Source organism: Streptomyces sp. NPDC033216, assembly GCF_055577115.1.
Genome location: NZ_JBVIQK010000009.1, coordinates 128,042 through 184,165, shown reverse-complemented (window position 1 = coordinate 184,165; position 56,124 = coordinate 128,042). Strand labels below are relative to the sequence as shown.

General features: G+C 72.1%; 49 protein-coding genes and 3 pseudogenes (2 of these 52 only partly in view). 29 read left to right on the top strand and 23 right to left on the bottom strand.

From position 1 onward, the window contains the following. Together ACZ5Y0_RS19075 and ACZ5Y0_RS19070 are read left to right on the top strand one after the other, a co-directional pair. Positions 1 to 768 carry the 3' end of a glycoside hydrolase family 13 protein gene (locus tag ACZ5Y0_RS19075; protein ID WP_469129832.1) on the top strand. 849 nt of this gene lie to the left of the window's left edge, so 768 of the gene's 1,617 nt are visible here — the last part of the coding sequence; its start codon lies off the left edge, out of view; it ends in the stop codon at positions 766 to 768. A 222-nt stretch (positions 769 to 990) separates the two neighbouring features. Then, on the top strand, positions 991 to 1,338 hold the full coding sequence (locus ACZ5Y0_RS19070) for a DUF1330 domain-containing protein (RefSeq protein WP_469129831.1): 348 nt from the start codon (positions 991 to 993) through the stop codon (positions 1,336 to 1,338). 36 nt (positions 1,339 to 1,374) lie between these two features. Here the strand turns inward: ACZ5Y0_RS19070 and ACZ5Y0_RS19065 are convergent, their stop codons facing one another. The 5 genes from ACZ5Y0_RS19065 to ACZ5Y0_RS19045 form a co-directional block, all read right to left on the bottom strand. After that, positions 1,375 to 1,797 (bottom strand): ATP-binding protein, encoded by a 423-nt coding sequence (locus ACZ5Y0_RS19065; RefSeq protein ID WP_469129830.1) that lies wholly within the window; start codon positions 1,795 to 1,797, stop codon positions 1,375 to 1,377. A 377-nt stretch (positions 1,798 to 2,174) separates the two neighbouring features. Next, a complete protein-coding gene (locus ACZ5Y0_RS19060) occupies positions 2,175 to 2,960 on the bottom strand; it encodes a hypothetical protein (RefSeq protein ID WP_469129829.1) in 786 nt (261 codons plus the stop codon). A 187-nt stretch (positions 2,961 to 3,147) separates the two neighbouring features. Next, entirely contained in the window at positions 3,148 to 4,113 is a 966-nt protein-coding gene (locus ACZ5Y0_RS19055; protein ID WP_469129828.1) for a YihY/virulence factor BrkB family protein, read from the bottom strand. Positions 4,114 to 4,468: 355 nt separating this feature from the next. Then, positions 4,469 to 5,986, bottom strand: coding sequence for a glycerol kinase GlpK (gene glpK / locus ACZ5Y0_RS19050; RefSeq protein ID WP_469129827.1), 1,518 nt, complete (start codon positions 5,984 to 5,986; stop codon positions 4,469 to 4,471). A 24-nt stretch (positions 5,987 to 6,010) separates the two neighbouring features. Beyond that, positions 6,011 to 6,862: an MIP/aquaporin family protein gene (locus ACZ5Y0_RS19045; protein WP_469129826.1), complete on the bottom strand. Its 852-nt coding sequence runs from the start codon at positions 6,860 to 6,862 to the stop codon at positions 6,011 to 6,013. Between the two features lie 283 nt (positions 6,863 to 7,145). On the opposite strand from ACZ5Y0_RS19045, the gene ACZ5Y0_RS19040 reads away from it, so the two are divergent. After that, positions 7,146 to 9,131: a SpoIIE family protein phosphatase gene (locus tag ACZ5Y0_RS19040; RefSeq protein WP_469129933.1), complete on the top strand. Its 1,986-nt coding sequence runs from the start codon at positions 7,146 to 7,148 to the stop codon at positions 9,129 to 9,131. A 195-nt stretch (positions 9,132 to 9,326) separates the two neighbouring features. On the opposite strand, the gene ACZ5Y0_RS19035 is transcribed toward ACZ5Y0_RS19040, so the two are convergent. The 3 genes from ACZ5Y0_RS19035 to ACZ5Y0_RS19025 form a co-directional block, all read right to left on the bottom strand. Next, positions 9,327 to 9,860, bottom strand: coding sequence for a GNAT family N-acetyltransferase (locus ACZ5Y0_RS19035; protein ID WP_469129825.1), 534 nt, complete (start codon positions 9,858 to 9,860; stop codon positions 9,327 to 9,329). Positions 9,861 to 10,190: 330 nt separating this feature from the next. Beyond that, positions 10,191 to 11,777 (bottom strand): glycerol-3-phosphate dehydrogenase/oxidase, encoded by a 1,587-nt coding sequence (locus ACZ5Y0_RS19030; RefSeq protein WP_469129824.1) that lies wholly within the window; start codon positions 11,775 to 11,777, stop codon positions 10,191 to 10,193. Continuing rightward, positions 11,774 to 12,373, bottom strand: a complete 600-nt coding sequence (locus ACZ5Y0_RS19025; RefSeq protein ID WP_469129823.1) for a TetR/AcrR family transcriptional regulator — start codon at positions 12,371 to 12,373, stop codon at positions 11,774 to 11,776. The genes ACZ5Y0_RS19030 and ACZ5Y0_RS19025 overlap by 4 nt, the downstream gene beginning before the upstream one ends. Before the next feature lie 74 nt (positions 12,374 to 12,447). Between ACZ5Y0_RS19025 and ACZ5Y0_RS19020 the strand changes: the two genes are divergently transcribed. The 3 genes from ACZ5Y0_RS19020 to ACZ5Y0_RS19010 all read left to right on the top strand — a co-directional run bounded on the left by ACZ5Y0_RS19020 (position 12,448) and on the right by ACZ5Y0_RS19010 (position 15,965). After that, positions 12,448 to 14,073 carry an FAD-binding oxidoreductase gene (locus ACZ5Y0_RS19020; RefSeq protein ID WP_469129822.1) on the top strand — a complete coding sequence of 542 codons (1,626 nt, stop codon included), beginning with the start codon at positions 12,448 to 12,450 and terminating at the stop codon, positions 14,071 to 14,073. Between the two features lie 226 nt (positions 14,074 to 14,299). After that, the gene (locus ACZ5Y0_RS19015; RefSeq protein WP_469129821.1) at positions 14,300 to 15,181 is read left to right on the top strand and encodes a YegS/Rv2252/BmrU family lipid kinase; all 882 of its coding nucleotides are present in this window, start codon (positions 14,300 to 14,302) and stop codon (positions 15,179 to 15,181) included. Positions 15,182 to 15,524: 343 nt separating this feature from the next. Beyond that, complete coding sequence (locus tag ACZ5Y0_RS19010) at positions 15,525 to 15,965, top strand: OsmC family protein (RefSeq protein WP_469129820.1); 441 nt, start codon at positions 15,525 to 15,527, stop codon at positions 15,963 to 15,965. A gap of 145 nt (positions 15,966 to 16,110) precedes the next feature. Here the strand turns inward: ACZ5Y0_RS19010 and ACZ5Y0_RS19005 are convergent, their stop codons facing one another. Beyond that, positions 16,111 to 17,184, bottom strand: a complete 1,074-nt coding sequence (locus ACZ5Y0_RS19005; RefSeq protein WP_469129819.1) for an ABC-2 transporter permease — start codon at positions 17,182 to 17,184, stop codon at positions 16,111 to 16,113. Between the two features lie 550 nt (positions 17,185 to 17,734). Here ACZ5Y0_RS19005 and ctaD point away from each other — a divergent pair. Both ctaD and ACZ5Y0_RS18995 read left to right on the top strand, forming a co-directional pair. Next, a complete protein-coding gene (ctaD, locus tag ACZ5Y0_RS19000; RefSeq protein ID WP_469129818.1) occupies positions 17,735 to 19,447 on the top strand; it encodes an aa3-type cytochrome oxidase subunit I in 1,713 nt (570 codons plus the stop codon). Further along, on the top strand, positions 19,444 to 19,815 hold the full coding sequence (locus ACZ5Y0_RS18995) for a hypothetical protein (protein WP_469129817.1): 372 nt from the start codon (positions 19,444 to 19,446) through the stop codon (positions 19,813 to 19,815). The genes ctaD and ACZ5Y0_RS18995 overlap by 4 nt, the downstream gene beginning before the upstream one ends. Positions 19,816 to 20,156: 341 nt before the next feature. Here ACZ5Y0_RS18995 and ACZ5Y0_RS18990 read toward each other — a convergent pair whose 3' ends face one another. The 4 genes from ACZ5Y0_RS18990 to ACZ5Y0_RS18975 all read right to left on the bottom strand — a co-directional run bounded on the left by ACZ5Y0_RS18990 (position 20,157) and on the right by ACZ5Y0_RS18975 (position 23,058). Next, a complete protein-coding gene (locus ACZ5Y0_RS18990) occupies positions 20,157 to 21,119 on the bottom strand; it encodes a Rieske (2Fe-2S) protein (RefSeq protein ID WP_469129816.1) in 963 nt (320 codons plus the stop codon). Positions 21,120 to 21,199: 80 nt separating this feature from the next. Then, entirely contained in the window at positions 21,200 to 22,045 is an 846-nt protein-coding gene (locus ACZ5Y0_RS18985; RefSeq protein ID WP_469129815.1) for a cytochrome c oxidase assembly protein, read from the bottom strand. After that, positions 22,042 to 22,524, bottom strand: a complete 483-nt coding sequence (locus ACZ5Y0_RS18980; RefSeq protein WP_469129814.1) for a DUF2243 domain-containing protein — start codon at positions 22,522 to 22,524, stop codon at positions 22,042 to 22,044. Before ACZ5Y0_RS18980 ends, ACZ5Y0_RS18985 begins: the two co-directional genes overlap by 4 nt. 96 nt (positions 22,525 to 22,620) lie before the next feature. Continuing rightward, the gene (locus tag ACZ5Y0_RS18975) at positions 22,621 to 23,058 is read right to left on the bottom strand and encodes an SPW repeat protein (protein ID WP_469129932.1); all 438 of its coding nucleotides are present in this window, start codon (positions 23,056 to 23,058) and stop codon (positions 22,621 to 22,623) included. A gap of 706 nt (positions 23,059 to 23,764) precedes the next feature. On the opposite strand from ACZ5Y0_RS18975, the gene ACZ5Y0_RS18970 reads away from it, so the two are divergent. Next, positions 23,765 to 24,103, top strand: a complete 339-nt coding sequence (locus ACZ5Y0_RS18970) for a MerR family transcriptional regulator (RefSeq protein WP_469129813.1) — start codon at positions 23,765 to 23,767, stop codon at positions 24,101 to 24,103. Between the two features lie 53 nt (positions 24,104 to 24,156). On the opposite strand, the gene ACZ5Y0_RS18965 is transcribed toward ACZ5Y0_RS18970, so the two are convergent. Further along, a complete protein-coding gene (locus tag ACZ5Y0_RS18965; RefSeq protein WP_469129812.1) occupies positions 24,157 to 25,575 on the bottom strand; it encodes a DEAD/DEAH box helicase in 1,419 nt (472 codons plus the stop codon). A gap of 720 nt (positions 25,576 to 26,295) precedes the next feature. On the opposite strand from ACZ5Y0_RS18965, the pseudogene ACZ5Y0_RS18960 reads away from it, so the two are divergent. The 4 genes and pseudogenes from ACZ5Y0_RS18960 to ACZ5Y0_RS18945 form a co-directional block, all read left to right on the top strand. Then, positions 26,296 to 26,403: pseudogene (locus tag ACZ5Y0_RS18960) on the top strand (alpha/beta fold hydrolase); the annotation flags it as partial. Continuing rightward, positions 26,403 to 27,680 (top strand): SpoIIE family protein phosphatase, encoded by a 1,278-nt coding sequence (locus ACZ5Y0_RS18955; protein WP_469129931.1) that lies wholly within the window; start codon positions 26,403 to 26,405, stop codon positions 27,678 to 27,680. The pseudogene ACZ5Y0_RS18960 and the gene ACZ5Y0_RS18955, both read left to right, overlap by 1 nt. A gap of 311 nt (positions 27,681 to 27,991) precedes the next feature. Beyond that, a complete protein-coding gene (locus ACZ5Y0_RS18950; protein ID WP_469129930.1) occupies positions 27,992 to 28,579 on the top strand; it encodes a rhomboid family intramembrane serine protease in 588 nt (195 codons plus the stop codon). A gap of 108 nt (positions 28,580 to 28,687) precedes the next feature. Further along, positions 28,688 to 28,981, top strand: a complete 294-nt coding sequence (locus ACZ5Y0_RS18945) for a hypothetical protein (protein WP_469129811.1) — start codon at positions 28,688 to 28,690, stop codon at positions 28,979 to 28,981. 202 nt (positions 28,982 to 29,183) lie between these two features. Here ACZ5Y0_RS18945 and ACZ5Y0_RS18940 read toward each other — a convergent pair whose 3' ends face one another. Further along, positions 29,184 to 29,651, bottom strand: a complete 468-nt coding sequence (locus tag ACZ5Y0_RS18940; RefSeq protein ID WP_469129810.1) for a winged helix-turn-helix transcriptional regulator — start codon at positions 29,649 to 29,651, stop codon at positions 29,184 to 29,186. Positions 29,652 to 29,743: 92 nt separating this feature from the next. Between ACZ5Y0_RS18940 and ACZ5Y0_RS18935 the strand changes: the two genes are divergently transcribed. Beyond that, complete coding sequence (locus ACZ5Y0_RS18935) at positions 29,744 to 30,241, top strand: PaaI family thioesterase (RefSeq protein ID WP_469129809.1); 498 nt, start codon at positions 29,744 to 29,746, stop codon at positions 30,239 to 30,241. A 67-nt stretch (positions 30,242 to 30,308) separates the two neighbouring features. Here ACZ5Y0_RS18935 and ACZ5Y0_RS18930 read toward each other — a convergent pair whose 3' ends face one another. Both ACZ5Y0_RS18930 and ACZ5Y0_RS18925 read right to left on the bottom strand, forming a co-directional pair. Beyond that, a complete protein-coding gene (locus ACZ5Y0_RS18930; protein ID WP_469129808.1) occupies positions 30,309 to 30,899 on the bottom strand; it encodes a hemerythrin domain-containing protein in 591 nt (196 codons plus the stop codon). A gap of 11 nt (positions 30,900 to 30,910) precedes the next feature. Beyond that, positions 30,911 to 32,110 carry a hypothetical protein gene (locus ACZ5Y0_RS18925; RefSeq protein WP_469129807.1) on the bottom strand — a complete coding sequence of 400 codons (1,200 nt, stop codon included), beginning with the start codon at positions 32,108 to 32,110 and terminating at the stop codon, positions 30,911 to 30,913. A gap of 657 nt (positions 32,111 to 32,767) precedes the next feature. Between ACZ5Y0_RS18925 and ACZ5Y0_RS18920 the strand changes: the two genes are divergently transcribed. Beyond that, positions 32,768 to 33,313, top strand: coding sequence for a DUF1360 domain-containing protein (locus ACZ5Y0_RS18920; protein ID WP_469129806.1), 546 nt, complete (start codon positions 32,768 to 32,770; stop codon positions 33,311 to 33,313). Positions 33,314 to 33,405: 92 nt separating this feature from the next. Here the strand turns inward: ACZ5Y0_RS18920 and ACZ5Y0_RS18915 are convergent, their stop codons facing one another. After that, the gene (locus ACZ5Y0_RS18915) at positions 33,406 to 34,293 is read right to left on the bottom strand and encodes a LysR family transcriptional regulator (RefSeq protein WP_469129805.1); all 888 of its coding nucleotides are present in this window, start codon (positions 34,291 to 34,293) and stop codon (positions 33,406 to 33,408) included. Positions 34,294 to 34,378: 85 nt separating this feature from the next. Between ACZ5Y0_RS18915 and ACZ5Y0_RS18910 the strand changes: the two genes are divergently transcribed. Beyond that, complete coding sequence (locus tag ACZ5Y0_RS18910; RefSeq protein WP_469129804.1) at positions 34,379 to 35,269, top strand: PhzF family phenazine biosynthesis isomerase; 891 nt, start codon at positions 34,379 to 34,381, stop codon at positions 35,267 to 35,269. 561 nt (positions 35,270 to 35,830) lie between these two features. Next, positions 35,831 to 36,442 (top strand): annotated as a pseudogene (locus tag ACZ5Y0_RS18905) (PucR-like N-terminal domain-containing protein); the annotation flags it as partial. 6 nt (positions 36,443 to 36,448) lie between these two features. On the opposite strand, the gene ACZ5Y0_RS18900 reads toward ACZ5Y0_RS18905, so the two are convergent. The 3 genes from ACZ5Y0_RS18900 to ACZ5Y0_RS18890 form a co-directional block, all read right to left on the bottom strand. Continuing rightward, positions 36,449 to 37,252: a phosphatidate cytidylyltransferase gene (locus ACZ5Y0_RS18900; RefSeq protein WP_469129803.1), complete on the bottom strand. Its 804-nt coding sequence runs from the start codon at positions 37,250 to 37,252 to the stop codon at positions 36,449 to 36,451. Beyond that, a complete protein-coding gene (locus tag ACZ5Y0_RS18895) occupies positions 37,249 to 39,030 on the bottom strand; it encodes an aminotransferase class I/II-fold pyridoxal phosphate-dependent enzyme (protein WP_469129802.1) in 1,782 nt (593 codons plus the stop codon). The genes ACZ5Y0_RS18900 and ACZ5Y0_RS18895 overlap by 4 nt, the downstream gene beginning before the upstream one ends. Before the next feature lie 440 nt (positions 39,031 to 39,470). Beyond that, on the bottom strand, positions 39,471 to 40,196 hold the full coding sequence (locus ACZ5Y0_RS18890) for a GAF and ANTAR domain-containing protein (protein ID WP_469129801.1): 726 nt from the start codon (positions 40,194 to 40,196) through the stop codon (positions 39,471 to 39,473). A 408-nt stretch (positions 40,197 to 40,604) separates the two neighbouring features. Here ACZ5Y0_RS18890 and ACZ5Y0_RS18885 point away from each other — a divergent pair, with 408 nt between their 5' ends. From ACZ5Y0_RS18885 to ACZ5Y0_RS18850, 8 genes are all read left to right on the top strand, one after another. Beyond that, positions 40,605 to 41,801 carry a carboxylate-amine ligase gene (locus ACZ5Y0_RS18885; protein ID WP_469129800.1) on the top strand — a complete coding sequence of 399 codons (1,197 nt, stop codon included), beginning with the start codon at positions 40,605 to 40,607 and terminating at the stop codon, positions 41,799 to 41,801. Between the two features lie 253 nt (positions 41,802 to 42,054). After that, positions 42,055 to 43,839: an N-acetylglutaminylglutamine amidotransferase gene (locus tag ACZ5Y0_RS18880; protein ID WP_469129799.1), complete on the top strand. Its 1,785-nt coding sequence runs from the start codon at positions 42,055 to 42,057 to the stop codon at positions 43,837 to 43,839. Continuing rightward, positions 43,812 to 46,283, top strand: coding sequence for a S9 family peptidase (locus ACZ5Y0_RS18875; protein WP_469129798.1), 2,472 nt, complete (start codon positions 43,812 to 43,814; stop codon positions 46,281 to 46,283). Before ACZ5Y0_RS18880 ends, ACZ5Y0_RS18875 begins: the two co-directional genes overlap by 28 nt. A 598-nt stretch (positions 46,284 to 46,881) precedes the next feature. Further along, entirely contained in the window at positions 46,882 to 47,979 is a 1,098-nt protein-coding gene (locus tag ACZ5Y0_RS18870) for a carboxylate-amine ligase (RefSeq protein ID WP_469129797.1), read from the top strand. A 310-nt stretch (positions 47,980 to 48,289) separates the two neighbouring features. Continuing rightward, positions 48,290 to 50,161 carry a hypothetical protein gene (locus ACZ5Y0_RS18865; RefSeq protein ID WP_469129796.1) on the top strand — a complete coding sequence of 624 codons (1,872 nt, stop codon included), beginning with the start codon at positions 48,290 to 48,292 and terminating at the stop codon, positions 50,159 to 50,161. A gap of 71 nt (positions 50,162 to 50,232) precedes the next feature. Then, on the top strand, positions 50,233 to 50,643 hold the full coding sequence (locus ACZ5Y0_RS18860; protein ID WP_469129795.1) for a hypothetical protein: 411 nt from the start codon (positions 50,233 to 50,235) through the stop codon (positions 50,641 to 50,643). A 55-nt stretch (positions 50,644 to 50,698) separates the two neighbouring features. After that, positions 50,699 to 51,484, top strand: coding sequence for a hypothetical protein (locus tag ACZ5Y0_RS18855; RefSeq protein ID WP_469129794.1), 786 nt, complete (start codon positions 50,699 to 50,701; stop codon positions 51,482 to 51,484). Between the two features lie 44 nt (positions 51,485 to 51,528). After that, positions 51,529 to 51,840, top strand: coding sequence for an NIPSNAP family protein (locus tag ACZ5Y0_RS18850; protein WP_469129793.1), 312 nt, complete (start codon positions 51,529 to 51,531; stop codon positions 51,838 to 51,840). A gap of 55 nt (positions 51,841 to 51,895) precedes the next feature. Here the strand turns inward: ACZ5Y0_RS18850 and ACZ5Y0_RS18845 are convergent. Together ACZ5Y0_RS18845 and ACZ5Y0_RS18840 are read right to left on the bottom strand one after the other, a co-directional pair. Then, positions 51,896 to 52,378: pseudogene (locus tag ACZ5Y0_RS18845) on the bottom strand (GNAT family N-acetyltransferase); the annotation flags it as partial. 58 nt (positions 52,379 to 52,436) lie between these two features. Beyond that, a complete protein-coding gene (locus tag ACZ5Y0_RS18840) occupies positions 52,437 to 53,243 on the bottom strand; it encodes an alpha/beta fold hydrolase (protein WP_469129792.1) in 807 nt (268 codons plus the stop codon). Positions 53,244 to 53,483: 240 nt separating this feature from the next. Here ACZ5Y0_RS18840 and ACZ5Y0_RS18835 point away from each other — a divergent pair, with 240 nt between their 5' ends. The 4 genes from ACZ5Y0_RS18835 to msrA form a co-directional block, all read left to right on the top strand. Next, positions 53,484 to 53,939, top strand: a complete 456-nt coding sequence (locus ACZ5Y0_RS18835) for a hypothetical protein (RefSeq protein ID WP_469129791.1) — start codon at positions 53,484 to 53,486, stop codon at positions 53,937 to 53,939. Between the two features lie 158 nt (positions 53,940 to 54,097). Then, a complete protein-coding gene (locus ACZ5Y0_RS18830) occupies positions 54,098 to 54,529 on the top strand; it encodes an NfeD family protein (RefSeq protein ID WP_469129790.1) in 432 nt (143 codons plus the stop codon). Positions 54,530 to 54,532: 3 nt separating this feature from the next. After that, positions 54,533 to 55,579 carry an SPFH domain-containing protein gene (locus ACZ5Y0_RS18825; protein WP_469129789.1) on the top strand — a complete coding sequence of 349 codons (1,047 nt, stop codon included), beginning with the start codon at positions 54,533 to 54,535 and terminating at the stop codon, positions 55,577 to 55,579. Positions 55,580 to 55,768: 189 nt separating this feature from the next. Further along, positions 55,769 to 56,124, top strand: the 5' portion of a protein-coding gene (msrA, locus tag ACZ5Y0_RS18820) for a peptide-methionine (S)-S-oxide reductase MsrA (protein WP_469129788.1). The gene runs 160 nt beyond the window's last position; only the first 356 of its 516 coding nucleotides appear in the window; the start codon lies at positions 55,769 to 55,771; its stop codon lies beyond the right edge, outside the window.

Sequence of the window (56,124 nt, the reverse complement as noted above, 5' to 3'; positions counted from 1 at the left end):
GCGTTCAACTTCGCCTTCCTCGCCTGCCCCTGGGACGCCGCGCGACTGCGCACGGCCATCGACGACACCCTCGCGGAGCACGCTCCCGTCGGCGCGCCCCCCACGTGGGTACTGTGCAACCACGACGTGACGCGCACGGTCACGCGCTACGGCCGTCGGGACACCGGTTTCGACTTCGCCACCAAGGCCTTCGGCACCCCCACCGATCTGGGGCTGGGCACCCGCCGGGCCCGTGCCGCCGCTCTCCTCACCCTCGCCCTGCCCGGCTCCGTCTACCTCTACCAGGGCGAGGAACTGGGCCTGCCCGAGGCGGAGATACCCCTCGACCGCATCCAGGACCCCATGCACTTCCGCTCCGGCGGCACCGACCCCGGCCGCGACGGCTGCCGCGTCCCCCTGCCGTGGGCCACCGACGCCCCCTACGCCGGCTTCGGCTCGCGCACCGAACCCTGGCTGCCGCAGCCCGCCGGCTGGTCCGGCTACGCCGTCGACCGCCAGGCCGCCGACCCCGCCTCGATGCTGGTTCTCTACCGCACCGCCCTGCGGCTGCGCCGCACCGAACCCGGCCTCGGCGACGGCCCGTTGGAGTGGCTGCCCGCCGCCGACGGCGTCCTCGCGTTCCGCCGCGCACCCGGCCTGGTCTGTGTGGTCAACCTCGCCGGCATCCCGGCCGGCCTGCCGGACCACGAGACCGTCCTCCTCGCCAGCGGTCCTCTGGACACCGACGGGATGCTGCCCACCGACACGGCGGCCTGGCTGCGCGTCTGAGCCGACGGCACCACCCCGCCGACCGGGCCCACTCCGGTCCCGAGGGCGCCTGCCGCTCGTCCGGCCCCTCCCGCGCGCCCGGAACCGGACGGCGCCGGACGGTCGAGGTCGACGGAGAACGGGTGCCGGGCCCCGTCGCGCTTACCTCTCGGGTAATCGACCGGTGTCCTGCGGTGGCGCAGGATAGTGACTGTCGAGAGCCCGACCGGACGGAAGGACACCATGTCTGCCTACGCCATCGCCCACTTGCAGGAAGCGGCACCGCACGCGGAGGTCGCCGAGTACATCGAGCGCATCACCGCGACCTTCGAGCCGTACGGCGGCCGCTTCCTGGTGCACGGCGCGCAGCACGAGGTGGTGGAGGGCGCCTGGCCCGGACACGTCGTGGTGATCGGATTCCCGTCGATCGCCGAGGCGCGGGCCTGGTGGGCCTGTGCCGCCTACCGGGAGATCGCGCCCCTGCGCGCACGGCACATCGAGGGTGACATCATCCTGGTCCCGGGCGTCCCCGAGGGCTACGACGCGACCGTCACGGGAAAGGCGATGCGCGAGGCGCTGCTCACCCGGTAGCGGAGCCGCTTCGAGGAGCGCCGGAACCCCGTCCGCTCAGCCGCGCCGGTCGTCCGCCGCGGGCGGGCGGAAACAGGCCGTGACCGTTTTGCCGTGCGGGCACTGGTGCGCCTCCCAGCTGTCGGCCAGGGCGTCGACCAGCAGCATGCCCCGCCCACCGACACGCTCGGTGCTGGGCTCCCGGGGAGAGGGCAGCTCGTCGGAGTGGTCGTGGACCGCGATGTGCAGGCACCGGCTGTCCCACACCATGACGAGCTGGGCGTTGCTGTGTGCGTGCCGGTGCGCATTGGTGACCAGTTCGGAGACCGTCAGCAGGACGGCGTCGGTGGTCTCCGGGGCCTCGCTGGTCCAGCCCAGGGAGTCGAGGTGTTCCCGCGCCCAGTCCCGGGCGCCCTTCACCGAACTGTCCAACGGCAGGGTGCGCGCCCACCCGACCGCCCGCAGCGCCGACCCGTCCATCTTGACCCCTTCCGTGGAACTGCCGTGACGGATTGGCGTGTACCCCCGGACAGCGAGGTGAGGCATGCCCCGCCGCGAGCGGCAGGCAGCGCCCCCGTTCCCGCCGGCCGCCCCCGGCCTCGGTGCGCCCGGCGCGACGACGGGTCCGGGCGCGGAGGAAACGGAGCGGTGACCCTTCCGCGCCTGGCGGCGACGCGTGAGGTGAATCCGCCCGGAACTGAGCGAGCAGGCGTCGCCTCGAGAATCACCGGCCGGCGGAGCGCCCGGTTTCGCGGATCCGACACCGTCGCCGTCCCTTACCGACAGCCGTTCCCCGGCACGGCGTCGCTCGCCGTCCCAGGGGGGGCGGTGTCACGACGCCGGGCGTGCGCTCGCCGTCAGCCCACGCGGTCGCCCGCCGTGACCGGGTGGGCCTCCAGGGCCGGATCGGCGAGCAGTTCGGCGATCAGCTCGGGGGGCCCGCCGACGTACGTGCTCACCAGGTCCACGTCGCCGCCCAGGCACCAGGCACGGTCGTCGGGCCACCACAGGTCGGGCAGTTCGGCGAACTCGTCCCACTCGACCGGGCTGACCGCTTCGGTGAGCATGCCGGAGAGGAGTACCTCGTCCCGGCCGGGAGTCTCGAACGAGGGGTAGCGGCCGAAGTCCCAGCGGCCGTAGCCGTTCCACAGCCCGAACCAGCAGTTCTGGGGGGTCCGGGTGTGCCGGGCCAGGACGGGGACGAGGGCCAGGGCGAGGGCGGGCGGGGTCGGCCCTTCCGCGGGATGCTCGTCCCAGACGCCGGGCAGGCCGTACTCGCAGGCGTTGACGTAGTCGGGGTCCATGCCGATCACCTCGTGCCAGGCGGTGTCGGGCTGCACGACGCGCCCCAGGGCGGTGGCCACCGTCGCCCATCGCACCGGCCGCTCGTCGAGCGACGCCGGATGGAGCACCCGTGCGTAGGCGGCGAAGCCGGGCGCGCAGACGCCCGACACGGTCCCGAACTCGCCGTACCCGGCGGCCCGTTCGGTGAGCCACCCGGCGGGGCCGAGGTCGGCGGACCGTACGCGGAGGCGTCCGTACCGATCGGGAGCGGGGTCCCGCCGCACCAAGGGGTGGTCGTCGTCCCCGAGAGGTCCCGGATGGCGCTTCGCGAAGGAGTCCGGGAGGAACTTGTCGTCCATCCGCCCATCATGCCCCCGTCGGACGGCACGTCGCACGACCGAAGTGATCGAGGGGAACACCTCCGTCGCCGTCACGCCCGTCGCCGTCGACGCCCACAGCACGTGTCTCACTCCGCTCGCACGGGCCGTTCTCGAGACGGCGGCGACCGGCCGGCCGGTACGGAGGGCGACGTTCCACGGCGAGGGCTCAGGAACCGGACCCCGGGTCGGGCCGGACGGGCTCCTCGATCCCGGCCCGTGCCGCCTCCAACTGGGCGGCGAAGGCGATGCCGAGGAACAGGGCGATCGCGGTGACGTTGGCCCACAGGAGCAGTGCGACGAAGGCGGTGAGCGGTCCGTACACCGCGCCGAACGAGGCACTCCTGCCCACGTAGAGCGACAGCAGCCAGGTGACGGCGACCCACAGGACCAGGTGCACCGCGCTGCCGAAGGCGAGCCAGGTGTAGCCGGGCTGCCTGCGGCGCGGAGACCAGCGGAAGATGACGGCGGACGCGATCCAGGCGAGCGCCAGACCCACCGGGATCCGCACCGCGTTCCACCAGCGGTCCCCGCCGGAGCCGGAACCGACGGTCTCCGCGACGGCGTCGCCCAGTGCTCCACCGGCCACGAGCGCCACGAACCCGAGCACCAGCGGCATCCCGGCGGCGACGGACAGCAGCAGGGCACGCCCGTACTTGCGCGGGAGGGGACGGTCCCGCTCGATGCCGTAGATGCGGTTCGCGCCCCGCTCGATCTGGGCCATCGCCGAGGCGAGGTTCAGCATCGCGAACGCCAGGCCCAGCCACAGCGCGAGGGTGCTCCACACGTCGCCGTCCGCGCTGCGCCGGGTCCCCGCGAACGCGTCCTCGAGTACGTCGGCGCCGGCGCCGGGCACGATCTCGCCGAGTGTCAGCTCGATGACCCGGCCCACGGAGTCGGTGTGCACGGACGTCGCGAGGCCCACCAGGGCCAGCGTGAAGGGCACCAGACCGAGCACGACCTGGAAGGCGAGCGCCCGCGCGTTGGTGAAGCCGTCGGCGTACCGGAACCGGGTGAACGCGTCGACGAGGAGGGGGATGCCGCCGTAGCGTCGCAACGCGGCCAGCGCCTCGTCGCCGGACAGCTCCTCCCCGATCATGTCCCTGGTCTGCGGCACGTGGACGGCGGTTCCCATCGCGGACAGGCTCCCTTTTGTGCGGCCGGAGCTGTCCTCCGGGTCTCTGCCTGTCCGACTGCCCCGGACACCGCACGGTACCCCGTGCCCGCCCACCACGAACCGCCGGCTACGGCTTCTCCCGCCGTGGCGGGCGCTCACCTCCCGCCCGGTGAGGGCGTCGGCGCCGTCCCGCTGTGCGCCGACCGGCGTGGGCTCGCCGCAGGTACGCCGTCGACGGGTTCTGCCGGACCCGTGGGCGCGGCCGGTCCGTGGGAGAGAACAGCGCGGCGACTCCACCCACCGACCACACGACGGAGCCGGGGCCGACAGGTGCTCGTCGGCCCCGGCCGGGGAGAGCTCTGAGGAAGGACGCCTAATCGACCTGGGCCCAGTCGAGTGTGCGTTCCACCGCCTTCTTCCAGCCCGCGTAGCCCTCCGCCCGTTGCTCGTCGGACCACTGGGGCTGCCAGCGCTTGGACTCCTGCCAGTGGGTGCGCAGTTCGTCGGTGTCGCGCCAGAAGCCGATCGCCAGTCCGGCCGCGTAGGCGGCGCCGAGCGCGGTGGTCTCGGCGACGACCGGGCGACTGACCGGAACGCCGAGCACGTCGGCCTGGATCTGCATGCACAGGTCGTTGGCCGTCACACCGCCGTCGACCTTGAGGACGTCGAGGTGGACACCGGAGTCCTGCTCCATCGCCTCGACCACGTCACGGCTCTGGTAGCAGATCGACTCCAGGGTCGCCCGCGCCAGATGGCCGTTGTCGTTGTAGCGGGCCAGGCCGACGATCGCGCCGCGGGCGTCGGAGCGCCAGTACGGCGCGAACAGGCCGGAGAACGCCGGGACGAAGTACATGCCGCCGTTGTCCTCGACGGTACGGGCCAGCGTCTCGCTCTCGTCGGCACTGCCGATGATCTTCATCTGGTCGCGGAGCCACTGCACCGCGGACCCGGTGACCGCGATGGAGCCCTCCAGGGCGTACACCGCCGGCTCGTCTCCGAACCGGTACGCCACCGTGGTGAGCAGCCCGTGCTGCGAACGCACCAGCTCGGTACCGGTGTTCAGGACCAGGAAGTTGCCGGTGCCGTAGGTGTTCTTCGCTTCGCCGGGGGCGTAGCAGACCTGTCCCACCGTGGCCGCCTGCTGGTCGCCGAGAACCCCTGTGATGGGGATGGCTGCGCGCAGCGGCCGGGAGGTACGCGTGACGCCGTATGCCTCGCGGTGGGAGGAGGCGTTGATGGTGGGCAGCATGGCCCGGGGGATCCCGAAGAAGCCCAGCAGTTCGTCGTCCCAGTCCAGGGTCTCCAGGTCCATCAGCATGGTCCGGCTGGCGTTGGTCACGTCGGTGGCGTGGATTCCGCCGTCGGGGCCGCCCGTCAGGTTCCACAGGACCCAGCTGTCGGTGTTGCCGAAGACCGCGTGGCCCTCTTCCGCCGCCTCGCGGACGCCGTCGACGTTCTCCAGGATCCACTGGATCTTGCCGCCGGAGAAGTACGTCGCCGGGGGCAGGCCCGCCTTGCGGCGGATGACGTCGCCCTTGCCGGAGCGGTCCAGGGCCGCGGCGATGGAGTCGGTGCGGGTGTCCTGCCAGACGATGGCGTTGTAGTAGGGGCGTCCGTTGCGCGGATCCCACACCACCGTGGTCTCCCGCTGGTTGGTGATGCCGATCGCGGCCAGGTCCTCGGGGGACAGGTTCCCGTGCCGGAGGGCGTTCTGCATCACCGAGTTGGTGCGTTCCCAGATCTCCACGGGGTCGTGCTCGACCCATCCGGACCGCGGAAGGATCTGGGCGTGCTCCAACTGGTGCTTCGCCACCTCGTTCCCCGCGTGGTCGAAGATCATGAATCGGGTGCTGGTGGTGCCTTGGTCCACCGCGCCCACGAAGTCAGCCATGGGATGCCGCCTTTGCTGCGGGTGTCACCGCTCGGGGTCGGGTGAGGGGACGCGGCCCGGGGGTTCCGGCTCCGCCGTCGGCAGGAACCGGCCGATGAACGCCTTGTAGAGGCCGGCGCCGAGCAGACCGCCGATCAGGGGACCGAGGATCGGCACCCAGAAGTACAGATTCCCGTACTGATCTCGCCACGCTCCGCCGTAACCGGTGAAGAAGCTGGCCAGCCGGGGGCCGAAGTCACGCGCCGGGTTGATCGCGTAGCCCGCGTTGGTTCCCCACGCCATGCCGATGCCCACGACGATCAGGCCCACGATGAAGGGGGCCAGGTTCGCGCCGGGCGGGTTGTTGAGCAGGTCCGTGACGGCCAGGATCAGCATCAGCAGGAGCGCGGTGCCGATGATCTGGTCGCGGAATGCGCCCCACTCGTGGAGCGGCAGGTTCGGGTTGCCGTTGGCGGGCAGCGTGGAGAAGACACCCTGCGTCTTGATGGTGTGGCCGGGGTCGGCCTTCGCCAGTGCCTCGGTGTAGTTCCATCGGACGATGAGGGCCGCCACGAAGGCACCCGCCGTCTGCGCCAGCGCGTAGGGCGCGACCTTGCGCCACGGGAACCCCTTGAACGCCGCCAGGGCTACGGTCACCGCGGGATTGAGGTGGGCGCCGCTCAGGCGGGCCGCGACGTACACGCCCAGGGTGACGCCGATGCCCCAGGCCCAGGCGATGCTGTCGTGGTTTCCGAGGCCGCCCGGCGGTGTCGTCAGGGCCCCGCCGGCCACCACTTGGGCGACGACGCCGCATCCGAAGAGGATGAGGACCATCGTGCCCGCGAACTCGGCCGACAGTTCGCCGACCAGTCCCGACCTTTTCAATCGCTCAGCCATGGAAGCTCGCTTCCCGCCGGTCGAAGGACCGGCTCTCGACTACCGAGCCCTCCCGACGTCAGCATAAGTCGATAAGACGGATATCGCTCGAATAGAGTCCTATAGCGGATATTGACCCCTATTGGTCGGTTCGGAGGCGGATGTCCCGCCTGGTGGACTCCGCTCTTCCGGATAGGGTGTTTTCATGTGAAATGTTGCCTGGTGGTTAGGTCGTGCGGTGGACGCTCACCAGACGGCGGGACCGGTGCCGGAACAGCCCTCCGCGGCTGTCGGGTACGCGGGTGTGCTGCGCGAACTGCTGCCGATCGCACTCTGGCGGGAGGACGCGGAGGGACGCGTCGTGGAGTGGTCCCTGGCCGCCCAGGACCTGCTCGGCTACCGGCCCGAGGACGTCCTCGACCGGCCCGCCTCCGCCCTGCTGGTCCCCGAGGGCAACAGTGAACTCGCCGACCAGCTGACCCGCCGGGTCCACGCGGGGGAAACCGTGGTCGGGACCCTGTGGGTGCGCCACCGCGACGGACACCAGGTGACGATGGAGATGTGGATCGTCCCCGCCGTCGACGCCCGCGGGCGGGCCGGAGCGCTGCTGATCGCCGTGGAGACCTCCCAGGTCCTGCGCATGCGGGACTCACTGGCGGCCCTGGAGAGCCTCTTCAGCCAGTCGCCCATCGGCCTGGCCACCCTCGGCACCGACCTGCGCTTCCTGCGGGTCAACGACGCGCTCGCCCGGATGAACGGACTCTCCGCCGCCGAGCACGTGGGGAAACGCCTGACCGAGGTCGTGCCCGGCGTCAACGCCGCGGCACTGGAGTCGACCATGAGGAAGGTCCTGGACCGGGGTGTCGCCGTCGTCGACGTCCGCCGCACCGGGCGCACCCCGTCGGACCCTCACCAGGAGCGGACCTGGTCCTGCTCCTACGCCCCTCTCGTCGACGGCGCCGGACGGACCCTCGGCGTGATCGCCTCCCTCATCGACATCACCGAGAGCCAGCGCGCCGAGGCCGATGCCGAACGGGCCAGACGCCGCTTCGCGCTGCTGGCGGAGGCGGGCACCCGCATCGGGACCACCCTGGACCTGCGGCAGACGGCCGAGGAGATCGTGCAGATGCTGGTGCCGCAGCTCGCCGACTCCGCCGATGTGCAGGTGCTCGAAGAGGTCATGCAGCCCGACGAGTCGGCCGCCACCACCCAGGGCGTGGTCCGGCGCATGGCCGCCCACTTCCCCGACCCCTCCGCCCCCACGGCGAAGCTGCTGCCGGGCATGACGTCCCAGATCCCGCGCGGCTCCCTGTACGAGCGGGTCATCACCGAGGGGCGTCCCACGAACCTCTACCGTTCCGACGTCCCGGCGCTGGTCACCGAGCCCCGCTCCGACAAGTTGCGCGCGTACCTCATGGGCCTCGGCTCCGCCAGACTGATTCCCCTGGTCGCCCGCGGCAAGGTCCTCGGCGCGGTCATCGTGACCCGGTTGCGCAGCCGCGAGCCCTTCGACGAGCAGGACTGCGTCCTCATCGACGAACTGGCCGCGCGCGCCGCCCTGAACATCGACAACGCCCTCATGTACACCCGTCAGCGTGCGGCGGCCCTCACCTTGCAGCGCAGCCTGACGAACAGCGCGCTGCCCGCCGTCCCGGGCCTCGAACTCACCGGACGGTACCTGCCGGCCAGCGAACACGACGTCGGCGGCGACTGGTTCGACGTCATCACGCTGCCCGAGGGCAGAACCGGACTGGTGATCGGGGACGTCATGGGGCACGGAATCCACGCAGCGGCCGTCATGGGCCAACTCCGCACCGCGGTGCGCGCTCTCGCCCGGCACGACATCCATCCGGCCCGCATGCTCCGCTCCCTGGACGCCGTCGTGGCGGACATGGGCGAGGACGAGATGGCGACCTGTGTCTACGCCGTCCACGATCCCGCGTCCGGCGGATGCCTCATCGCGCGGGCCGGCCACCCCCCGCCGGCCGTGATGGCGGCCGACGGCTCGATCGCCTTCCTCGACGGCCCGCCGGGCACCCCGCTGGGGACGGGAGGGCACGAGTTCCGCACCGAAGAGGTCCCGCTGCCGCCGGGCGGTCTGCTCGTCCTGTACACCGACGGTCTCGTCGAAGCCCGCGGCCGGGACCTCGACCAGGGCCTCGAACGGCTCGCCCATGCCCTGCGGACGCCCGGACGCTCACTCGCGACCCTGTGCGACGACGTCCTCGGCCAGATGCTGCCGCATCCCGCGCAGGACGACGTCGCCATCCTCATGGCCCGTCCGCAATGACCGGTCGGGCCCGCCGGGCCGGGGTGCGCGCCGGTGTGGTGTGGGGCGGGCGGCGGGGCCGACGGGTGGCACCCCGGCGGGGCGTGTCCGTGCGTCCCGCGGCCTCGGCCGGCCGGGACCCCTGCGGCGTCTCGCCGGCCGTCCGTCCGCCCACCGAAGACCATCCGGAAGCGACCGGGGCCGATGTCCGCCGGTTCAGCCCTGGTACTCGGTGAGGTCGATGGCGTGGAGGCCCAGCGGGAAGTCGTACACCGGGTGGGTGGTCACCCGCTCCGGCACCATGCCGAGCTTGCGGATGACGTTCTCGGAGGCCTCGTCCCCCACCCGGCAGATGCTGATGACCCGGTCGAGGCCACGGTCCTGGAGCGCGAACTCCAGCGTGGCCTGCGCGGCCTCGGAGGCGTACCCCTGGCCCCAGAACGGTGAACCGAGCCGCCAGCTGATCGCGACGTCGGCCGCGGCCTCCGGCAGGAACTCGGGCACGGACAGACCGGTGAAGCCCGCCAGCTCGCCCGAGGCCAGCAACTCGACGGCGAAGAGGCCGAAGCCCTCCTCGTCCCATTCCTCCTCCCACCGCTCGATGGCCTCCGCGGTCTGCTCCAGGTCGAGCACCGAGCCGTCGTCGACCCAGCGCATCACCTGAGGGTCCGCGTTGATCTCGGCCATGGGTACCAGGTCGTCGTCGTGCCAGCGACGCAGGATGAGGCGGGGGGTGCGGATCTCGGTCATGGGGCCATCCTGCCGAAGGCATGGCCCCTACCGGTAATCAGCGATCCACGAGCCGTTTCGGCCGGTCGTCCCGCCCGACCGAGCCGGACGATCCGCGCCTCGGCGCCTGCGGTCGGCCCCGTCGGCGCGTAGGAGGTGGGCCACGGGGCGCGTTCGTCGAGAGCGCGTACGGGTCGCTCCGACGCCCCGCAGCCGCGGCCGTGCGTCCACCCGGGCTCGGTAGGCTTCCGCATCGACGTGCGCCCCGTCGATGCCGGTGCGCGGTCTGCCACCCGAAGCGTCCCGCGCGCGCAGGCCCTGACGCGCACTCCGCTCCGCGTCGGCGAGGGCTCAGGACAGCTCCGAGGGCGACCGGTCCCGGGTCTCGCCCAGCACGCGGCGTACGGCGTCGTAGGCGCGGTCGCGGTCTTGCGGTACCAGCCCGATGCGGGTTCGGCGGTCGAGGAGGTCGGCCTCGTCGAGGGCGCCTTCGTGCCGTACGGCCCACACCAGTTCGGCGCCGGTGACGGGGTGGCCCGCGAGGACCGGGTCGGCGAGGTGCGGCTCGGCGGCGGCGAGGGCCTGGACGGCCGGTGCCTCCGTGCCGTAGCGCCGGACGAGGCGGCGGGGTGCGGCGATGGTCCGCAGGGTCCGTGGGGGCGCCGCGCCGACGAGGGGGAGGCGGGCCGTGCGGCAGGGGGCGGCGGTGAGGCGGCCCGAGTCCACCGCGGCGTCGACGGCGTCCTGGGCCATCCGCCGGTAGGTGGTGAGTTTGCCGCCGACCACCGTGACGACGCCGTCGTCCTGGCTGATGACCGCGTGCCGTCGGGAGATGTCCGAGGTGCGGCCCGTGCCCGCCGAGTCCAGGAGCGGGCGCAGTCCCGCGAAGGCGCCGACGACGTCGGAGCGGTGGACCGGGGTGTCGAGCACACAGCCGAGGACGTCGAGGAGGAAGCCGATGTCCGACTCGGGGGCGGCCGGGACGTCGGGCAGGTCGCCGTCGACGGGTTCGTCCGTGAGTCCGACGTAGACGCGGCCGTCGCCTTGTGGGAGGACGAGGACGAAGCGGTTCGTCTCACCCGGGATCGGGATGTGCAGTCCGGCCGGGAGCGCGCCGAGGCGCTCGGAGCGCAGGACGAGGTGGGTGCCGCGTGACGGCCGGATGCGGATGCCGTCGACCAGGCGGCCGGCCCACACCCCGGAGGCGTTGACGACCGTACGGGCCCGGATCTCGCCCTGCTGGCCGGTCAGTTCGTCGCGGACCACGGCTCCGGAACCGGTGAGCCGCAGTGCCCGGACCCGGGTGAGGACGCGGGCGCCGTGGGCGGCGGCGGTCCGGGCGAGGGCGGTGACCAGGCGGGCGTCGTCGGTCACCTTGCCGTCCCAGGACAGCAGGCCGCCGCGCAGCCCGTCGGGGCGTACCGCCGGGGCGAGATGGCGGGCCTCCGTCGCCGAGAGGCGGCGGGGCGCGGGCAGGGTGGACCGCGCGGTGCGGGCGGCCAGCCGCAGGGCGTCCCCGGCGCGGAAGCCGGCCCACGCAAGGGCGGCCTGGCCGCGCGGGACCAGCGGCGTGAGCGGCAGCACGAAGGGTTCGGCGTGGACCAGGTGCGGGGCGGTGCGTTCCATGAGCAGCCCGCGCTCCACCGCGCTCTCGTGGGCGACGTCGAACTGCGCGGAGGCGAGATAGCGCAGGCCGCCGTGGATGAGCTTCGAACTCCAGCGGGAGGTGCCGAAGGCCAGGTCGTGGGCGTCGACGGCGGCGACGGTCAGTCCCCGTGCGGCCGCGTCGAGGGCGGCACCGGCGCCGGTGGCGCCCAGACCGACGACCAGGACGTCCACCGTCGGGCCGTCCACGGTCGCGGCGAGATCCCGCGCGCGGCGGGCGGCCGACAGCGAGGAGGAACCCGGGGGAGGGGCGGGACTGCTGGTGCGGCTCATGGCGTGAGGGTCCTCTCCAGAAGGGTCCGCAACTCGTCGAGGAAGGCCGCGGAGTCGAGGTCCGGGTCGTCCTCGTCGGTCATGGTCCGCAGCGACAGGGTGAACGACTGGACGACGAGCAGCAGGGAGCGTGCCTGCCGTTCCGGATGGCCGGGGCGCACCGAGCCGTCGGCGTGGCCCTCCCGAAGTCCGTCGGTGAGCAGCTTCAGCAGCGCTTCCTGACTCGCCCCGCGCCGGTCGAGGACGTAGGGGAGGAGGAGTTCGGGGTCCACGTCGACGATCTTGCGGAACAGCGGGTGCTCGCGGAAGGCGCCCACCCCTGCCACCAGGCCGTCGACGAGGAGCGTCCGGGCGGAGGTGTCCGGACGGCGCTCGGGCATGGCGCCGGTGGCCACGCCGACCCACTCGCGGGTCATCAGGTCGCCGACCAGGGAACGGACGTCCGGCCAGCGCCGGTAGAGGGTCATGCGGGAGACCCCCGCCCGGCGGGCCACGTCGGTGAGCGTCGTACGGCGGACTCCGACGGCCAGGACGCAGTCGCGCACCGCGTCGAGCACCGCGTCTCCGTCCGACTGGTTGTGACGAATAGGCGTCATGTGTAACAGTGTAACGCCCCATGGAGGCCGTAACGAGACGGCGTCCCGCACCGCCGACCGGGAGGACGACACCGATGGACATGCTGTGGAGCGGCTGGGGCGATCCAGCCGCGGCGACGGTGCTGCCCGACACGGTGGTCGGGCTGCTGCGCGACCTGCTCGGCGTCAAGCCGCGTACGGCCGTCCCGGTGACGCTCGATCGGATCGCGGTGCCCGCCGCACCGCTCGACGCCGGGACGCACGCCGCCCTGCTGGCCGCCGTGGGCGGACACGCCGAGCACGTCCGTACCGACGCCGAGGCCCGCATCCGGCACACCCGGGGCAAGTCCACCCCCGACCTGCTGCGCATCCGCGACGGCGAGGTCGACGACATCCCGGCGGCCGTGGTGCTGCCCGCCGGACACGACGAGGTGCTCGCCGTGCTGCGGGCCTGCGCCGCCCACGGGCTGTCGGCCGTCCCCTTCGGCGGCGGCACCTCGGTCGTCGGCGGCCTCGCCCCCGCCGGGCGCGGCGCCTTCGTCGCCCTCGACCTGCGCCGCATGGACGGCCTCCTGGCCGTCGACCCCGTCTCGCGGACCGCCACCCTCCAGGCCGGCCTGCGCGCCCCGCACGCCGAGGCGCTGCTCGCCGAACACGGTTTCACCCTCGGCCACTTCCCCCAGTCCTACGAGTGGGCCACCATCGGCGGATTCGCCGCCACCCGCTCCAGCGGCCAGGCCTCCGCCGGCTACGGCCGCTTCGACGACATGGTCCTCGGCCTCACCCTCGCCACCCCCGAGGGCACCGTAGACACCGGCCGCGCCCCGCGCTCGGCGGCCGGGCCCGACCTGCGCCAGCTCCTGCTCGGCTCGGAGGGCGCGTTCGGCGTGATCACCTCGGTCACCGTGCGCGTCCGTCCGGTTCCCCGTACCCGTGTCTACGACGGCTGGCGCTTCCCGACCTTCCGGCAGGGCACCGACGCGCTGCGGCGGCTCGCCCAGGACGGGCCCCGCCCGACGGTGCTGCGCCTGTCCGACGAGACCGAGACCCTCGTCGGCCTGGCCCAGCCCGACGCCATCGGCTCCGCGTCGGACGCCGCCGGCTGCCTGGCCGTGGTGGGCTTCGAGGGCACCGAGGAGGACACCGCCCACCGCCGCGACACCGCGACCGCGGTGCTGCGCGAGGCAGGCGGAGAGCCGCTGGGGGAGGAGCCGGGCCGCCGCTGGGCGCACGGCCGTTACTCCGCCCCCTATCTCAGGGACGCGCTGCTCGACGCGGGCGCCTTCGCCGAGACCCTGGAGACCGCCACCTTCTGGTCCCGACTGCCGGAGCTGTACGCCGCCGTCCGCGACGCCCTCACCGGGACGCTCACCGAAGCGGGCACTCCGCCCCTGGTCATGTGCCACGTCTCGCACGTCTACGAGAACGGCGCCTCGCTCTACTTCACCGTCGTCAGCGCCCAGGGAGACGACCCCCTCGCCCACTGGACCCGCGCCAAGCACGCCGCCAACGACGCGATCCTCGCCGCCGGCGGCACCATCACCCACCACCACGGCGTGGGCACCGACCACCGCGACTGGTACGTACGAGAGGCCGGCGACCTGGCCGTCGACGCCCTGCGAGCCGTCAAGCGACGTCTCGACCCGGTCGGCGTGCTCAACCCGGGCGTTCTGCTTCCCGCGGACCGAACGGACCCGAGCCCCAGCCGTCCCGCCCGCTGAAGCACTGCCGTGCCGCGGCTGTCCGGCCCGGAGTGGCATTGCCGTGCCGCACTGGTCCCGCCTGGTGCGACACTCGCGCCGCAGCGGTTCCGCCTGCCGAAGCACTCCCATGCCGCAGCGTTCCCGGCCCGCTGAACCGACCCGGTGCTCCTGCTGAACCGACCAGGTGCTCTCCTGTTCCCCGCCCCTGATCCGCCCGCTCGCCGACCGCCCGGAGGCCCAACCGATGCGACAGTTCACGGCCGTCGTCAACCCCACCGCAGGCGCAGCCACGGGTGCGGCAGCCCTCCTCGGGGTGGCCAGGCTGCTTCGCGAGGCGGGCGCCGACCTGGAGACCGCCTACAGCCAGAGCCTGCGACACGCCCAGGAACTCGCCCGGACCGCCGGGGAACGGGGGCGGATCGTGCTCGCGGTCGGCGGCGACGGCATCACCGGCGCCATCGGCGGAGCCCTCAGCGGCACCGACGCGGTCCTCGGCCTGGTACCGGCGGGCCGCGGCAACGACTTCGCCAGGGCGCTGGAACTGCCCACCGAAGCGGACGCACTGGCCCGGGTCCTGCTGGAGGCCGAGCCGCGCCCCGTCGACACCATCGAGGTGCGCTCCGCGGTCCACGACCGCACCGTCGTCCTCGGCAGCGTCTACGCGGGAGTGGACGCGCTCGCCAACCGCCACGCCAACCACGCCGGACTCCTGCGGGGCGCCGCCGCCTACTACGCCGGAGGTCTCCGCGCGGTGGCCGACTGGCGTCCCGCCCGGTACCGCGTCACGGTCGACGGCGCCGAGCACGCACACCACGGCTACACCGTCGTCGCGGCCAACTCCGGCTTCTACGGCTCGGGCCGCATCATCGCCCCCGACGCCCGGATCGACGACGGCCTGCTGGACGTCGTGCTGATCCGGCACGCCCCACGGCACCTGTTCTTCGCCCTGATGAACGAACTCAAGACCGGCACCCACGTCCGTCGTCCCGAGGTGAGCGTCCTGCGCGGCACCCAGGTCCGCATCGAAGCCGACCGCGGCGTCCCCTACGGCGCCGACGGCGAGGTCGATGCCGAACTGCCCGTCACGGCCACGGTCCTCCCCGGCGCGCTGCTGGCACTGCACTGAGCCCCCCTCGGGGCCCGTCGACCCGGGCCCGATGCGTGCAGCCGGTGCGCACGGCCCGGCAACACCGCGTGCCTCCGTCACCGCGGCCTGCGCCGTGCACACCGACCTGACGACGTGCCGACCGGCGACGTACCGGCTCAGCGGTGCGGAGCGAGCGCGGATGCGGGCGGCACCGGGGCCGCCGGGCTGTCCCGGCGCCCGGGGACGGCCGACGCCGCCGCGTCTTCCCGGCAGCACGGGGGCGCGGCCACGGCGGCCCGTCCTGCGCGGCCGCCTCGACATCCACCACCGTGCCGTGGGGCGGCGACCGCCCCCGGCATGTGCGCCCACTACTGTCGGTCGCATGACCGAAAACACCTTGCGTTCCGTCACCGTCGAGCGGACCGACACCGGCCACTTCACCGCCACGAACCCGCGCGGCGGCACGATCAGTTTCGGGACCGGTTCCGCGGGTGACGGCGAAACCGACTTCACGCCGGTCGAGTTGCTCCTCGCCGCGCTCGGGGGCTGCACGGCCGTCGACGTCGATGTCGCCACCGCCCGCCACAGTGAGCCCACCGGCTTCACGGTCACGGTGACCGGTGACAAGGTCAGCGACGGACTGGGCAACCGGCTGACAAACCTCGCGATCACCTTCGCCGTGACGTTCCCGGACGACGAGGCCGGCGCCCGGGCCCGCGCGATCCTCCCCCGAGCGGTCAAGGTCTCCCACGACAAGCTCTGCACGGTCAGCCGAACCGTGGAGACCGGAACGCCCGTCACCGCGACGGTCGCGGACGCCTGACCCGCGAGCCGGTGCTCGCCGGGCCGGCCCCGGATCGGTCGGCGGCCTCCCGCCACCTGTCCGGGGCGGCGGACTCCGGGCCGGGGTGGGGATCAAATTCCTCGGTGAGGCGGACGCCGACGGCGCGCTCGGGCACCCGGGGACGTCACGGCGCCCCGGCGTCGGCACCGCCCTGCGGCCGGGTCTCGCGGCCTCCCGGGTGCCGATGCCGCCAGGTCCAGAAGACCCCGCAGGACACCACGGCCCATCCTGCCAACACCAGGAAGGGGAAGGCGTGTTGGTGTCCCCCGAAGTACACCGCCGTGTGCTGGGCGTTGACCGAGGCCCCCGGCGGCAGCCAGCGGCCGATCAGGCCCAGGGCGGAGGGCAACAGGGGCCACGACACCGCGCCGCCCGATGAGGGATTGCCCAGCAGGACCATCAGTCCCCACGTCGGCAGCATCGCCCAGCGGCCCACGAGGGTGTTGAACATCGTGAAGACCATGCCGCTCGCGAACATCGTGAGCGCCAGGATCAGCCACGACTCGACGAACGGCAGATCGAGCGCGCCCAGCAGCCAGTCCACCGTCGCGGCGATGGCGAACCCGCCCAGCAGCGCGTACAGGGCGGTGCAGGCGATGCGCTCGAGAGGCGTCAGGGCCCGCGCGTGCACGCTGAGCTGGATCGCGCCGACGAAGCCGATGATCACGGCCGCGAGCGAGATGTAGAAGATGGCCAGCCCTCGCGGGTCTCCCCCCTGGAGGGGGGTGATGTCCCGGATGGCGACCGAGACGCCCGTCCGCCGGCCCACGGCGGGCGCCGCCTCGGCCAGCACCTCCGCGACCGAGGCGCCGGAGGCCGCGGAGAGGTCCAGGACGACGGCCTGTTCGCCCTTGCGCACGTCGACGATCGCGAAGACGCGCTGTTCCTCGACCGCCGTCCGGGCCTCGGCCTCCGTGTCGTAGGAGCGGATCTTCACCGCTGTGTTGAGGGCCCTCTCCATGCCGTCGAGGAAACGCCGGCCCTCGGGCTGTCCGGGGGAGCCGACCAGCGCGGTGGGGATCGAGCGCGGGGTCGGGTCGGCCATGGAGTAGGTGTATGAGCCCGCGAACAGGGCCGCGGCCGCCGTCAGGATCAGCACGAGCACCGCCGCGGGCAGGAACGGGGAATCCTTGAACCTGGCCCACCCCCGCGTCGGCGGAGAGGACTCACCACGAGCGTCTTGGGGCATTTCGGGCATGCGGGTCACGTTAGCCGCCCCGCGCGGGAACCCGTCGAGCCACAAGATGCCCGGACGCCCGGCGCCGGCCCGGTCGCACCACGCCCGCCACGCGGGCGCTGACGGGCAGCTGCTCGTACGGTGGCGGCCCGCCGGGCCAGGTACGGCGTCCGCCGCACGCACCGGCGGGCGGATCGTGCGCGGCCGGACGCCGGGCGCACAGCCGGTCGTCGCGGTGCGGGGGAGAGGGCCCGTCTCCCTGTCCAGCGGCGTCACTCACCTCGAAGCGGTGCGCCGGACACCACGCCGTCTCCGGCCGGGACGCGCAGGCTGACGGGCGCCGGAAGTCGTGTGACGCCCATCGGTCGCCGCCGCCGGTCAATCACCGCGTGCTTCCGTCCGTCATTCGACTGAAAGAGGGACGCCGCTGGGCGTGGTGCCGAAAGGGCGGCAGGGGTTTCGGCTGGGCTGGTGACACGCTGCCTGACCCCGACACCCGGCGCGAGCAGAGCAGGACTTCGACGCGTCTCTGCCGGCCGGGACCCCCACCCACTGTCCACCGAGGAATCTGATGGCGACCGAGACCGAACCCGTTGCTCCTGTGCCCGCGGTCGAGCGCCGCAGCCGGGGCAAAGTGATCGTCACCTGGCTGACCACGACCGATCACAAAAAGATCGGCCACCTCTATCTGATCACTTCGTTCACCTTCTTCCTGATCGGCGGAGCGCTCGCTCTCGCGATCAGGGCGGAGCTGGCCCGGCCGGGACTGCAGATCCTCTCCCAGGAGCAGTACAACCAGGCGTTCACGATGCACGGCACGGTCATGCTGCTGCTGTTCGCCACACCGACGTTCGCCGGGTTCGCGAACGCGATCATGCCGTTGCAGATCGGCTCCCCGGATGTCGCCTTCCCGCGGCTGAACATGTTCTCGTACTGGCTGTTCCTCCTAGGCGGCCTGATCGTGATCGGCAGCCTGATGGTTCCCGAGGGCGCCGCCGACTTCGGCTGGACCGCCTACACGCCCCTCAGCGGCGGCGAACGCACCACTCAGCTGGGCGGTGACCTGTGGATCATGGGGCTCGCGCTGACGGGCTTCGGGACGATCCTCGGCGCCGTCAACTTCATCACCACGATCATCTGCATGCGGGCACCGGGCATGACCATGTTCCGGATGCCGATCTTCACCTGGAACGTGCTGCTGACCTCGGTGCTGGTCCTGCTCGCCTTCCCCGTGCTCGCCGCGGCCCTCTTCGCCCTGGAGGCGGACCGCAAGTTCGGCGCGCACATCTTCGACCCGGAGAACGGCGGGGCGGTCCTGTGGCAGCACCTGTTCTGGTTCTTCGGCCACCCCGAGGTGTACATCCTGGCCCTGCCGTTCTTCGGGGTGGTCACCGAGATCCTCCCGGTGTTCTCCCGCAAGCCGATCTTCGGCTACATGGGTCTGGTGGGCGCCACGATCGCCATCACCGGCCTCTCCGTGACCGTGTGGGCGCACCACATGTTCGCCACGCAGGCCGTCCTGCTGCCGTTCTTCTCCTTCATGAGCTTCCTGATCGCCGTGCCGACCGGAGTGAAGTTCTTCAACTGGATCGGCACGATGTGGAAGGGCTCGATCTCCTTCGAACCACCGATGCTGTGGGCGGCCGGCTTCTTGGTCACCTTCCTCTTCGGCGGGCTGACCGGCGTTCTCCTCGCCTCCCCGCCCATGGACTTCCATGTCACGGACAGCTATTTCGTGGTCGCCCACTTCCACTACGTGCTGTTCGGCACGATCGTCTTCGCGATGTTCGGCGGATTCAGCTTCTGGTGGCCGAAGATGACCGGCACGATGCTGGACCACCGGCTGGAGAAGATCCACTTCTGGACCCTGTTCATCGGCTTCCACACGACGTTCCTGGTCCAGCACTGGCTCGGCGCCGAGGGCATGCCCCGCCGTTACGCCGACTACCTCGCCGCCGACGGTTTCACCGCCCTCAACACCCTCTCCTCCATCGGGGCCTTCCTCCTCGGCCTGTCCACGTTCCCCTTCCTCTACAACGTGTGGCGGACCGCCCAGAAGGGGGTGCGGGTCGAGGTCGACGATCCCTGGGGCTACGGCCGCTCCCTGGAATGGGCCACCTCCTGCCCACCGCCGCGCCACAACTTCGTCACCCTGCCGCGCATCCGCTCCGAATCGCCCGCCTTCGACCTGCACCACCCGGAACTCGCGCGGATCGAGCACCAGGAGCACGGTGGCAAGCGCGACGTCATCGACGCCGAGAGCCACAAGGGCGAACCGCGGTGAAGCACGGTGGGCCCCCGGCACCCGATGGGCGGGACAGTGCCCTGGCGGCCGAAGCGGAGGGCTACCTCCTCGCCCGCGTCCATCACGACCAGGCGCACCGTGAGGCGGCAGACCTCTGCGGTCGGCTGCCCTGGCTGACGACCGCGCAGGCCGACGACCTCACGCTCCACTACGTCCGGCAGCGCACCGACCTCACCCGTCGAATGCTGCGGGAAACGGTCCACCGTGCCGCTGAACTGCGGCAGGAGTACCAGAGCCGATACGACGACCTACGGCGGGACCTGCTCAAGCGCCACGCCGTGTGCGCGTCGGCGGTCCTCGCCTGCACCGCCGGAGCGACCGCGGCGTTCGGCCTGCTCGCCCGCTAGGCGTTCCGAGCGGCAGACCGGGTCAGGCCCCATGACCGTGGGCGTCCCCGCGGCGGTCCCGGCCTGTGTCACGGTCGGCGCGCCGGGCGGCGCGGCGCCCTGACGGCGGGGCGCGCACCCCCTGGGCTGCGAGGGCGCGTACCCCCTGGGCGGCGGGGGCCGACGAGCAGCGTCCCGTTGCCCCGGCTCCCGCACACGGCGCAGCTCGCGCGTCGGTCGCACCCCGGCGAGCACCCCGTGCGGGTGCTGCTCACGGGCCCCGGAGCGGCCCGGTGCCGGCGGACGGAGGCGCGCCATCGCCGTCTCGACGTGCCGGATCTCGGCGCGCCCGTCCTCCAGGGTCAGCCGCTGTGCCCGCGGACAGACGGTCCCGCTCCCGCACTGCTCGCCCTGCTCGCCTCCCCGTTCCCCGACCGGTCGTGCCGGGCGAGGCGAATCTCGACGCGGCCGTCGAGGATCCGGGTGTCGAAGGCGGGCTGGGGCGCGGTGGCCGGCCCCCTGACGTTCCAGCCGTCGGAGAGCCGGAAGACGCTGCCGTGCCACGGGCACTCGACGCACCCGTCCGCCACGGTGCCCTCGGACAGCGGCCCCGAGAGATGGCTGCACCGTTCGGCCAGTGCGTGGACGGCTCCGCCGGACTGGCGGACCACCAGGACCGGCACGTCGTCCACGACGCGCCGCACGGGCTCTCCGGCCGGGAACTCGTCCACGGTGCCGATCGGGTGCCAGCCCTCCCGCACGACGTGCGCGACCTCTTCCGCGTGGTTGGCACCGGACGCCTGCCGGTAGGCCATGTGGCCGCCCAGCATGCCTCCGAGCCCGACCGCCGTCAGGCCGAGGAATCCGTATGCCCGGCCGGCACCCGTGCGGCCTCTGAGACGACAGGCGAGGGAGGTCGCGTAGAGACCGACGGCGACGACGTTCGCCGCCGCGTGCACGAGCCCCACGCGGGTCTGCTCACGGTGCAGTTCCGCCCAGTCCACCGCACCCGCCAGCGCCGATGGCACGGCGGCCGCCAGGCCGACGCCGACGAGCAGGCCCGCCTCGCGGGAGTGCCGGGGCCGGGCGTCCAGCACGGCGGCGGACAGCCAGCTCCCGATCGGCACCTGCACCAGGAGCGGATGGACCGGGTGCCCCAGCCATCGCCCGTGCAGCATGTCCCGCCCACGTCCCAGCGGCAGGGAACGCACCCCGTTGCGCAGGGTGTCGATCAGGGGGTCGGCCTGCGGACTTCGTTCCAGACGGTCCAAGAGCCACAGCAGGCGGCTCTGCTTCAAACGGCGGCGTCTCGGCGTTGCGTTCATGCGTAGCCGGGTCCCCGAACGGCGGGGGCGGCAAACGGCGGGTGTGGCAAACGGCGGACGGACACCGAGGGCCGGGGCTCTCAGCCCCGCCGGGCCACCGTGCCGGCCGTGCGGTCGTCGTGCCGCCCCGCGTTCGACCCGCGGCGGACATGGGCGCGTCCGGCGGCGCCGTACCACTGCACGGCGAGCGTGACAGCGATCGCGACCTCGATCAGGTCGCCGCCGTAGTACATCAGCTGGGCGCCGGTGCGCAGGTCCTCGACCGTGAAGGCGGTGCCGGGCGGTGGCGCCCCGTACAGCCCCTTGGCGAGAACCGAGTGGGAGGCGCCGACGGCCAGTACGGCGGCACCGCGCGCCGCGAGGCCCCAACGGCGGCGCACCGGATCGAGCTGACAGACCGAGAAGACGAAGACCAGGCCGGCCACCAGTACGTGTGCGTGTGTCAGGACGTGCAGGAGGGGGTTCTGGTGGGTGGCGGCCAGGAGCCCGGTCCGGTAGAGCAGCCACAGCCCGCCGATGTCCACCAGCGCCGCCACCGGAGGGGAGAGCAGTACGGCGACGGGTTGCGCGTGCGCTGCGTGGAGCAGGCCGCGTCGCACCCTTCCCGGCGCAAGGCCGCGCAGGACCAGCGTGAAGGGTCGGGCGAGAACGAGCAGCAGCGGGGCCGCCATGCCGATGAGCAGGTGTCGCGCCATGTGCGCGGTGAAGGGGCCACCCGGCGGTGCGACCGACGTGGCCATGATCAGGGCACCACAGCCGACGGTGAAGGCCACATCCCGCGCCCACGGCCAGGTGTCCCCGCGGCGGCGCAGGCGCAGGGCGGCCAGGAGGTACGCGGCGGCTGCCACCGACGCCGCTACCGTGACGCAGAGTTCGGCCGGCCGGGCCCACTCGGCGAGGGGGGATCCGGGATGGACGTGTGTCAAGCCGCCGGTCCCGTCCCGCCTCGCCGGCCCGCGCGGACGGTGAGGGCGCAGCCGATGAGCAGCAGGACCAGACCGCTCAGGTTCCAGGCCCAGTCGTAAGGGGTGACGTCCACGCCGTATCGAATCTGGTGCACCCGCAGCAGCTTGTGGTCCACGATCCCGTCGAGGAGCTGGAACGCGCCCAGGCCGAGGACGGTCCCCGCCCGTAGGTGGGCGGCGGCCATGGCGCCGCGGCGGCGCAGGTCGGCGGAGAGGAAGAAGCCCGTGACGAGCGCGAGGAGTTCGGCGGTGTGGAGCAGGCCGTCGGAGAGCAGGCCGACGCCGGTGGTGGACCGGTCGTAGAAGTGGTGCCAGCCCAGGACCTGGTGGAAGACGATCTCGTCGACCGCGGCCATCACGGCCATGCCGATCAGGAGGCCTGCCACCAGGGACCCGCGGTGCTCAGGGCGGGGGCCGCGGCCGGCGGGTGGCGAGGTCATTCACCGCTCCCGTCCCAGGCCCCGAGTCCCGCGGCACTGTCATGAGGGTCCGCACTCCTGGGCTGTACTCGCATGCGTTCCGGCACCGCTACCGGCCTACATGTCGCGGTCGTGGCGAGGCGACCGCTTCTCCCGTGCGACGGCGCTGGCGGCCAGCGCCAGGAGCAGGCCGATGATGCCGACGACGACGTTGTTCACCACGGTCCGGGTGGTGCTGACGTCGCCTGCCACCGCCCAGGGCGCGATGATCGTCCACAGGCTCAGCGCGCACGCGGCCCAGGCCATGCTGTGCGTGCGCTCGTAGGCGCGGCCGAAGCCGCCGCTCATCAGCAGCGCATAGCCGATACCGACGATCAGGTTGTTGACCGCCAGCGCGGAGAGACCGCTGAAACCGGCGATCCACGGGGAAGCCGCCAGGTACACACCCGTGAGGAAGGCAAGGGCCTCGACGGCCTGTGCCATGGGGGTGCTGGTGGCTCTTTCCGCCATCTCGTGACGGGCACGCATGGCGACGATGTCGGGATGGGTCTCCATCGACGACCGGGGAGAAGTGGTCACCGCGCTCACCTCCGGAGCGTTCGTTCGGTCTTTCGCTGCTCACGGGTACCCCCGCCGTCTCCCGCCCCAACCATCTCGCAGGACTTGGGTTTCCGGCTTGCGGGACCCGGGTCACGGCACCGCCGCGCGAGCAGGGGGACGCCCGTCGGGATCGGAGCGGTGGCCCTTCACCGAGCGGCGTCGGGGTGTGACGACACGAGGTGGACTCGGACGACAGGACGGTGGACTCGCGCGGCGCTCCCGCCGGCGCGGCGGAACGCGGGAAGAGGCCTGAACGTCGGCATGAGGCGATCTCCGCAGGAAGAAAATCTGTCGTGGCGACGGTAGACATTGGGATGTGGGGGAGCTAGCGTTGGTCTCGTACTCAGAAAGTCGAAGGAGGCGGCAGGACGAGCTGCCGTGCAGTAACCGTAAGTATCGAAATCGCGCAACCGAATGGAGGAGCAGACGCCATCAGGATCGCCCGGGCGAGGACGAAGTACCGCCCGGGTACCGCAGGCCCCAGAACGGAAGGTGGTCCACGGTCACGCATTCGCGATCCCCGCAGTCCCGCCCTCGCCGGCGGGCAGGCGGAACAAGAGAACCGGTGCAGGTCTGCCGGTAGATGGTGTTGAAACCTCGGGGCCCTGGGCGCAGAGCAGCGTCCAGGGCCCCCCGACGCGTCCCTGGAAAGAAGAGGTCTATGCCCCCTGCCGGTCCCCGCACCCCCGACCCGCTGGACGACGACGACTACCCGGCGTACACCATCGGCCGGGCGGCCGACATGCTCGGCACCACCCCCGCCTTCCTCCGCGCCCTCGGGGACAACCGTCTGATCGCCCCCCTGCGCTCCGAGGGCGGCCACCGCCGCTACTCCCGCTACCAGCTGCGCATCGCGGCCCGCGCCCGGGAACTCGTCGACACCGGCACCCCCATCGAGGCCGCCTGCCGGATCATCATCCTGGAAGACCAGCTCGAAGAAGCCAGGCGGATCAACGAGGAGCTGCGCGGCCAGGCCGACCGACGCAAGACCTCGGCCTGAACCGCGGCAGCGACGGCCCGACCCGCGGCATGTACGGGGGCCGACGCGTCCCGTCAGCGGCCCCTGCGCACCCGGGCCGCCGCGCGGGCCTCCGCCGTCCTGCGGGCCTCGGCCGTCTTGCGGGACTCCTTGGCGGCGCCGGCCGGACGGGTGCCGAGTCCACGGAAGGGGGCGTTGCCGCCACTGGTCTTCGTCCCGGCGGGGGGGCGTTTCGCCCCGGTGATGGCGGTCAGCGCCGCCTCGCCGGAGCGCACCTGCGTGACCGTCGGCCGGATCCCGGCCTCGGACATCATCCGATTCACCTCGCGCCGCTCGTTGGGCGTGACCAGCGTGACCACTCGGCCGGACTCCCCGGCGCGCGCCGTACGCCCGCCGCGGTGCAGATAGTCCTTGGCGTCGGCCGGCGGATCGACGTTGACGACCAGGTCGAGGGCCTCGATGTGGATGCCCCGTGCGGCGACGTTGGTGGCCACCAGCACGGTGACCTCACCGCTCTTGAACTGGGCCAGTGTGTGCGTCCGTTGGGGCTGTGACTTCCCACTGTGCAGCGCGGACGCCCGCACTCCGCTGGCCCGCAGGTGGCGGGTGAACTGGTCCACGGCGGCCTTGGTGTCCAGGAACATCAGCACCCGGCCGTCCCGCGCGGCGATCTCGGTCGCGGTCGCGTACTTGTCGGCGCCGTGGATGTTCAGGACATGATGTTCCATCGTGGCGACCGAGCCGGCCAGCTGGTCGACCGAAGCGAGGACCGGGTCGTGCAGGTGGTCACGCACCAGCTGGTCGACGTTGCGGTCGAGGGTGGCCGAGAACAGCAGCCGCTGCCCGTCGGCGGGGATCTGGTCGAGGATGTCCGAGACCTGGGGCAGGAAACCCAGGTCGCACATCTGGTCCGCCTCGTCCAACACCGTGATCCGCACGTGGTTCAGATGGCAGTCCCGGCGCGACACCAGGTCCGCCAGACGCCCCGGCGTCGCGATGACCACGTCCACGCCGGCCCGCAGGAGCGCCGTCTGCTTGTTGATCGACAGACCTCCGACCACGGTGGCCAGTCGCAGGTCCAGCACGCGCGCGTACGGCTCCAGCGCGTCGCCCACCTGCTGGGCGAGCTCGCGGGTCGGCACCAGGACCAGCGCCCTCGGCCGCTTCGACTCCGCCCGCCGGCCAGCGGTACGGACGAGGAGGGCGAGGCCGAAGGCCAGCGTCTTGCCGGAGCCGGTACGCGCGCGGCCGAGGACATCGCGGCCGGCGAGCGCGTTGGGCAGCGTCGCGGCCTGGATCGGGAAGGGCTCCGTCACCCCGAGGCCGGTCATCGTCGTCAGCAGCTCCGGCGGAAGGCCGAGCGCGTCGAAGGACGCGGCCGGCGGCAGACCGGGCGAGACGGGCTGGGGCGTCTCGAGGTCACCCTGCGGCGCGCTCGCCGACCGGTGCTTGCCGGCATGCGGGAGTCCAGGGGCCGGCGGCTTCGCGTTCATGGGGAACCTTCCTCGGTGTGACGCCCGGAACGCGCCGGGGTCCGTACCCGTTGGTACGGACCCCGGCGGCGTGGAAGACGATTCCTCATTTTACCAGCGGCCGCCCGGCCGCCCGCGGCTCCGGCCCGCCCGTACTGGACACCGGCACTCCGCAGGCCCGGTCGGCCCTTCACACAGCGGGAGGTTGCCGGGGCGACAGGCGACAGGCGACAGGCGACAGGCGACAGGCGACGGGCGCGGGCGCCGGAGCGGGCGGGGTTCCGTTCCGGCTCGCCCCGGCGGCCGGGACCGCGGTGGGCGGGCGCCGACACGGAGGGTGTCGGCACCTCATATGTAATCGCGAGCCGGGGAACCTTCGTGAAGCCGAAAGGTTCGGAAGGTCCCGAGATGCCCGGTCCCACTTTTGCGTGAGAATGAGTGGTGACAGTGAATGCGCGACCCGGACCGCTTTCGCCGAGCGCCCCTGACCTTGGTCCGGGAAGGATCGTTCGAGACAGGCACGCAGCTCGGCAGCCTGTCCGCGAGGGTGCGCCGTATGGCTGTACGGAGCCGGAATCACGTGAGGGTGACAGAGCGAGCCGAAGACCCGGTGGTGTCGTCGGCGCACGGATTCGTTTGCGGTAGGAGTGTGCGGCGTCCGGCGGGTCCGGTGCTGGAGCGCGACTGCGCGGTGGTCCTCTCCGATCAGGCGCGTCCCAGGCGTTCAGTGACACGCAGCTTCCCGGCCCCCGGCTGGTCACCTTGAACGCGACCGGGCACTGCCCCCAGCTCGCCGCTCCGGGGGAGAGCGACGCCGCCGTCGCCGAGTTCGCCGGTGCGGGGCAATGATGTGCGAGACCGACGGCGACGACGAGGACGGCGGGAACACCGCTGTCGGCGGTCAGTCGGAAGGCGGAGACCGGGCACTTCTCTCGGCCCTGCCGGAGGACAGCGTGGAAGACCTCTACGAGCACGCACCGTGCGGCTACCTCTCCACCCTCCTCGACGGCCTGATCGCCAAGGTCAACACCACGTTGCTGGACTGGCTCGGTTACCGGCGCGGGGACCTGGTGGGCCGCAAGCACTTCTCCGACCTGCTCACCGTCGGCGGTCGCCTCTACCACGAGACCCACTTCGCCCCGCTGCTGCGCATGCAGGGCGAAGTCAGGGGCGTCGCCCTGGAACTCGAAGCAGCCGACGGCCGCCGCCTGCCCGTCCTGGTCACCTCCATCGTCAAAACGGGCGGCGACGGCCAGCCGCTGCTGATCCGCACCACCGTCTTCGACGCCCGCGACCGACGCGCCTACGAGACCGAGCTCCTGCGCGCCCGCCAGGAATCGGAACGCGAACGCGAACGCCTCCAGCGACTGAACAGAGTCCTTCAGAAGACGCTGCTCCCCCCTGTCCTCGTCAACGTCCCCGGTCTGGACGTGGCCGCGCACTACCACATCGCCTCCACCGACGAGGTCGGCGGCGACTTCTACGATCTGTTCCCCCTGGGTTCGGGCACGTGGGGATTCTTCCTCGGTGACGTGTGCGGCAAGGGTTCCGCCGCGGCGGCCGTCACCTCCCTGACCCGCTACACCCTGCGTGCGGCTGCCGTCTACGACCCCGCGCCCGCAGCCGCGCTCGCCAATCTCAACACCGTCCTGAACCACGAGTACCACGGGGACGACCCGCGGTTCTGCACCGTCATATTCGGCCTGCTCACCCCCGACGGACCGGGGGGAGGTTTCAGGGTCACCCTCGCCAGCGGCGGCCACCCCCCTGCCCTGCTGATGCGCGCCGACGGCACCGCCGACTACCTGCCCACCCCCGACGGACAGCTCATCGGCGTCCTGCCGGATGCCCACATCGCCACCACCACCCTCCGTCTCGAGCCCGGCGACACTCTGCTGCTCTACACGGACGGGCTCACCGAGGCCCGTACCACTCGAGGAGGGGAGGACGGCCGCTACGGCGACAAGGCGCTCCTCGATTTCGCCCGTGACCTGGCGCCCACCACCGCCCCGGACGTCGTCGCCGCCGTCCGTGATCTCCTCGACTCCTTCGGCTCCGGCGTGGAGGACGACACCGCCATCCTCACCCTCAACGCCACGCGAACCACCGGTGACCAGCAGACGTGAGCCGGTCGCCCGCACCCGCACCACGCCGGTCGGACCGACTCGGTCATCGAGATGGCGGCGAACTCGACACCCACACCGTCCCGGACCTTCGCCGAAGGGGGAGGAGCGCGGTGGCAGGGCCGGTGAGGACGTGGTGCGGGACAGCGGGACGTACGGGAAAGCCGCTCGGGCCTGGAACCGCGACGACCCTTCCCTGCGTTGATCAGTAGACAGTCGACTCATGCAGGATCAACCGGGCGAGGGCATCGGAGGGGGTTGCTGTGGTGTACGAATCGCACTTCGGTGCCGGATCGCGGAACGGACCGGACGGTGTGGTGCGCCCCGCGCCGCAGTCGCGGCGGGCGCGGGCCCGGGACGCGGCGGTGCTGGTCGCGGGATGGGGCGCCCTGCTGTGGGTGCTGGAGATCATCGACGCGGTCAGCGGCCACGCCCTGGACACCTACGGCATCACGCCACGGCAGTTCGGCGAGCTGCGCGACGTCGTGCCCGCCGCCTTCCTGCACTTCGGCTTCGACCATGTCGCGGCGAACAGTCTGCCGCTGCTGGCCATGGGTTTCCTGGCGGCGCTCGCCGGCATCCGCCGCTTCCTCGCCGTCGTCGCCGTGATCACCCTGCTGAGCGGCCTGGGTGTCTGGCTCACCGCACCTGCGTACTCCAACACCGCGGGCGCGTCGGGTGTCGTCTTCGGTCTCTTCGGCTATCTCGTCGTCCGCGGTTTCGTCGACCGTCGCGTCGGTGACGTACTCGTGGGACTCCTCGTCGGTGCCGTTTACGGTTCGATCCTGTGGGGGGTGCTGCCGACGGCGACCGGAGTCAGCTGGCAGGGGCATCTCTTCGGCCTGATCGGCGGCATCGCCGCGGCGGTGGCGTTCCGGCGGAGTCCGGACCGCCAGGGATGAGCGGTCACCCGCGCCTCGCCCGTTGCGCCGGGCGCGGTTTCCCGTGAATCTCGGATCCGGCTCCGGTTCGCATGCACATGAGCACCGTATCGGGGTAGTCGGACCGGCATGACACCGGAGAACGATCACGCTGAATCCGTGCGGGCCGTACGGCAGCTGCGGCGAATGCGCCCTGTGTACGCGGGGGGAGCAGCTCTGTGGGCCGCCTCGGCCGCCTGGGCGGGATGGGAGGACCCGGGTAGCCGACAGATGTGGGTGTCGGTGCTCTTCCTGGTCGTCTTCACCGGCCTGTTGTCCGTGACGTCCCTGTGGCTGTCGCGTCAGCAGCCGGCCGGCGCGGGTGGGACGGCGCACCACGCCGCACCACGGAGGATGGTCACCCGCCGGCAGGTGAGCGCCTGAGCGCGGCAGTTCCGCTTCCGCACGGCCTGCCCCGCCGTCGACCAGCCGGATGCCACGTCCAGGCGTCGGCGATCCCGCCGCCGTGGAGCCCGCCGCTCGCCCGATCCGCTCGGCCTGGAGTCCGCAGACGGAGCTCCGACTGCACTGCCCGGGCGGCGGCGGGCGCTCGCCCTCCGCCCCGGTGGGGCGGGCGGGGTCGTCGTCAGCGGCGGGGACGGGCCCCTGGTCCCAGGCGGGCGGTGACTTCCCCGGGGGTGAGGGCCGAGTGGTCGGCGGAGCACTCGACGACGACGCGGACCGGAGCCTCGCAGTCCGTGTGGCGGAGGTCCAGCAGGGGGCCGTCCGCGTCGAGGGCGTAGGTCTCGCCCCACTGGCTGAGCGCCATGAGGACGGGCCACAGATCCCAGCCCTTGCGGGTCAGGCGGTACTCGTTGCGTGAGCGGTTGCCCGGCTCCCGGTACGGCACGGTCTTCAGGACGCCGGCCGAGATGAGCTTCCGGAGGCGGTCGCTGAGGACGGCCTCCGACAGGCCGATGTGGCGGTGGAAGTCGTCGAAGCGACGGACTCCGTTGACGGCGTCGCGCAGGATCAGCAACGTCCACTTCTCTCCGACCACGTCGAGCGTGCGCTGGACGGGGCAGTTCTCCGTGCTCGCCTCAAGCCACTCCATGCCACCATCGTAGAGGGCTGGCTTCGCCATTGACAGTCAGGTGAGCCGAGAGCTAGCTTCATCTGTAAAAGTCAGATGGAAGGCCTCGGCTCGTGGGACGAACGCGTACGTATCAGTGGGACGACCCCGCGATCCTGGCGGAAGCCGCCGGACGCATGGCCGGCATCGACTTCCTGCGCGAGTTGCAGGCGGGGCGACTGCCGGGACCGCCCATCGGCCACACCGTCGACTTCGGCCTGGAGGAGGTCGAGCCCGGCAGGGCGGTCTTCTCCCTCACGCCGGGAGAAGAGCACTACAACCCGATCGGCAGCGTGCACGGCGGCATCTTCGCCACGCTGCTCGACTCGGCGGCGGGCTGCGCAGTCCAGTCCACCCTCCCGCAGGGCATGGCCTACACGTCGCTCGACCTCACGGTGAAGTTCCTGCGGCGGATCACCGTGGACACGGGAACGGTGCGCGCCATCGGCACGCTTGTCCACAAGGGCCGCCAAACCGCTCTCGCGCAGGCGCAGTTGGTCGACGCGACGGGACGTCTCCTCGCCCACGCCACCAGTAGCTGCATGATCTTCCCGGTACCTCCGGCGCGGTAGGCGACGCGGCGTTCGGCGGCGGCCTGCCGAGGCGACGACGACGTCCCCTACGGCAGGCCGGACGAGCTCAACCGTGGTCCATCGCCTTGCGGACGGTGTCGCGGGTGCGGTCCATCAGGGCGGCGACCGGGCCGAGTGCCGCATTGGCCCTCGCGGATTCCACACCCGGGTGAGGCCGGGTGGGCGCCATGGCTTCGGCCGCTTTGACACCCTTGGCCAGTGAGGCGAGTGTCGAGGTGTCGGCGCTGCGCCGGAGGTGGATGAACTCGTAGCGCTCCTCCGCGCGCGCGTGCTCCTGGACGTCGGCGCGCAGGGCCAGCAGCCGGGGCAGGAACTCCGGGTCGTCCGGATCCATGTCGTCCAGGGCGCTCAGTGTCTCCTTGGCCGACCGTTCCTCCGCGAGGCGGGTCTCGACGATCTCCTCTCCCCCCGCGACGTTGCGGCGGACGAACGGGTGCACGATCTCCTCCTCCGCCGTCTCGTGGACGGCGAGAAGACGTACCAGGCGGCGGAAGGCTTCCTGCCGGGCGTCTCCGGTCGCGGCCTCGACCTCGTCGAACAGATTGCGGATGTCGCCGTGCTGCCGCATGAGCAGGCCCACCACGTCGGTGTCCGGGGCGGCGTCATCACCGGCCTGCGGGGTGTGAAGCTCGGACATGACCGGTCTCCTCACTTCTCGCGCAGGGCGGGGTCGGGGTGCTCGCCCTCGGTCTCGACGCGGTACTCGCGCCCGAACATCTCGTCATGCTGCGTCATCACCCGCTCGCTGGGCGGTTCCTCGCCGCCGTGGATCTGCTCCTGCATCTTCTCGAAGCGCTCGTGGGCCTCGCGGACGTACCCGGCACCGAGCGTCGTCAGGTCGATCTGCGTGGCGAGCAGTTCCCGCACGTAGGCCTTGTTCGGTTCGAAGGTCAGAACGTTCGGCAGCTGCGGTGCCAGCACGGACTCCGGGTCCCGTCCGTCGTGCCGGCGCATCAGGTCGCAGGCGATATGCAGGTGCTCCAGCTCCTGGTTCAGATGCAGCTCCCAGATCGCCTTCACCTTGGGATCGCTCTCCTGCTCCATGAAGGAGTAGTAGAGGTAGCACTCGTTGTACTCGTGATTGACGAGTTGCTCCCACCACGTCTCGCCCGGGTCGACCAGCGACTCGTAGTGGGTGACGTGCTCCTCCTCGATGAGGCCGATCTCCTGGTAGAGCTGGCGGGCGATCGGCTCCATATAGGTGGGACCGGTGTTCATGTAGAAGTTCATGGTCTGCTGCTCCGCGGACATGATCGTCAGCGCGTGCAGCTTCGACAGCGGGTTCGTCTCGTCCTTGACGTACGGATCACGTACGTTGTCGGCCGGGTGGCGGTGGTGGAACTTCGTCGGCCGGCCCGGCATGACCTCGGTGAGGCCCTCGACGATCGCGTCCGCCTTGCGGTGCTCGATCATCTCGTACAGGTTCGCGTACCGGTACAGGTGATCGAAGTCCTCAAGGACACCGAACTGGTACGCCTGCTTCAGATAGGGGTCGGGCTCCATGCGGGCGACCCAGGCGGTGAGGTCCACGGCCACCTGCTCGTAGGCGATCGTCGTCTCCAGCACCGACGACACGCCGGGCAGCAGCCAGTTGACCGCCTTCTGCTGCTGCGCCTCGATGTACCGAGTCTGGGCCAGCTGGCGCTTCACCTCGGGATCGACGGTGTTCCGGGCCAGCTGGTGGCTGAACATGATCGCCTCGACCTCGATGCCGTTCATCGTGATGATGCGGCAGCGGGTGTAGGGGTCGCAGTGATCGGGGTCGATGGGGGCGACGTTCAGTTCTCGCCAGTTCCTGATCTGCCGGTCCAGCGGGATACCACGTTGTTCCAGGGGGTTGAAGGTCACTTGTGCCTCCAGGGCGGTCGATGGTGAGCACGCGGGTCCCCCATGGCGAGGAGTCACTCATCCGAAGGGGGAGGGGGATCCTCGGTCCAGCCTGACGTCGCGGGCCCCGGACCGTGGCGTCCGCGCCGGACCGGCCCCGAGGTAGTCACCCGACCGGCGGCACCAGTCCGGGCGCGCAACGCATCGCCGGGGTACTCGCCGGTCGCGCCTGCGCGCATCGACGCGCCGAAGGAGGCACAGTCGCGAGGGGATGCGACCGCCGACGGTCCCAGGAAAGTCACGGGGACGGCCACCGGGCTCACCGCCGGTGCCGCTGTCCTCGTACGGCGCTCGACGGCGGGTCCGTCAGAACCGGCCACCGCGGGCCGGGGGAAGGACCGATCGTGGCCCCAACGACATCCGCCCGCAGGTGCTGCCGGCGCCGCTCCAGGACACGACGACCGGATGGCGACACGCATCCGCCCCGAGCCTGGCGGGGCGGGGCCGGGCCGCTCCTGCGGATCTGTTTGCCGGATGCCCTGGCGGGGACCCGGTGGCAGGCGGCCGGAGGCGTACCCTCGCGACCCGCCCCTCGGATGAATCGGAACGGCGAGAGCGCATGAACCGCGGTGGCGGAACCGACCGGCGAACACAGTGGGACAGGAACGGGCACGAATTATGGGGACAGTAGCTGACAGCCGCTTCGTACGACGCCTGGAGAGGCGACTCCGAGGTGCGGAACGTGACTATTCGGCAGGCCACGAGCGGCCGCTGGGCGGCTACCTCACGGCGATGGTGGGATTCGGGGCCTACACGGCCGCCTGGGCGACGGCGGTGCGGCTCCGTCGGCGCCCGCTGCCCGACCGGCCCGAGCCCTGGGACGTGGTCCTGACCGCGGTGGCCACCTTCCGGCTCAGTCGGCTGCTGAGCAAGGCCTCGGTGACCAGTCCCCTGCGGGCTCCCTTCACGCGGTACGTCGGCCCGCAGGGTCCGGCCGAACTGCACGAGGAGGCCCGCGCCGACGACGGCGGGGACACCGTGGGCGAGCTGGTGACCTGCCCGTTCTGCATGAGCGTCTGGGTGGCCTCGACGCTGACCGCGGGCCGGCTGATGTGGCCACGCGCCACGCGGACGGCCATGGGGGCGCTCACCGCACTGGCCGGGGCGGACGCGCTGCAACTGGCCTACGGGGCCCTGGTGGACAAGGCCACCGGCGACGAGTAGCGCCGGCCCTCCGCCCGGCCCCTCGACCACATCCGTCTCGGCGCCGCGCACCGCTTGCCCCGCGCGCACGGTCAACGCGGTGCTCTCGGCCCTCAGTCGGGCAGGTGCCGTACCAGTTCCTGGACGAACGTCTGGGTCGCCGGCGACGTCCACCGTCTACGGTGCCGGGCCAACCGCACCGGGACGTCGGCGAACCACGGCCCGTCAAGGCACAGCAACCTGCCGTCGCGCAGATGGTCTCGCACGGTCGTCCGGGGCAGCAGGGTGACTCCCAGCCCGGCGGCCACACAGGAACGCGCCGCGTCCACACTCCCGAACCGGGTCAGGCGCGGCCGGGCGCCGGGCACGGCGAGCAACCGACGCTCCAGGTCATCGCTGTAGGAACAGCCTTGCTCCAGCAGGAAGACGCTCTCGGCGGCGAGCTCGGCCCACGACGGTGCGCCGGCCCGCGCGGCGAGCGGGTGGCGGGGAGCGCAGACGAGGGCGAGGGGCTCACTGGCGATCGGTTCGGTCGCCACATCGGTGAAGTCGGCTTCCCGCTCCAGCAGGAGGGCCACGTCCAGGCGCCCGGACCGCAGTCCCTCGACACACTGCGCGGTGCCTCCCGCGTACAACTGGACGTCCACCCCGGGGTGGCTGGTGCGCAGGGCGGCGACCACCCCCGGCAGCCGAGTGGTGCACAGCGACTCGGGGGTCCCTACGACCACTCGCCCCCCTACGGCCCCGGCCCCGTCACCGTCCGCCCGCAGTCGAGCCACGGCGTCGAGTACGTCCTCGGCTCTCTCCAACAGCCGTCGACCGGTGTCGGTCAGCAGGGCACCCGTGGGCAGACGGTCGAACAGCCGCGCGTCGAGTTCCCGCTCAAGGGCGCGGATGTGCACGGTGACGGTGGACTGGGCCAGGTGCAACTCGGCGGCAGCGGCCGTGAAGCTGCCCGTCCGGGCGAGGGTGGTGAAGGTGTGCAGCAAGCGGGTGTCCACAACCCCCATGGTATGCGACATCACGATGGAGAGGATCGCGATCCATCGTTGGACGCGATCGTCGACGCGGAGGCACCGTAGGGACATGACCACCGACACCGACGGGACGAGCCCCGTCACCGACACCACGCCGCCCGCTGAGATCCTGCGCTACGCGGCCTTCACCGACGACCCGGCCGGAGGCAATCCCGCCGGTGTGGTGCTCGACGCCCGCGGGCTCGACGACGCGACGATGCTCGCCATCGCCGCCCGGGTCGGCTATTCGGAGACGGCCTTCGTCACGAGCCGTGACGAGGCCTCACGGCGGTTCGGCGTCCGCTACTTCAGCCCGCTCGCCGAGGTCGCCTTCTGCGGACACGCGACCGTCGCCCTGGCCGTCGCCCTCGCCGAGCGGGCGGGACCCGGCGAGATCCTCCTCGACACCCCGGCCGGCGAGATCCCCGTCGCCACCGAAGCCGACGACGGAGCCGTGCTGGCCACCCTCACCAGCGTCGCGACCCGCTCCCGGCCCGCCGAGAGCACCGAACTGGACGCGGCGCTGAAGGCCCTGGGCTGGGAGGCCCGCGACCTGGACCCGGCGTTGCCGCCGCACGTCGCGTTCGGCGGCAACGACCACCTGGTGGTGGCCGCCGCCTCCCGCGCGCGCCTGGCGTCCCTGGACTACGACTTCGACGGCCTCGCCGAGGTGATGCGGCGTCACGGCTGGACCACCGTCCACCTGGTGTGGCGGGAGTCGCCGGACCGTTTCCACGCCCGCGATCCGTTCCCGATCGGCGGCGTGGCGGAGGATCCGGCGACCGGAGCGGCGGCAGCGGCGTTCGGCGGCTACCTCCGTACGCTCGGCCTCGTCAGCGGTCCCACCAGGATCGGCATCCGGCAGGGGGAGGACATGGGCCGTCCCAGTGACCTGCTGATCGACGTGGACCCCCGCAGCCCTCACACCCGCGTCACTGGACAGGCCGTTCCGATCGGCTAGGGTCTTTCGCGGATCAGGCCGGATCAGGCCGGATCAGCGCGCGCTGCCGGACCCCGCGACACCCGGCACGAACGACGCCCGACATGCACCGGACGACAGACCCCACGGGTGCCGAGCGGGGGAGACGGCTGCTGGGACCTGCGCTCAGGACGCCGGGACGCGCCGCATCACCCTGCCCTGTCCATCTGCCTCCAGGCGGCCGCGCCGTCCGGGCCGGTCACTCAGACCCCGGACCCGCGGAGGGCCGGCCGGCAAGGGCCGGTTCCGGGCCGTCGGTGCCCGCCGGGCCGGTTCCGAGCCGCCGTCGCCCGCCGGACCCGCTCCTGGACGGCCGGTTGGGCTGGTCACGCCGGTCGGCACGGGCTCCCGCGAAGTGGTCGACGAGGCCGGGCGCGCCGTTGTGGCCGACGGTCGCTCCCGCGCCGTGTGCGCCGGAGTGACGCCGGTGCCGTCGGGGCACGGAACGGAGCGCGGAGTGCGACCGTCCCATCCGGGACCGCCCCCCCGACCTCCGGCATCGGCCCGCGGATGTGCCGCTTCCGGGTGAAAGGAGTGTCCGCCGTGACCGCCCCCACTCCCCACAGCGTGGCCGAAGGCCCCGTCCCCATACCGCCCCACCTGGCCGATCTGCTCCGTGACGGGCTCCACGCCGTCGCCGACGAGGTCGAGCGGGAGGTTCGTGGCCGGGTCCCGGAGTACGCGCGCCCGGCCGGCGCGACCTACCGCGCGCACCTCAGGGCCGGAGTCGTACAGGCACTCACCTTGTTCGTCGACCACATCGCCGACCCGCGTGGCCCCGGCGACGCGATAGCCGCGACGTACTACGAACTCGGCCGCGGCGAAGCCCTCGAGGGCCGCAGCCTGGACGCGTTGCAGTCCGCGCTGCGGGTCGGCGGGCTGCACGCATGGCGGCTGATGGGACGGAGGGCCGAGGAACTCGGTCTGCGCTCCACGGTCGTGGCCGCGCTGGGGGAACTGGCGTTCCGGACCGTGCACGAGGTCGCCGAGGCGGCTGCCGCCGGTTACGCGGAAGCCCGGCTGCGCGACACCGACGAACTGGACCACCGTCGTAAACGCCTGCTCGACCTGCTGCTCGGCGAGGGGCCGGTGTCCCCGGAGGCCGTACAGGACCTGGCGCACGGCGCCCGCTGGCCGGTGCCGCGGCAGGTCGCTCGGAGGTCAACGCAGGACGAGCAGGACGGCGAGCGCGACGAGCAGCGAGTCGATCCGGTCGAGAAGGCCGCCGGAGCCGGGCAGCCAGCGACCGGCGTCCTTCGCCCGCGCACCTCTCTTGATCATGGACTCGAGGAGGTCTCCGGCCGGTCCGCCGACCGCGACCGCCAGCGCCATGGGCCAGCTGAACGCGGACAGCACGGCGAGCACGCCGAGGCCGGCCGCGGCCCCGGCCAGGGTTCCGCTCCAGCGCTTGGCCGGTGACAGGGGCGACAGCCGAGGCCCGCCGAGCCGTCTGCCGGCGAAGTACGCCACGATGTCGGCGACGGAGACCGCGACGAACAGCGCGAGCCCGCTCGCCCCGAGCGGCACCAGCGCGGCAAGGACGCTCAGCCACGTCAGGCCGAGCAGTCCGGCGGCGAGCCGACGCAGACCGTGGTCGGCGTCCCCGGCCAGGAGCGGCACCGCGGCCACCACGAGCGCCCCGATCGCGGCCACCCGGAGCACCTCTCCGGGCGCCAGCCACGCGGCCAGTACGACAGCTGCCACCGCGGTCGCCAGCACTCCGCGGTCCGCCCGGCCCAGCCGCATCAGCCCGCCGTACTCCAGCACGGCGATCACCCCGACGGCGAGGGCGACGGCCGCGGCTCCCGGGCGGCCCAGCCAGAACGCACCGGTGACCAACGGCACTCCCACCGCCCAGGCGCACCACCGGATCCGCAGCTCGCGGCGCCGGGAGGCCGCCACGGCGATGCCGCTGAGCGCCATCGCCCCACCGAGGTGGGGCACCAGCGAGGCCACGGTGATCATCGGGCGGAACCTGCCGCCGGGACACCCTCAGGCATCGAGACGGGCGAGGCCGAACGCGGCGGCAGCAGCGGATCCAGCACGGCCCGCAGCGCGGTCACGATCCGCGCGTTCCCGGCAGCGTCCTTGACCGCGATGCGCACGGTGCGCCCCTGGTACTCCGGCGACAGCGGCGACAGGTCGCGCAGGTACACGTCGTGACGGCGGCACTCGTCGACCACTCGGGGGGCGCTCGGCCCGCCGGGCGGCAGGGTCACGGAGAGGAAGTTCGCCACCGACTCCTCGACGACGAGTGTCTCGTCCAGCGTCGCCAGGTCTGCGGCGAGTCGGCGTCGCAGGACGTGGGTGCGAGACCAGCAGTCGCTGTAGTGCGCCGGGTCGCGCAGGGCTGCCACCGCGGCCAGCTGCGCGGGGAGGCTTACCGGCCACGGCGGCGTCCACCGGCGCAGCCGGGCCGCGGTGTCCGGCTCGCCCACCAGGTACGCGGCCCGCATACCGGACAGGGCGTACATCTTCGACAGTGAGGTGCAGACCACCACCCTCGGGTCCGTCGCTGCGAGGCCGGCGAGCGACTCGGCCGGATCGACGTACCCCAGGTACGCCTCGTCGATCCACCAGCGGGTCCGAGCCGGTGCGGCGGCGATCAGGGAACGTAGGTCCGCGGCCGGCGCGTGGCGTCCCGTCGGGTTGTTCGGGTTGACGATCACCACGAGGTCGTAGCGGCCGGTCTCCACGACGGCTGACAGCCGAGCGGCATCGATCCGCCAGCCCTCCTCCCGGCGCAACCGGAACCGGTCCACCCGGCATCCGATCACCCTCTCGGTGACGTGGGCGTACTCGCCGTATCCCGGGTCCATCAGAAGCACCCTGCTCTGCGGGGTCAGCCACCGTCCGAACGTCCGGAAGATCAAGTCGGACGACCCGGCGCCGACCGCGAGCGCCTCGACGGGAAGCCGCCGCGCCGCGGCGATCTCCGTCAACAGGCCCTCGGCGCCGGTCGGCGGCGACGTCCGGGCCATCCAGGCCGGATCCTCCGCGAGCGCCGCCCGCACTCCGGGCGCCGGCGGGAACCAGGCGTCCAGCACATCGGCCGCGACGACCTCGTGGCGGCGATGCAGACCGCGGAAGTCCGTGCCGATGGCGGTGAACGAGGCACCGCCGTGCTCGCAGCCGTCGGGGCCGGGCGCGAACGGCACGTCCAGCCGCCAGTCCACCGCGCACCTCAGTCGCTCCACCAGGGCGCGGTGACGGTCCATCGAGACCATCGTCAGTTCGCCCACGTCGCCGGTCAGTACCTCGAACGTGAGCGCACCGCTGCGCACGGTGCGGCCCACCGGGCGCAGGCCGGCGGCGAGATACATGTCGAGCAGCTCGGTGCGCCCCATCGCCACAACCCGGCGACCACCCCGGGCGGCGATCCAGCGCAGCGCCGCGTACATCAGCAGCGGCGCCGCCGCGGTGGCCCGCCAACGCGGCTCGACGGTGAGGATGCGCACCTCGAACACATCGTCCTCGGTCAGCAACGGCAGCTCGTCGCGGGTCAGGTACTTGTCCAGCGCGTACCGCCCCGACCAGGGGGGAGTCACGCTGACAAAACCCACGCGGACCGCACCGGACGCCACGACCAGGTACACGTTCTCGCCGTCCAACCCGTCGCGGAGCCGCCCGGCGGGATTGGGCGCGTGCTGACCCAACTCCCGTGCGTACACCCGGTGGCGGAGTTCGTGGATCCAGTCGAGATCCGCCTCGGTGGCAGCGCGCAGCTGTAGGTCACGGCCCATGAGCACCTCTTTCGACGCGGGGTCAGGCCCTGTCATCGTGGGGCACGCCGACCGGCCGCGACTGAGCCGAGCGACATGACGGCCTAGGTACGGCTACTCAGGCGCGCAGGGCCGCCGCGTGCCGTGGCCCGCCGCGGCGGAGGTCGGTTCCCGGACGCCCACACGCGTCCGGAGCGGCGAGGGGTTCGTCCCTCTCGGCCCCCGTGTGCGGACGATGGCCGGCCGGCGACACGGTCGGTCCGTCCTCGGCCGAGGGGGACCGGCCCGGCCCCGGGCGTCACAGAGCGATCGGACCGGTACGACCCTGACACTCCCGAACGCCGACGCCGACGCCGACGCCGACGCCGACGCCGACGCCGAACGCCGAGGGCGGTCGGCGGTCCGGCGGTTGGGTGGTGGGCCGAGAGGTGACCTGTCAGTCCCGAGGCCAAGGTGACCTGTCAGTCCCGAGGCCGCAGTTCGGAGGTGATCGGAGGTCGGCCGGTGAGGTTGGTGATCAGTTCGGCGCAGAAGTCGCGGAGTTTGACGTTGCGGTGCTGGGAGGCTGAACGCAGGATGCCGAACGCCTCGTCCGCGGTGCAGCGGCGCTGGGACATGACCACGCCGAGGGCTTGGTCGATGACGCTGCGGGACCGCATGGCGGTCTTGAGCTGTTCGGCGAACTCCTGGGTGTCGCTGATGCGTTGGGCGAGGGCGATGCCACCGGTGGCCTGGGCGGCCAGGGACCGCAGGGCGCCGAGGTCGGTGTGGGTGAACGCCTCGGGAGGACCGGCGTACAGGTTGAGCGCGCCGGCCGTGTGGGTGTGGGCGGCGATCGGCAGGGAGTAGGAGGAGCGGATCCCGCAGGACACCGCATAAGCGGGGTAGTCGCCCCAGCGGCGCTCGTCGAGCATGTCAGGGACGGAGACTTCCTCGTCGGTGCGGAGGGCCTGGAGACAGGGGCCGTCGTCCTGCCCGTACTGCTTCTCGTCGAGTTTCGCCGCCGCGGCCCCCGCGCTGGCCACGGTGAGGGGCCGGCCGTCGCGCTCCAGCGTCACTCCGGCCCCGTCGGCGCCGGACAGCTCCAGGGCGGCGTCGGCCAGCGTCTGGAGGAAGTCTTCGAGGGAGTCGGTTTCCAGCAGCCAGCGGGTGACATCGCCGCTGCGGTACGTGTCGTCGCCGTTCATCGTGGGTCTCTCCGCGAGGCCCCGGGCCCCTCGGGTCGGCAGCTGTCGTGCTGCGGCGGTCGACGGAGTCCGACGTCCAAAGGAACAACCTCCAGAATGACCACTGCCGGATGCCGGGCGACGGTCGGCGCGGCGTGGTCTCGACTTCACACGCTACTCCTGCCTGACCGCCGGGCCGTCTGACGGACCGTCCCCCCTCGCGCGCCACCCGCCTCCGAGGAGGCGGGTGGCGCGCGGCAGGAGCGGTGACCGACACCTGCGCCTTGTGCCGCTCATATGTGAGGCCAGTGACGCATAAGTGCGCTCGTGAGGCTTATTTCCTCGCGTTCCGGGAACTCGCGGTCAGGCAGTGGTCGTCACCGGTCTCCGACCTGGCGGGCGATCGTCCGGTGCGGATGAGGGAGAGCCGTGGCCGTTCGGATCGGGGTAGAAGAAGAATTCCATGTGCTGGACATCGACAGCGGGCTGCTGGTGCCCCGTGCCGACGAGGTTCTCGGACGTCTCAGCCACCGGCCCGATTTCACGGCCGAACTACAGCGGTCGGCCGTGGAGTGGAACAGCCGGGTGCACGCCTCGCTGGAGTCCCTGCACGCCGACGTGGTCAAGGCGCGCATGCGGCTGGACGCGGCGGCCTCCGGTCTCGGGCTGGCCGTCGCGGCGGCCGGGACCGCCCCGCTCGCGCGAGTGACGCCGGGCGACGCCACCGCCGACCCCCGTTACCGACACATGGCCGACGAGTACCGGCAGGTCGCCGACGAGCACCTCGTGTGCAGCGCGCAGATCCACGTCGACGTGGCCGACCGGGACACGGCCGTACGGATCATGTGCGCTGTCTCGCCGTGGCTGCCCCCGCTGCTGGCCCTGTCCGCCAGCTCGCCGTTCTGGCTCGGCGCGGACACCGGGTACGCCAGTTGGCGTTCGATGCTGTGGCAGCGCTGGCCCACCTCCGGGCCGGCCGGCTGCTCCGCCGGAGCCGACGAGTACGACGCCACGGTCGCGGGCCTGGTGCGCTCCGGGGTGATCAGCGATCCGGGGATGATCTATTACGACGTACGGCCGTCCGATCACCAGCGGACGCTGGAGCTGCGCATCTGCGACGCCTGCCCGCGCGCCGAGACGGTCGTGCTCATCGCCGGGCTGTTCCGCGCCCTGGTCGAGGACGCGCGTGCCCGGCTGGAGCAGCCCGGCCGGGGTGTCGACTGCGACGGGCGGCACGAGTGGGTGCGGGCGGCTGACTGGCGGGCTGCCCGCGCGGGTCTGGAGGGTGCCCTGGTCGACCCGGCCACCCGTCTCGCCGCGCCGGCCCCCACCGTCCTGCGCGACATGCTGCGCCGGCTGCGCCCGGCGCTGGAGGCAGCCGGCGACTGGGACACCGTACGCGTCCTCACGGACGAAGCCCTGGCCCGTGGAAGCGCCGCGCACCGTCTGCGCAGGGTGGTGGAGGGAAACGGTCTGCTCGCCGGCGTCGAGACGCTGATCGCGGAGACCCGTGGCGGGCACGGACCCGACCTCGCACCCGCGGCCGTACGCCGGCCCGTCGCCACGGCCGGTGCCGCTCCCGCAGGGATCCGGGCACCGGGCTGGGGGAAAGCCGGGGACGGCTGACACCCGCGCGGCCATGCGGAACACGTCCGATGCCCGCCCGCCCCTCCCCGGCGGTGGCCGTGGCGAGGACGCCGCCGACCCGCCGCCTACGGGCGGCGCCCACCGATCAAGGAGAGCAGTTCACCATGCCCAGCAGCAGTACCACCCCGCACCGGATCGGCTCGTGCACGTGCTTGTGCTCAGGCTCGCTCGGGACTCCTCCGGCGACCAGGCCGAGTCCGGCCGACGGCGCCCGACGAGGGGGTGCGGCCTGATGTGCGGCCTCAGCGGAGAGATTCGTTTCGACGGCGGACGACCCGACCTGGCGGCGGTCGAGCGCATGACCGACCGGCTCGCCGCCCGGGGACCGGACGGCAGGGGCATGTGGTCGCAGGGCCCCGTCGCGCTGGGACACCGGCGGTTGAAGATCATCGACCTGTCGGAGTGCGGTGCCCAGCCCATGGCCGACCCCGCGGGGCGGATCGCCGGGGTCTTCAACGGTTGTGTGTACAACTACCAGGAGCTGCGTGACGAACTGCGGGGCCTCGGCCACCAGTTCTTCTCCGGCTCCGACACCGAGGTGGTGCTCAAGGCGTACCAGGAGTGGGGCACCGCGTGCGTCGACCGCCTGTACGGCATGTTCGCCTTCGTCATCGTCGAACAGGACACCGGTCGTGTCGTACTGGGACGTGACCGGCTGGGCATCAAGCCGCTCTACCTCGCGCAGGCACCAGGGCGGCTTCGTTTCGCGTCCTCGCTGCCGGCGCTCCTCGCGGGCGGCGGCATCGACACCTCGCTCGACCCGGTCGCGCTGCACCAGTACATGAGCTGGCAGGCCACGGTGGCCGCGCCCCGCACCGTCCTGGCCGGTGTGCGCAAACTGCCCCCGGCCACCGTGCGCGTCGTGGAGCCGGACGGCAGCCACCGCGACATCTGCTACTGGCAGCCGTCGTACACCCGCCGGGACGAGTACGCGCACCTGGGCGCCGACGACTGGCGGGACGCGGTGCTCGACGCGCTGCGCACCGCGGTACGGCGCCGTATGGTCGCCGACGTCCCCGTGGGCGTCCTCCTGTCGGGCGGCCTCGACTCCAGCCTGATCGTGGCGCTGCTGGCCGACGAAGGACAGCGCGATCTGGCGACGTTCAGCGTGGGCTTCGAGTCGGAGGGCGGCGAGGAGGGCGACGAGTTCCACTACTCGGATCTGGTCGCGCGGCACTTCGGGACTGACCACCACCAGCTGATGGTCCCCTCGGACCGCGTGTCGACGGCGCTGGACGCGGCGATCGAGGCGATGAGTGAGCCGATGACCAGCCATGACGTGGTGGCCTTCCACCTGCTGTCGGAGCAGGTGGCGAAGGAGGTGAAGGTCGTCCAGAGCGGTCAGGGCGCGGACGAGGTCTTCGCCGGCTACCACTGGTACCCGGATCTGGCCGCCGTCCCGAGGCAGCGCGAGCCCGAGACGTACGCCGAGACGTACTTCGACCGGCCGCACGCCGACCTCACCCGCATCCTCCAGCCCCACGTGCTGCCCGACCACGACGCCTCCGGCCGCTTCGTCCGGGAACACATGGCGCATCCGGGCGCCGAGACGGCCCTCGACGCGGCGCTGCGTCTCGACACCCATGTGATGCTCGTCGACGATCCGGTCAAGCGCGTCGACAACATGACCATGGACTGGGGGCTGGAGGCCCGCGTCCCCTTCCTCGACCACGAACTGGTGGAACTCGCCGCCGCCTGCCCGCCGGAACTCAAACTCGCCGACGGCGGCAAGGGGATCCTCAAGGCCGCCGGCCGCCAGGTCCTGCCCGTGGAGGTCGTCGACCGGCCCAAGGGCTACTTCCCGGTCCCGGCTGTCAAGCACATGGCGGGCCCCGTGCTGGAACGCGTCCGCGACGCGCTGTCGGCTCCGGAGGCCAGGTCGCGGGGCGTCTTCCGGAACGACTACGTGGACAGGCTTCTCTCGGCTCCCGACGAGCACCGGACCAGGCGTGGGGCGAACGCACTGTGGCAGGTAGCGTTGCTGGAGATATGGCTTCAGACGCACGGAATCAGGTGACCGGGGCGCCGGGGCCGCGTGGCCCGCACCCGGTGACGGAAGCCCGGCCGCACCCGCTCGGAACGTCTCTCGTCCGCGGAGCCCCCGGCAGGGACCTCGCCGCGGGGGCGCCGTCGTCCCGGGCCGACGGCGCCCCCGCGGGGACGGCTGCGGCGGCCGACGGCCGCGCGGGCCCGGGCTCCGCTCCGGTACCTGCCTCCACAGGGCCGGTACCGGTGGTCCTGCCCGACACGGCCGGGCCGCGGGACACCCCGCAACGGCTGACGTCCCACGGCTGCTGGTATCCGTCGGTGGACCCGATCGGCAGGTCCGTCGCGTTCATCTGCGACCGCGGCGGCGTGCCGCAACTGTGGACCGGACCGGTCGACGGAGACGAGGTCCACCTGCTCGACTCCGACCCGCACCCGGTCAAGGAGGTGGCCTGGTCGCCGGACGGCCGCTGGATCGCCTACACCACCGCCCCGGGAGGCGGCGAACACACCCAGGTGCTGTGCGTACGCCCGGACGGAACCGGGCGCCGCGTCCTCGCCGGCGCCGAGCCGGGCAGCTCGGCGCACCTGGGCTGCTGGCAGCACGACGGCTCGGCCCTGGCCGTCACCGTCGCCGATCCGGTCCTCGCGCGGGGTGCGGGCGACCCGGAGGACGGTCCCGTCCCGGAGGAGCCGGGCCTCGCCGATCCCGGTACGTACACCGCCCCGCGCGCGGCCGGCTGGGCCTCCCGCGACGGCCGGGCCGTGCTGCTGGGCAGCCCGCACCACGCCGACGCCGGGCCCGCCGCCCACCCCCCGGAAGGGGGAAGAAGCGGCGCGTCCGCCGACGGGCCGCCGCGGGAGGACGCCCCGCGGATCGGACGTGCGCGGACCATGGACGCCCTGCGCGCCGGATCCGCCCGCCCGGACGAGGGGTACGGCGGCGTCGCGGCGGCCCATGGCGCGGTGGTCCCGAATGCGCACGGCGGGGGCGGACCGGACGGGACGGCCGGCGGGGGACTGGCGGCCTACCTCGTCGACCCCGAAGGCGCGGTGGCACCCACCCTGCTGGCGGTCGAGCGCGCCGCCGCCACGCTGCGGGTGTGCGACATCAGCCAGGACGGGCGGCTGGCACTGGTACGCAGGGGCCCCCGCGGCCGACGCGAGGCCCTCGTGGTCCGCACCGCCGACCTGCGGACCGCGTACGTGCTGCCGGTCGCCGACGGTGATCCGTGGATCGGCCGCTTCTCGCCGGACGGCAGGACGCTGTGGCTGCGCAGCGACGCGGGACGCGAGTTCGCCGCGCTGTTCGCCGTCCGTCTCTCGCCCGAGGGAGAGGGACGGGGGCTGACCGTCGTCGCGGAGCGTGCGGACCGCGGACTGGAACTGCTGGCCTTCGGCCGCGACGGCCGCACCATGGCCCTGGCCTGGAACGTCCGCGGTGCCAGTGAGCTGGAGGTCGCCGCCGTCTCACCGCAGGCCGGTGCCGGGGACGCCCTGGTGGGGCCGCCGCGGTCCGTGCCGTTGCCGCACGAGGTGGTCACGCGGATCGGGCAGGCGGACAGCCGGGCCGGACTGGTACTGGCACTGTCCGGGTCACAGCGCCGGCCCGGAGTGTGGTGGGTCGCCGACGGTGCCGGGCTGCGCACTCCGTGGTCGTCCCGGGACGAGGACGCCGTCCCACCGGGCCGATCCCCCGTGCGCCCGGTGCCGCTCCGGCTGACGGCCCGCGACGGACTGCCGCTGAGCGGCTGGTACTACCGGGCGCCGGGGAGGGAGACCGGGGAACCGGCGCCCTGCGTGATCCATCTGCACGGCGGACCCGAGGAACAGGAACGGCCCGTGTTCAACCCGCTCTACCACGAGCTGCTGGGCCGGGGCCTGGACGTCTTCGCCCCCGACGTGCGCGGCTCCTCCGGTCACGGCCGGTCGTTCGTCGACGCCGACCTCGGCACGGGGCGGTTCGCGGCGATCCAGGACGTCGCCGACTGCGCCGCCCACGCCGTCGTGACCCGTCTCGCCGATCCCAGACGGCTGGCCGTCATGGGCCGCTCCTACGGCGGCTACCTGGTGATGGCCTCCCTGGTCTGGCACCCGGACCTCTTCCGCACCGGCGTCGCGGCCTGTGGCATGTCCGACTTCGCGACCTTCTACGCCGGTACCGAGCCGTGGATCGCGGAATCGGCCGCACACAAGTACGGCCACCCGGAGCACGACCGCGAACTGCTCCACGCGCTGTCTCCGCTGACCCGCGTCGACGCGCTCCGGGCGCCGCTTCTCGCCGTCCACGGTGAGCACGACACCAATGTGCCGCCCGGCGAATCCGAACAGTTCGTGCGCGCCGCCCGCGAACGAGGTCTGGAGGCGGAACTGTTGGTGCTGCGCAACGAGGGCCATGACTTCCTGCGCGCGGACAGCCGACGGATCTTCCGCCGGGCGGCGGCCGACTGGATCCAGCGTCACGTCGAGAAGTGACCGAAGTGCCGGGGTTCGGCGGGTGGGGCCGACCGTGGCCCGGTCGCCTCCGTCCCCTCCGCGAGGAACGGGGCCGGGGCGGGGGCCGGTACCGCCGGGGACGCCGAAGCCGGGGTCGTCCGGTGACTCCGCGGGCCGGGGCCCCGGCATCCACGCTGCCACGACGTGCGCGGTTCCCCCGGCCACGGCCGGTCGTTCGTCGGCGCCGCCTGGGGTGGCGGGCGGCCACCGGGGGCCGGTGCGACGGGCCGCGACGGCGTGATCGGCGCCGGTGGCTCACGGGGGCCGGCGCACGACCGCGCTGCATGCCGCCCGCCGCTTCGCGGCCACCGTCTCTCGGCCTGCGACGGGCTGCCGAGCCGCCTCCGACGGGCTCTCGAGGTCGGCTGCGGCTCCCCGCCCGCACAGCGCCACACGCGAGTGACATGATCCCGTTTCTGGACATCTCGTCCGCAAATATGTCGGGTTTGTGATGCGTCGAATGCGGCACTCGGAGGCAGCCCCACGGTATGCGTCCCGCGAGGCGAGGGGCGCCGCCGGACGGGCGTGAGCGCATCGCGAGCCGGTCCACGGCAGCGACCTGAACAGAGGGCGGTCGATGACCACGATCGGTGTGGAAGAGGAGTACCTGCTGGTCGACCCCATCGTGGGCCTTCCGGTGCCGCAGGCGGAGAAAGTGCGTCTGGCGGCGGACCTGGCGGACATCGTGGGCGGCAAGGAGGTGCAGGCCGAACTGCTCCAGGTGCAGGTCGAGGTGGCGACTCCGGTGTGCGGCACGCTGGAGGAGGTCGGTGGGCATCTGCTGCGCCTGCGGCACGCCGTCGGCTCGGCCGCCGAGGAGCACGGTTGCCGGATCGCGGCCGCCGCGACGCCGCCGCTGCGGGCCGGCCGGCCCGTGGGCGTCACCGACGAGGCGCGGTACCGGGCCATGGTGGTGCAGGCGCCCCAGCTGGTGGCGGAGCAGTTGGTCAACGGCATGCACGTGCACGTCGCGGTGCCCAGCCGGGACGCGGGTGTCCAGGTGTTGAACCGGATACGGGGGTGGCTGCCGGCACTGACCGCGATGTCGGCGAACTCTCCGCTCTGGGACGGCCACGACACCGGATTCGCCAGCTGGCGCACGGTGATCTTCAACCGTTGGCCGGTCGCCGGCATCCCTCCGTTCTTCCGTGACGCGGCGGACTACGACCGGAGGGTGCAGCGCTTGCTGGAGAGCGGTCTGATCTCGGACACCGGGCAGCTGTACTGGCAGGCCCGTCTGTCCGAGCGGTATCCCACCGTCGAGGTGCGCTGCCCGGACGTCCAGCTGCGCGCGGACGACGCCGTCATGCTCGCCGGTATCGTCCGGTCCCTGGTGGAGACGGCCCTCGATGAGGCAACCGCCGCCCGGGCCCCCTCCCCGGACTGGGCGCCGGAACTGCTGCAAGCCGCCATGTGGCACGCCGCCCGTCACGGGCTCGGTGACACCCTGATCGACCCGAGCGGCGATCGACGCCGCGCCGGTGACGTGCTGTGCGGACTGCTGAAGCATGTCGCCCCCGCTCTCGACGCGTCCGGCGACACCCGGCAGGTCACAGCGCTCGTCCACCGACTCCTGCGGAACGGGACCGGCGCTGACCGGCAGCGGGCGGCACTCGCGGAAGGCGGCATGCGCGCGGTCGTCGACCTGATCACCAGGGAGAGCACCGCGCCGTAGTCGCGGCGGCCTCCCGCCACACCTCCCGCGCCCGCTGACCGGCGCGGCAGGTGTCCGGCGAGGAGATCCCGTCACATTCACCCGAACGGAGTGGTCACCGGGGCAACTGTGGCAAGAGCGCCCCAGCGGAGAGGCGGCGGCAGTACCTTGACCGTCGTATCCCTCGGCACGGGAGTGGCCGCCCGTCATGCTCGTCACCCCGTCAGGTGTCGTCCGTGGGGATGGACGGTGTGCCGGCGTGCCCCGGCTGCCCGACAACGCGACATGGCAGGGGAGTTGACGGATCATCAGGGGGAGCGACGTGTCTGGCGTGAGCCTTCCGGAACACCGTTACAGCCGTACGGAGGCCACGCGCCTGCTGTGCGCGGGTGTCTATCAGGACGCGGGCTTCCGGCGACGCGTCGTCGAGGAACTGCTCGACCACCGCGAGCGGCCGGTCGCCCCACCCAACGGGGTCGACGTCCTGCCCGTGCTGTCCCACGCCCTGCGGGTGACCCGGCAGGAGGCGCGGGCCGCACTGCTGATGCTCGGTGCCTGGGTGGGCTTCTTCCTGTCCGACGTGATCATGTTCTGGGACAGCCTCTCCGACCGCTGGGGCGACGGCGCCGACGTCCACCTCGGCGACGTCGTCCTCGTGCTCTTCGAGGGAGACGACCGGCTCACGGCCGGGATGCCACTGCCCTGGTCCGTGTTGTACGCGATGGTCTGCCTGGCGCTGTGGTTCGCCCACACGGTCCGCGCCGGTGGCAGCGCCGCCCGTTCCGCGGGGTTACCGGACCCGGTCGCCAAGGCCGCCGACGGGGCGGGTTCACTGTTGTCCCTGGGAGCCGGGGCCTTCGCCCTCTTCTACTGGTGCTGGTACGTCTTCGGCGTGCTCGGCGGCGACGTCCAGACGCCGTACCCCCTGCTGTTTCCCCTCGCGATGGCGCTCATCGTCTGGTGGTACCAGACCTGGCAGCGCAAGGCCCTGTGCCGCCGACTGGCCCGCTGGACGTTTCCCACCGCCACCCAGCCCGAGCTGCCCGCGGGCCACCTCTACGAGAGGGTGCGCGACGACGTCCGGCGTGAGCAGGAGGCCGCGCTCACGCTGTACGGCGACGACAGCCCCTTCGTCGGCCTGGGGGAGCAGGGCGCTGCGTGGTCGTTCGCCATGGAGTTGCGCAAGCGCGCCCCACGGGCCGGCGAATCCGACACCGCGGATGCCGGTCCCGACCGCACCGACGGCAGCGTTCTGCCCCACCAGGTCAACAGCACCGATGACGGCACTCCGCCCCACCAGGTCAGCGGTCCCCTCACCGCGGATTCCGCGCTCGCCATGATCGAACCGCAGCTGTCACGGCTGCGCGAGTCCGCCGCCCTGAGCGGCCGGGACCGGCTGCGGGACCTCGAGGTCGATCGGTTCGTCTACCTGCCGGGAGGGGTGGCGCGCGACGAGGAACTGGAGGTCGGCGGGGCCCCCGACCCGACCACCCTCACCCATGGCGCCGGCCGACGGCGCGGCCTGTCCGTGTACGACCCGGCCCAGGTCGCCGCCCACCTGCGCGAAGCCGTCGACGAGAGCGGCGAGGGCCGACGCGTGTTCCTCCGTGTCCGCGTCGGCGCCTGGCACGAGCAGGTCGTCGTCACCGTCCTCGTCCGTGTCCACACCCAGGGCCGCATGCTCATGCTCGAAGTGCTGCCCTTCGTCCTCACCCCCGTCCGCAAGGACTTCCGCGCCGTCGACACCTTCGTGGACAAGCTTCCCGAGACCTGGGTCCGGGCGGCGATGCGCGCCCTGCGCCGGGCGCCGGTGATCGGAGTCGACGCCGGCATCGGAGGGCTCGCCACCCTGCGCAAGGCCCTGGTGACCTGCTGGAAGGACAGCGAGGCGACCCCGGACGCACCGAGAGTCTCCCTCCGCGAACTGGTGAGCACCCACAAGCTGTCGGCCTTCCAGCGGATGGACAGCACCCGCTATGTGAAGACGATCCAGGAACGCATCGTCAACGGTGTCCGCGAAGCCCTCAAGGCCCACGGATACCGCACCGAGGAGTTCGAACAGCACGTCTACCAGCTCAGCGGCGGCAGCGTCTTCATCAAGGACATGTCCGGCGGCGCGGTGGCCACGGGCACCCACGGCAGCGCCGCCCACCACGCCACCGAGCCGCCCCCGTCGGCGCCCCGCGCGAACCGCACGACCTGAGCGCGCACCACACGCCACCAGACGCACGCCACGAGACGCGAACAGCACGCCACGAGAGAGGGGACGCCCCCATGTCGACCAGCGGAAACAACGCTCCGGAGCAGCCGCCGAGCAGCGGTGGCAGCGTGAGCATCGGCTCGATGACCGGAGGATCGGTCGCCACCGGCAGCCACGGCAAGGCCACGTCGTACAACACCACCGGTGCGGGGCCGGACCCCCGCCACGCCGAACTCCTCGCGGCCATCTGCGACTTGCGCGACGCATTGCCGCCGGTGGGGGAGCGCAGTGCCGAGGACGCGAGGCTCGACGGCGAACTCGCCGAGGTGGAGGCCGAGATCGTGGACACCGGCTGCGCCGGGAGCGGCCGGCTCACCCAACTGCTCGGCGGGGTGAGGAGTTGGCTGGGCTCCCAGGGCGCGGCTGTCGGCGCGGTCGCCTCGGCCACCGCTGTCGTCCAGGGTGTCGCCCAACTGCTCGGCTGATGAGCGCGCCACGCCCGATGACGGACACGCCACTGAGGCACGGAGGACGGCAGAGATGAGAGTGTTCGACACCGAACGCCAGGAGTGGGCCGGATCCCGACGTGAACGCCTCTTCCACGTCGAGCAGTATCTCGACCTGCCCCGTCAGCGGAACGCTCTCCAGCGCACGGCGGTCGTCCTCGCCGTGTGCGGGGTGGCCTTCGGCACCTGGGCCCTGGCCTGGAAGGACGAGCCGAAGCCCTACCGTCCCCCGGCCCAGGAGGCGCCCGTCGATCCGGGCGCGACCGACGACGGTCCCTCGGGGGAGGAGACGTCGGCCGACCCGAGCGTGACGGCCTCGGCGTCGCCGCCGACGGGCTTCGAGGCCCTCGACGACTCCGAGGGCTTCCGTATCGCCCTGCCCGAAGGATGGTCCCGCGACAGCAACCCGTCGCAGTACGGCATCGACATCGTCGAGTACCGCGGCCCCGACGGCATCCGCCGGGTCCAGATCTTCCAGCTGATGGAGGATTCGCCGCACGCCTCGGTGGTGGAAGCCCGGACCACGGCGAGCAAGCTCGACGGGTACCAACAGGTTCGCCTGGAGTACGTGCCGGACCCGGCCGGGAACGAGGCGGCCGAGCACGAGTACACGGCGGACGAACTGAGCGGTGAACCCACCACCGGTTCCGGCTACCACGTCATCGACTACCGCTTCGCGGCCGTCGACGGAAAGAACTACGCCCTCATCGTCTACGGCGCACAGGACGACGGAGCGGAGGACGAACGCGAACTGCTCGACACGGCCCGCGCGTGGTTCTGCCCACCGTCCACCCCGTGCGAGGCGCCGGAGGCATCCTGACCACTCGTCTCGGGCGTCAGCGGTGGCGCGGCATGATGGAGCCCATGATCACGATTCATCTGAAGTACGAGATCGACGCCGACAAGCTGGACGACTTCGAGGAATACGGCCGCCGCTGGGTCGGCCTCGTCAACCGTTTCGGCGGAACGCACCACGGCTACTTCCTGCCCAGCGAGGGAGACAGCGACATCGCCTACGCCCTCTTCTCCTTCCCCAGCCTCGCCGCGTACGAGCAGTACCGCGCGGACAGCATGTCGGACCCGGAGTGCCGGGCCGCGTTCGAACTGGCCCGCAGCACCCGCTGCATCAAGCGGTACGAGCGCCGCTTCCTCCGGCCGCTGGAGGGTGTGGCGTAGCCGGGGGCGCGGGCGGCGGAGTCACAGGCGGAGCCGGTGCGGTCACGCGCGGAGCCGACGGGATGAGGAACTCGAACTCGGGGCGGTCCCACCCGACGGCGGGTGGGTTCGCGGGTGCCGTCCCGGTGCGCACCGCGCCCACGCCGCGGTAGAAACCCTCGGCCGGGGGATGCGACACCACTCGGACCCGGTCGAGCCCCGCGGCACGCGCCTCGGACTCCATGTGCGCGACGAGCAGTCGCCCGATGCCGCGCCCCTGTGCCTCGTCGGCGACGAACAACAGGTCGAGCTCCCGCGCGGCGAGGAGCAGCGAGTAGAAACCGAGGACGCGACTCTCGCGCTGGTCACCGTCGACGGCCACGAAGACGCGGTGCGCCTCGATGTAGTCGCGTCCCACGCGATAGTCCGAGACCATCGCCGCGTACTGCCCTTCGTAGGCGCGCGAGCCACGCACGAGTCGCGTGAGCCGCTTGGCGTCCCTGGCGACGGCGCGCCGTACGGTGATCGGCCCGCTTCCAGGCGTAATGCTCGACTTCATAAGACGAGTATTACGCACCAGGTGGGACCCGCGTCCGGGCATGCTCCTCTCGCCCTGCTCACGACGGAGCCCTGCCCGCGGCCGTCGACCGCGCGCGCCGGACGGGGAAGAACGTCGGGACGGGATCGTGTGCCAGGTAGTCCAGGACGAGGCGGTTGACCTGCTCGGGCTTCTCCATGGGCAGCGCGTGCGACGTCCCGGGGACGACGGCCAGCTCGGCATCGGGGACGGCGCGATAGAGGGCGATGGTGTGCTCGAGTGTCACCAGGTCGTCATCCCCCACGACCACCAGGGTGGGTGCGCTGATCCGTCCCAGGTCGTCCGTGGAGATCGTCGGCTGCGTGCGGATCATGTCGATGACCTTCTCCGCCACGATCGGCCAGTGCGCGCCGCCATCGGGCGACGTGGCTTCGTACATGTCACGGAACATCGCCATGTCGGGAGCATCGGGCCTCATGTGATCGAACATCTCCGGCGTCGATGAACTCTCCGGACCTGGAAGGAAGTTGGCTCCCATCACGACGATCTTCCGCATTAGTTCCGGACGCGCGACGGCGACGAGCAGCGCCACGATCCCGCCGTCGCTCCACCCGACGAGATGGGCCGGACCGCCGACGACCGCCTCGATGAAGGCGATGGTGTCCTCGGCCATGGCCTGGTAGGAGAGCGGTCCGTCGACGTCGGGGGTGTGCCCGTGCCCGCGACGCTCGGGAAGGAAGACGTGGTACCGCTCCGCCAACGCGGCTCGCTGCGCCCCCCAGGTGTCGTTCGTGCAGAGGCCACCGTGGAGAAGGAGCAGCGGATCACCGGCGCCCTCGGACTCGTACCAGGTGCGCACATCGGGGAGCTGCACATAAGTGCCCATCGGTCCAGGCCTCCTCGCCTGCGACTGGCGTCGGTACCCGCCAGTCTCCCCGGCCGACCGGACGGCCCGCAACACGAGGCCGGATCCGGGAGCCTCGGCCGCCGGGTCGTATCCGGCGGCACCTCGGGTACTCGTCGCCACGAGCCGCCGGCGAGAACCTGCACGTCGACGGCGGGATGAGCGTCGGTCCTCGACCGGCGGACAGGCGTCGGTCCCTGACCGGCGGACAGGAGAGCCCCCGTGAGCGGGACGACGGACGGCACGACCGCCCCGCACGGCGTCCTGGGCCAGGGGAAGGCCGCCGTCGCCGTCGACGCACAGCAGCCGCGGAAGGTCGCGGCCCGCTTCACCGAGGACGCGGTCTTCCAGGGCCCGCACCCCTCACGGCGTGGGGAGCGGGGAGTCGCCGAGCAGTACGAGGGAGTCGCCGAGTACTACGACTCCCGGCCCCTCGGTGCGCGGGCCGACTCACCGGATTCCGAGGGCCGGACGGTTCGCCGGCGACCTCTGCTCGGGCGCCTGAGCGCGGGTTCACCCTTGCCCGATCGACCCACGATCGTCTTCCACCTCGGTGTTCCGGTCAGGAACGTGCAGTACGGCCGGCTGATCGGCCACGACCAGGTCTCGCCCTTCGGCCGGCCCGGCAGGTCACACCTCGATTCCCCAGGACGGGGATGGGTAAAGGTCTTCCCATAAGAGAGCGTGAAGCAGTCGCTCGGGTGCGGCGCCGCGGTGAGGTCCGTGAGCGTGTCACCAGAACACCTCCGCCGGTGACGGACGCGACCGACGCGCCGTACCGGTGACCACGGACGGTGCGACCCGTTCACGCGCTCGTGTCCTCGGAAGGGGGCCCTATGGATCCGTGGCTGATCTGGTTGATCGTTGCCGGAGTCCTCGCGGTGGCGGAGATCTTCACACTCACCGCCGCCCTGGGCATGCTCGCCGCAGCCGCGGCGGTCACGGCCGGCACCGCTGCCCTGGGGATACCGGCGCCCTTCCAATTCCTGGTGTTCACCGTCGTCGCCACGTGCGGCGTGGTGTTCTTGCGCCCCGTCGCGCTGCGACATCTGGTGCAGCCTCAGAGAGAGCGCTTCGGCATCGACGCGTTGATCGGGAAGCCCGCCTACGTCGTCTCGGAAGTGACCGGCCTCGGTGGCAGAGTCCGCATCGAGGGTGAGGAGTGGACGGCGCGCGCCTATGACGAGACGTTGGTGATCCCCCCTGGAACGGCCGTCGATGTCATGGAGATCAGCGGCTCCACCGCACTCGTCTACCCCCGGGAGTGAACCATGGAAGCCTCGGCGTTCCTCATCGCCGGCCTGATCGTCGCGCTGATCGCGGTCTTCACCGTGGTGCGGGCGGTGCGCATCGTGCCCCAGGCGCGCGCTCGCAACGTCGAACGACTCGGGCGCTATCACCGGACGCTGAAACCCGGCCTCAGCGTCGTGATCCCCTACATCGACCGTGTGTACCCGGTGATCGATCTCCGGGAACAGGTCGTCTCCTTCAAACCGCAACCCGTCATCACCGAGGACAACCTCGTCGTGGAGATCGACACCGTCCTGTATTTCCAGGTGACCGATCCCCGGGCGGCCTTCTACGAGATCGCCAACTTCCTCCAGGCGGTCGAGCAGCTCACCGTCACCACCTTGCGCAACGTGGTGGGTTCCATGGACCTGGAGAAGACCCTCACCTCCCGCGACACCATCAACAGTCAGCTCCGTGGCGTGCTGGACGAAGCCACCGGCAAGTGGGGCCTCAGGGTGAACCGGGTGGAGATCAAGGCCATCGACCCTCCCCAGTCCATCAAGGACGCGATGCAGAAACAGATGCGGGCGGAGCGGGACAAGCGGGCCGCGATCCTCGGGGCCGAAGGACAACGCCAGTCGCAGATCCTCACCGCCGAAGGCGACAAGCAGGCCGCCGTGCTGCGTGCGGAGGGCAACCGCACGGCCGCGATCCTCCAGGCCGAAGGACAGTCCCGGGCCATCGACGAGGTGTTCCAGGCGGTGCACCGCAACGATCCCGATCCCAAACTGCTCGCCTACCAGTACCTCCAGACGCTGCCGCACCTCGCGCAGGGCCCCGGCAACAACTTCTGGGTGATCCCCAGCGAGATCACCTCCGCACTCCGTGACGTCTCACGGGCGTTCACCGACGTGCTGCCCCAGTCGCCGGCCACCCGCGAGAAGCTCTCGGACGACGGGGTCGCCCAGGCCGCCAGTGACGCCGCGCAGGCCGCGGAAGCGGCTGCCGAGGCCCTCGCCGACGCGGCCAAGGCCGACGGCGCCGCCCCCGCCGCCCTCCCGGACGACCGGAGCCCCCGAACCGGGTGATCCGGGGGCGCCGCGGGCCGCACATGTGCCTCCGGGGCCCGGCGGGCGGCCGGTGTCCGGCCGGAGCGACCTCGACCGGCAGCTTGCCGAGACCATGGACGAAGATGGGAGCGCACGCGCGGGACGGCCCCGACGAGCCCGAGGCCCGCGCGGTGGGGTGAGTTCCACGAAACAAGGAAGGCAGAACCCGTGACGAGTGAGACCCGCCAGAAGGCATGGCTGGCCGGCGGTTGCTTCTGGGGCATGCAGGACCTGATCCGAAAGCTGCCCGGCGTCCTGAGCACGCGAGTCGGCTACAGCGGTGGCGGCACGCCCGACCCGACGTACCGTGATCACGGCAGCCACGCGGAGTCGATCGAGATCGTCTTCGATCCCGCCGTCACCGACTACCGCACCATCCTGGAGTACTTCTTCCAGATCCACGACCCGACGACGAAGAACCGGCAGGGCAACGACATCGGCGCCAGCTATCGTTCGGCCATCTTCTACCTGGATGACGAGCAGCGCCGTGTCGCCGAGGAGACGATCGCCGACGTCGACATGTC

Bases quoted from the DNA above. Each gene is read 5' to 3' on its own strand.
- ACZ5Y0_RS19070 (WP_469129831.1), top strand. From the start codon at position 991: ATGTCTGCCTACGCCATCGCCCACTTGCAGGAAGCGGCACCGCACGCG.
- ACZ5Y0_RS19065 (WP_469129830.1), bottom strand. From the start codon at position 1,797: ATGGACGGGTCGGCGCTGCGGGCGGTCGGGTGGGCGCGCACCCTGCCG.
- ACZ5Y0_RS19060 (WP_469129829.1), bottom strand. From the start codon at position 2,960: ATGGACGACAAGTTCCTCCCGGACTCCTTCGCGAAGCGCCATCCGGGA.
- ACZ5Y0_RS19055 (WP_469129828.1), bottom strand. From the start codon at position 4,113: ATGGGAACCGCCGTCCACGTGCCGCAGACCAGGGACATGATCGGGGAG.
- glpK (WP_469129827.1), bottom strand. From the start codon at position 5,986: ATGGCTGACTTCGTGGGCGCGGTGGACCAAGGCACCACCAGCACCCGA.
- ACZ5Y0_RS19045 (WP_469129826.1), bottom strand. From the start codon at position 6,862: ATGGCTGAGCGATTGAAAAGGTCGGGACTGGTCGGCGAACTGTCGGCC.
- ACZ5Y0_RS19035 (WP_469129825.1), bottom strand. From the start codon at position 9,860: ATGACCGAGATCCGCACCCCCCGCCTCATCCTGCGTCGCTGGCACGAC.
- ACZ5Y0_RS19030 (WP_469129824.1), bottom strand. From the start codon at position 11,777: ATGAGCCGCACCAGCAGTCCCGCCCCTCCCCCGGGTTCCTCCTCGCTG.
- ACZ5Y0_RS19025 (WP_469129823.1), bottom strand. From the start codon at position 12,373: ATGACGCCTATTCGTCACAACCAGTCGGACGGAGACGCGGTGCTCGAC.
- ACZ5Y0_RS19020 (WP_469129822.1), top strand. From the start codon at position 12,448: ATGGACATGCTGTGGAGCGGCTGGGGCGATCCAGCCGCGGCGACGGTG.
- ACZ5Y0_RS19015 (WP_469129821.1), top strand. From the start codon at position 14,300: ATGCGACAGTTCACGGCCGTCGTCAACCCCACCGCAGGCGCAGCCACG.
- ACZ5Y0_RS19010 (WP_469129820.1), top strand. From the start codon at position 15,525: ATGACCGAAAACACCTTGCGTTCCGTCACCGTCGAGCGGACCGACACC.
- ACZ5Y0_RS19005 (WP_469129819.1), bottom strand. From the start codon at position 17,184: ATGCCCGAAATGCCCCAAGACGCTCGTGGTGAGTCCTCTCCGCCGACG.
- ctaD (WP_469129818.1), top strand. From the start codon at position 17,735: ATGGCGACCGAGACCGAACCCGTTGCTCCTGTGCCCGCGGTCGAGCGC.
- ACZ5Y0_RS18990 (WP_469129816.1), bottom strand. From the start codon at position 21,119: ATGAACGCAACGCCGAGACGCCGCCGTTTGAAGCAGAGCCGCCTGCTG.
- ACZ5Y0_RS18980 (WP_469129814.1), bottom strand. From the start codon at position 22,524: ATGACCTCGCCACCCGCCGGCCGCGGCCCCCGCCCTGAGCACCGCGGG.
- ACZ5Y0_RS18975 (WP_469129932.1), bottom strand. From the start codon at position 23,058: ATGGAGACCCATCCCGACATCGTCGCCATGCGTGCCCGTCACGAGATG.
- ACZ5Y0_RS18970 (WP_469129813.1), top strand. From the start codon at position 23,765: ATGCCCCCTGCCGGTCCCCGCACCCCCGACCCGCTGGACGACGACGAC.
- ACZ5Y0_RS18965 (WP_469129812.1), bottom strand. From the start codon at position 25,575: ATGAACGCGAAGCCGCCGGCCCCTGGACTCCCGCATGCCGGCAAGCAC.
- ACZ5Y0_RS18955 (WP_469129931.1), top strand. From the start codon at position 26,403: ATGTGCGAGACCGACGGCGACGACGAGGACGGCGGGAACACCGCTGTC.
- ACZ5Y0_RS18945 (WP_469129811.1), top strand. From the start codon at position 28,688: ATGACACCGGAGAACGATCACGCTGAATCCGTGCGGGCCGTACGGCAG.
- ACZ5Y0_RS18940 (WP_469129810.1), bottom strand. From the start codon at position 29,651: ATGGAGTGGCTTGAGGCGAGCACGGAGAACTGCCCCGTCCAGCGCACG.
- ACZ5Y0_RS18930 (WP_469129808.1), bottom strand. From the start codon at position 30,899: ATGTCCGAGCTTCACACCCCGCAGGCCGGTGATGACGCCGCCCCGGAC.
- ACZ5Y0_RS18920 (WP_469129806.1), top strand. From the start codon at position 32,768: ATGGGGACAGTAGCTGACAGCCGCTTCGTACGACGCCTGGAGAGGCGA.
- ACZ5Y0_RS18910 (WP_469129804.1), top strand. From the start codon at position 34,379: ATGACCACCGACACCGACGGGACGAGCCCCGTCACCGACACCACGCCG.
- ACZ5Y0_RS18900 (WP_469129803.1), bottom strand. From the start codon at position 37,252: ATGATCACCGTGGCCTCGCTGGTGCCCCACCTCGGTGGGGCGATGGCG.
- ACZ5Y0_RS18895 (WP_469129802.1), bottom strand. From the start codon at position 39,030: ATGGGCCGTGACCTACAGCTGCGCGCTGCCACCGAGGCGGATCTCGAC.
- ACZ5Y0_RS18890 (WP_469129801.1), bottom strand. From the start codon at position 40,196: ATGAACGGCGACGACACGTACCGCAGCGGCGATGTCACCCGCTGGCTG.
- ACZ5Y0_RS18880 (WP_469129799.1), top strand. From the start codon at position 42,055: ATGTGCGGCCTCAGCGGAGAGATTCGTTTCGACGGCGGACGACCCGAC.
- ACZ5Y0_RS18875 (WP_469129798.1), top strand. From the start codon at position 43,812: ATGGCTTCAGACGCACGGAATCAGGTGACCGGGGCGCCGGGGCCGCGT.
- ACZ5Y0_RS18870 (WP_469129797.1), top strand. From the start codon at position 46,882: ATGACCACGATCGGTGTGGAAGAGGAGTACCTGCTGGTCGACCCCATC.
- ACZ5Y0_RS18860 (WP_469129795.1), top strand. From the start codon at position 50,233: ATGTCGACCAGCGGAAACAACGCTCCGGAGCAGCCGCCGAGCAGCGGT.
- ACZ5Y0_RS18855 (WP_469129794.1), top strand. From the start codon at position 50,699: ATGAGAGTGTTCGACACCGAACGCCAGGAGTGGGCCGGATCCCGACGT.
- ACZ5Y0_RS18850 (WP_469129793.1), top strand. From the start codon at position 51,529: ATGATCACGATTCATCTGAAGTACGAGATCGACGCCGACAAGCTGGAC.
- ACZ5Y0_RS18840 (WP_469129792.1), bottom strand. From the start codon at position 53,243: ATGGGCACTTATGTGCAGCTCCCCGATGTGCGCACCTGGTACGAGTCC.
- ACZ5Y0_RS18830 (WP_469129790.1), top strand. From the start codon at position 54,098: ATGGATCCGTGGCTGATCTGGTTGATCGTTGCCGGAGTCCTCGCGGTG.
- ACZ5Y0_RS18825 (WP_469129789.1), top strand. From the start codon at position 54,533: ATGGAAGCCTCGGCGTTCCTCATCGCCGGCCTGATCGTCGCGCTGATC.